Annotated in this window: 49 protein-coding genes (2 of these 49 cut by a window edge); 31 read left to right on the forward strand and 18 right to left on the reverse strand. The window is 74.6% G+C overall.

Translation table 11 applies throughout. The features are described from left to right. Positions 1-750, reverse strand: the 5' portion of a protein-coding gene (locus CRP39_RS07800) for a D-alanyl-D-alanine carboxypeptidase family protein (RefSeq protein WP_097205778.1). Its footprint begins 579 nt before the window's first position; 750 of the gene's 1,329 nt are visible here — the first part of the coding sequence; it begins with the start codon at positions 748-750; the stop codon falls past the left edge of the window. Positions 751-1,009: 259 nt separating this feature from the next. Between CRP39_RS07800 and CRP39_RS07805 the strand changes: the two genes are divergently transcribed. The 10 genes from CRP39_RS07805 to CRP39_RS07850 all read left to right on the forward strand — a co-directional run bounded on the left by CRP39_RS07805 (position 1,010) and on the right by CRP39_RS07850 (position 13,136). Then, complete coding sequence (locus tag CRP39_RS07805; protein ID WP_245853666.1) at positions 1,010-2,074, forward strand: BMP family lipoprotein; 1,065 nt, start codon at positions 1,010-1,012, stop codon at positions 2,072-2,074. Positions 2,075-2,309: 235 nt separating this feature from the next. Continuing rightward, a complete protein-coding gene (locus tag CRP39_RS07810; RefSeq protein ID WP_097205780.1) occupies positions 2,310-3,908 on the forward strand; it encodes an ABC transporter ATP-binding protein in 1,599 nt (532 codons plus the stop codon). After that, complete coding sequence (locus CRP39_RS07815) at positions 3,905-5,140, forward strand: ABC transporter permease (RefSeq protein ID WP_097205781.1); 1,236 nt, start codon at positions 3,905-3,907, stop codon at positions 5,138-5,140. The genes CRP39_RS07810 and CRP39_RS07815 overlap by 4 nt, the downstream gene beginning before the upstream one ends. Before the next feature lie 55 nt (positions 5,141-5,195). Next, positions 5,196-6,476 (forward strand): ABC transporter permease, encoded by a 1,281-nt coding sequence (locus CRP39_RS07820; protein ID WP_097205782.1) that lies wholly within the window; start codon positions 5,196-5,198, stop codon positions 6,474-6,476. Then, a complete protein-coding gene (locus CRP39_RS07825) occupies positions 6,476-6,922 on the forward strand; it encodes a cytidine deaminase (RefSeq protein ID WP_097205783.1) in 447 nt (148 codons plus the stop codon). Before CRP39_RS07820 ends, CRP39_RS07825 begins: the two co-directional genes overlap by 1 nt. After that, a complete protein-coding gene (locus CRP39_RS07830; protein ID WP_097205784.1) occupies positions 6,922-8,202 on the forward strand; it encodes a thymidine phosphorylase in 1,281 nt (426 codons plus the stop codon). The genes CRP39_RS07825 and CRP39_RS07830 overlap by 1 nt, the downstream gene beginning before the upstream one ends. A 60-nt stretch (positions 8,203-8,262) precedes the next feature. After that, on the forward strand, positions 8,263-9,171 hold the full coding sequence (locus CRP39_RS07835) for an ABC transporter ATP-binding protein (protein ID WP_245853667.1): 909 nt from the start codon (positions 8,263-8,265) through the stop codon (positions 9,169-9,171). Continuing rightward, positions 9,168-9,977 carry an ABC transporter permease gene (locus CRP39_RS07840; RefSeq protein ID WP_097205785.1) on the forward strand — a complete coding sequence of 270 codons (810 nt, stop codon included), beginning with the start codon at positions 9,168-9,170 and terminating at the stop codon, positions 9,975-9,977. The genes CRP39_RS07835 and CRP39_RS07840 overlap by 4 nt, the downstream gene beginning before the upstream one ends. 307 nt (positions 9,978-10,284) lie before the next feature. Beyond that, the gene (locus CRP39_RS07845) at positions 10,285-11,358 is read left to right on the forward strand and encodes an adenosine deaminase (protein WP_097205786.1); all 1,074 of its coding nucleotides are present in this window, start codon (positions 10,285-10,287) and stop codon (positions 11,356-11,358) included. A 260-nt stretch (positions 11,359-11,618) separates the two neighbouring features. Further along, positions 11,619-13,136: a DEAD/DEAH box helicase gene (locus CRP39_RS07850; protein WP_097205787.1), complete on the forward strand. Its 1,518-nt coding sequence runs from the start codon at positions 11,619-11,621 to the stop codon at positions 13,134-13,136. A 79-nt stretch (positions 13,137-13,215) separates the two neighbouring features. On the opposite strand, the gene CRP39_RS07855 is transcribed toward CRP39_RS07850, so the two are convergent. The 4 genes from CRP39_RS07855 to deoC all read right to left on the reverse strand — a co-directional run bounded on the left by CRP39_RS07855 (position 13,216) and on the right by deoC (position 18,164). Then, complete coding sequence (locus tag CRP39_RS07855; protein ID WP_097205788.1) at positions 13,216-14,640, reverse strand: hypothetical protein; 1,425 nt, start codon at positions 14,638-14,640, stop codon at positions 13,216-13,218. A 114-nt stretch (positions 14,641-14,754) separates the two neighbouring features. Beyond that, positions 14,755-15,624 (reverse strand): aldehyde dehydrogenase family protein, encoded by an 870-nt coding sequence (locus tag CRP39_RS07860; protein WP_097205789.1) that lies wholly within the window; start codon positions 15,622-15,624, stop codon positions 14,755-14,757. Positions 15,625-15,697: 73 nt separating this feature from the next. Next, positions 15,698-17,146: an aldehyde dehydrogenase family protein gene (locus CRP39_RS07865; RefSeq protein WP_097205790.1), complete on the reverse strand. Its 1,449-nt coding sequence runs from the start codon at positions 17,144-17,146 to the stop codon at positions 15,698-15,700. Positions 17,147-17,150: 4 nt separating this feature from the next. Continuing rightward, on the reverse strand, positions 17,151-18,164 hold the full coding sequence (gene deoC, locus CRP39_RS07870) for a deoxyribose-phosphate aldolase (protein ID WP_097205791.1): 1,014 nt from the start codon (positions 18,162-18,164) through the stop codon (positions 17,151-17,153). A 51-nt stretch (positions 18,165-18,215) separates the two neighbouring features. Here deoC and upp point away from each other — a divergent pair, with 51 nt between their 5' ends. Beyond that, positions 18,216-18,839 carry a uracil phosphoribosyltransferase gene (gene upp / locus CRP39_RS07875; RefSeq protein WP_097205889.1) on the forward strand — a complete coding sequence of 208 codons (624 nt, stop codon included), beginning with the start codon at positions 18,216-18,218 and terminating at the stop codon, positions 18,837-18,839. Positions 18,840-18,841: 2 nt separating this feature from the next. Beyond that, complete coding sequence (locus CRP39_RS07880; RefSeq protein WP_097205792.1) at positions 18,842-19,729, forward strand: Gfo/Idh/MocA family protein; 888 nt, start codon at positions 18,842-18,844, stop codon at positions 19,727-19,729. A gap of 83 nt (positions 19,730-19,812) precedes the next feature. On the opposite strand, the gene CRP39_RS27445 is transcribed toward CRP39_RS07880, so the two are convergent. Both CRP39_RS27445 and CRP39_RS07890 read right to left on the reverse strand, forming a co-directional pair. Continuing rightward, positions 19,813-20,280, reverse strand: coding sequence for a hypothetical protein (locus tag CRP39_RS27445; protein WP_245853668.1), 468 nt, complete (start codon positions 20,278-20,280; stop codon positions 19,813-19,815). Between the two features lie 441 nt (positions 20,281-20,721). Beyond that, positions 20,722-21,315 carry a hypothetical protein gene (locus CRP39_RS07890; protein ID WP_097205794.1) on the reverse strand — a complete coding sequence of 198 codons (594 nt, stop codon included), beginning with the start codon at positions 21,313-21,315 and terminating at the stop codon, positions 20,722-20,724. Between the two features lie 152 nt (positions 21,316-21,467). On the opposite strand from CRP39_RS07890, the gene CRP39_RS07895 reads away from it, so the two are divergent. Next, positions 21,468-22,481, forward strand: coding sequence for an ABC transporter substrate-binding protein (locus tag CRP39_RS07895; protein ID WP_216359642.1), 1,014 nt, complete (start codon positions 21,468-21,470; stop codon positions 22,479-22,481). 37 nt (positions 22,482-22,518) lie between these two features. Here the strand turns inward: CRP39_RS07895 and CRP39_RS07900 are convergent, their stop codons facing one another. From CRP39_RS07900 to CRP39_RS07920, 5 genes are all read right to left on the reverse strand, one after another. Further along, positions 22,519-22,899 (reverse strand): VOC family protein, encoded by a 381-nt coding sequence (locus tag CRP39_RS07900; RefSeq protein WP_097205795.1) that lies wholly within the window; start codon positions 22,897-22,899, stop codon positions 22,519-22,521. 9 nt (positions 22,900-22,908) lie between these two features. Continuing rightward, positions 22,909-23,601 (reverse strand): haloacid dehalogenase type II, encoded by a 693-nt coding sequence (locus CRP39_RS07905; RefSeq protein WP_097205796.1) that lies wholly within the window; start codon positions 23,599-23,601, stop codon positions 22,909-22,911. Between the two features lie 2 nt (positions 23,602-23,603). After that, entirely contained in the window at positions 23,604-25,229 is a 1,626-nt protein-coding gene (locus CRP39_RS07910; RefSeq protein ID WP_097205797.1) for a phospho-sugar mutase, read from the reverse strand. Positions 25,230-25,302: 73 nt separating this feature from the next. Beyond that, positions 25,303-26,163 carry an NAD-dependent epimerase/dehydratase family protein gene (locus CRP39_RS07915; RefSeq protein ID WP_097205798.1) on the reverse strand — a complete coding sequence of 287 codons (861 nt, stop codon included), beginning with the start codon at positions 26,161-26,163 and terminating at the stop codon, positions 25,303-25,305. Continuing rightward, positions 26,160-26,969: a purine-nucleoside phosphorylase gene (locus CRP39_RS07920; RefSeq protein WP_172442332.1), complete on the reverse strand. Its 810-nt coding sequence runs from the start codon at positions 26,967-26,969 to the stop codon at positions 26,160-26,162. The genes CRP39_RS07915 and CRP39_RS07920 overlap by 4 nt, the downstream gene beginning before the upstream one ends. 84 nt (positions 26,970-27,053) lie before the next feature. Here CRP39_RS07920 and CRP39_RS07925 point away from each other — a divergent pair, with 84 nt between their 5' ends. The 6 genes from CRP39_RS07925 to CRP39_RS07950 all read left to right on the forward strand — a co-directional run bounded on the left by CRP39_RS07925 (position 27,054) and on the right by CRP39_RS07950 (position 35,794). Then, positions 27,054-28,265 (forward strand): glutamate--cysteine ligase, encoded by a 1,212-nt coding sequence (locus tag CRP39_RS07925; protein ID WP_245853669.1) that lies wholly within the window; start codon positions 27,054-27,056, stop codon positions 28,263-28,265. Then, positions 28,262-29,521, forward strand: a complete 1,260-nt coding sequence (locus tag CRP39_RS07930) for an amidohydrolase (RefSeq protein WP_097205799.1) — start codon at positions 28,262-28,264, stop codon at positions 29,519-29,521. Before CRP39_RS07925 ends, CRP39_RS07930 begins: the two co-directional genes overlap by 4 nt. Before the next feature lie 34 nt (positions 29,522-29,555). Further along, positions 29,556-31,460, forward strand: a complete 1,905-nt coding sequence (locus tag CRP39_RS07935; protein WP_097205800.1) for a methylmalonyl-CoA mutase family protein — start codon at positions 29,556-29,558, stop codon at positions 31,458-31,460. Beyond that, on the forward strand, positions 31,457-33,688 hold the full coding sequence (gene scpA, locus CRP39_RS07940; protein WP_097205801.1) for a methylmalonyl-CoA mutase: 2,232 nt from the start codon (positions 31,457-31,459) through the stop codon (positions 33,686-33,688). Before CRP39_RS07935 ends, scpA begins: the two co-directional genes overlap by 4 nt. Positions 33,689-33,720: 32 nt before the next feature. After that, positions 33,721-34,731 (forward strand): methylmalonyl Co-A mutase-associated GTPase MeaB, encoded by a 1,011-nt coding sequence (gene meaB, locus CRP39_RS07945; protein ID WP_097205802.1) that lies wholly within the window; start codon positions 33,721-33,723, stop codon positions 34,729-34,731. Positions 34,732-34,888: 157 nt separating this feature from the next. Continuing rightward, complete coding sequence (locus CRP39_RS07950) at positions 34,889-35,794, forward strand: hypothetical protein (RefSeq protein ID WP_097205803.1); 906 nt, start codon at positions 34,889-34,891, stop codon at positions 35,792-35,794. A 67-nt stretch (positions 35,795-35,861) separates the two neighbouring features. Here CRP39_RS07950 and CRP39_RS07955 read toward each other — a convergent pair whose 3' ends face one another. After that, positions 35,862-36,335, reverse strand: coding sequence for a gamma-glutamylcyclotransferase family protein (locus tag CRP39_RS07955; protein WP_097205804.1), 474 nt, complete (start codon positions 36,333-36,335; stop codon positions 35,862-35,864). A 119-nt stretch (positions 36,336-36,454) separates the two neighbouring features. On the opposite strand from CRP39_RS07955, the gene CRP39_RS07960 reads away from it, so the two are divergent. The 3 genes from CRP39_RS07960 to CRP39_RS07970 all read left to right on the forward strand — a co-directional run bounded on the left by CRP39_RS07960 (position 36,455) and on the right by CRP39_RS07970 (position 41,941). Continuing rightward, entirely contained in the window at positions 36,455-37,858 is a 1,404-nt protein-coding gene (locus tag CRP39_RS07960; RefSeq protein WP_097205805.1) for an NAD(P)H-quinone dehydrogenase, read from the forward strand. Between the two features lie 155 nt (positions 37,859-38,013). Next, on the forward strand, positions 38,014-39,741 hold the full coding sequence (locus CRP39_RS07965; protein WP_143426588.1) for a reprolysin-like metallopeptidase: 1,728 nt from the start codon (positions 38,014-38,016) through the stop codon (positions 39,739-39,741). Positions 39,742-39,817: 76 nt separating this feature from the next. Then, positions 39,818-41,941, forward strand: a complete 2,124-nt coding sequence (locus CRP39_RS07970; protein WP_143426589.1) for a zinc metalloprotease — start codon at positions 39,818-39,820, stop codon at positions 41,939-41,941. Between the two features lie 30 nt (positions 41,942-41,971). On the opposite strand, the gene CRP39_RS07975 is transcribed toward CRP39_RS07970, so the two are convergent. The 4 genes from CRP39_RS07975 to CRP39_RS07990 form a co-directional block, all read right to left on the reverse strand. Continuing rightward, positions 41,972-43,735: an acetyl/propionyl/methylcrotonyl-CoA carboxylase subunit alpha gene (locus CRP39_RS07975; protein WP_097205808.1), complete on the reverse strand. Its 1,764-nt coding sequence runs from the start codon at positions 43,733-43,735 to the stop codon at positions 41,972-41,974. A 50-nt stretch (positions 43,736-43,785) separates the two neighbouring features. Continuing rightward, positions 43,786-44,394, reverse strand: coding sequence for a Maf family protein (locus tag CRP39_RS07980; RefSeq protein WP_097205809.1), 609 nt, complete (start codon positions 44,392-44,394; stop codon positions 43,786-43,788). Further along, positions 44,391-44,618, reverse strand: coding sequence for an acyl-CoA carboxylase subunit epsilon (locus CRP39_RS07985; protein ID WP_097205810.1), 228 nt, complete (start codon positions 44,616-44,618; stop codon positions 44,391-44,393). Before CRP39_RS07985 ends, CRP39_RS07980 begins: the two co-directional genes overlap by 4 nt. 73 nt (positions 44,619-44,691) lie before the next feature. Then, entirely contained in the window at positions 44,692-46,320 is a 1,629-nt protein-coding gene (locus CRP39_RS07990) for an acyl-CoA carboxylase subunit beta (protein WP_097205892.1), read from the reverse strand. Between the two features lie 70 nt (positions 46,321-46,390). Here CRP39_RS07990 and CRP39_RS07995 point away from each other — a divergent pair, with 70 nt between their 5' ends. The 5 genes from CRP39_RS07995 (at position 46,391) to CRP39_RS08015 (ending at position 53,447) form a co-directional block, all read left to right on the forward strand. Continuing rightward, positions 46,391-47,233, forward strand: coding sequence for a biotin--[acetyl-CoA-carboxylase] ligase (locus CRP39_RS07995; RefSeq protein WP_097205811.1), 843 nt, complete (start codon positions 46,391-46,393; stop codon positions 47,231-47,233). 126 nt (positions 47,234-47,359) lie between these two features. Beyond that, positions 47,360-48,622 (forward strand): acyltransferase family protein, encoded by a 1,263-nt coding sequence (locus CRP39_RS08000; RefSeq protein WP_172442333.1) that lies wholly within the window; start codon positions 47,360-47,362, stop codon positions 48,620-48,622. Between the two features lie 66 nt (positions 48,623-48,688). Beyond that, a complete protein-coding gene (locus CRP39_RS08005) occupies positions 48,689-49,246 on the forward strand; it encodes a PH domain-containing protein (protein WP_097205813.1) in 558 nt (185 codons plus the stop codon). Between the two features lie 80 nt (positions 49,247-49,326). Beyond that, positions 49,327-50,490, forward strand: coding sequence for an exonuclease SbcCD subunit D (locus CRP39_RS08010; protein ID WP_097205814.1), 1,164 nt, complete (start codon positions 49,327-49,329; stop codon positions 50,488-50,490). After that, a complete protein-coding gene (locus tag CRP39_RS08015; protein WP_097205815.1) occupies positions 50,487-53,447 on the forward strand; it encodes an AAA family ATPase in 2,961 nt (986 codons plus the stop codon). Before CRP39_RS08010 ends, CRP39_RS08015 begins: the two co-directional genes overlap by 4 nt. 64 nt (positions 53,448-53,511) lie before the next feature. On the opposite strand, the gene CRP39_RS08020 is transcribed toward CRP39_RS08015, so the two are convergent. Then, positions 53,512-53,967, reverse strand: a complete 456-nt coding sequence (locus tag CRP39_RS08020; protein WP_097205816.1) for a GtrA family protein — start codon at positions 53,965-53,967, stop codon at positions 53,512-53,514. A 60-nt stretch (positions 53,968-54,027) separates the two neighbouring features. On the opposite strand from CRP39_RS08020, the gene CRP39_RS08025 reads away from it, so the two are divergent. The 4 genes in view from CRP39_RS08025 to CRP39_RS08040 are tightly spaced (at most 48 nt apart) and all read left to right on the forward strand, a layout consistent with a single transcriptional unit that may run on beyond the window. Then, on the forward strand, positions 54,028-54,831 hold the full coding sequence (locus tag CRP39_RS08025) for an SGNH/GDSL hydrolase family protein (protein ID WP_097205817.1): 804 nt from the start codon (positions 54,028-54,030) through the stop codon (positions 54,829-54,831). Positions 54,832-54,853: 22 nt separating this feature from the next. Continuing rightward, positions 54,854-56,059 (forward strand): 5-(carboxyamino)imidazole ribonucleotide synthase, encoded by a 1,206-nt coding sequence (locus CRP39_RS08030; protein ID WP_097205818.1) that lies wholly within the window; start codon positions 54,854-54,856, stop codon positions 56,057-56,059. A gap of 23 nt (positions 56,060-56,082) precedes the next feature. After that, positions 56,083-56,598 (forward strand): 5-(carboxyamino)imidazole ribonucleotide mutase, encoded by a 516-nt coding sequence (purE, locus tag CRP39_RS08035; protein WP_245853670.1) that lies wholly within the window; start codon positions 56,083-56,085, stop codon positions 56,596-56,598. Positions 56,599-56,646: 48 nt separating this feature from the next. Next, on the forward strand, positions 56,647-57,671 hold the 5' portion of the coding sequence (locus CRP39_RS08040) for an acyl-CoA dehydrogenase family protein (RefSeq protein ID WP_097205819.1). It continues 133 nt past the right edge of the window; the window shows 1,025 of its 1,158 coding nt (coding positions 1-1,025); the start codon lies at positions 56,647-56,649; its stop codon lies off the right edge, out of view.

A 57,671-nucleotide genomic window follows, 5' to 3' on the forward strand; every position in this document is an offset into this window, starting at 1 on the left:
CAGGACCGGTGGCATCTGCGCGATCGGCGTCTGGAGGATGGCGGCGGTGCGCGGGTCGGCGACCAGCCGCCGGAAGACCAGCGCCAGGTCGTAGGGGGAGGAGGTCTGGCCCGCCACGTCGAGCCCGGACGGCGACCCGGCGACGGTGTCGAACGCGCCGAGGGCCGCCGCCGTCTCGTTCATCGCCCGCACGGTGACGTCGACGCCGCCGGCGGCGCGGGCGAGCGCGTTGGCCGCGTCGTTGCCCGACTGCATCACCAGCGCCTCGAACAGCAGCGAGACCGGATAGTGCCCGCCGGCCACCATCCCGACCCGGCTGCCCTCCATGTTCTCGTCCTCGACGGTGCCCTCGACGACCATGGCGGGGTCCAGCAGCGGCACGAGCGTGAGCAGGGTCAGCGTCTTGAGCGTGCTGGCCGGGTAGTAGCGGCCGTGCGGGTCCCGGGCGGCCAGGACCACGCCGCTGGTCGCGTCGGCCACCAGCCACCCCGCCGCGGTCAGCCCGTCGGGCAGCGGAGGGGCGCCGTCGGTGACGACGGTGCCCCGGGTGTCGAGTTCATCGCCGCCGACCGTGACACCGCCCGGGCCGCTGCCCTGCGGCGGGCCGCCCGGCAGGGGGGCGGTGGGCGTGGGCGCCGCCAGGTCGGCGGTGGGACGGGGGTCCTCGGCGAGCGCCGGAGCCGCCCCGGTCAGCAGGACCGCGGCGGTGAGGACCGCGGCCAGCCCGGCCCGCAGTCTCCGTCGTCCCATGGTGGGGACGCTAGTGGCGAGACCGCTGGAACTCGTGCCGCACGGTCGTCGTGGCCCACGCCACTGGCCCGGAGGGCCCTTCGCAACGATCGCATCTCGGTCTCCTGGGGAGGGGGCGGCGGTGCCGCCGACCGCGGTTAGCGTGCGCTGGTCGCGCGTGCGGTGGTCCCGGCTGTGCCGGTCCGCGGCGCGTGGCCCCCGATGACACCGGGGCGGGCCCGGTTCCCCACGGACCCGTCCCCCCAGAGAGGAGACCGTCTTGCGCCGAGCGCGGAGGATGAAGGCCGCGGCGTTGCTGCTGGCCGGCAGCATGGCCCTGGCGGCCTGCGCCAGCGACGAGGAGGGCGGCGGTAGCGCCAGCGGCGGCGGGTCCGGCGGCGGCGAGAGCGCCGAGCTGCAGATCGGCCTGGCCTTCGACACCGGCGGCCGCGGCGACCGCTCGTTCAACGACTCGGCCGTGGCCGGCGTCGAGGCCGCGATCGAGGAGCACGGTGGCGAGGTCACCGAGCTGTCCCCGAACGCCGACGCCTCCAACCGCGCGGACCTGCTGACCCAGCTGGCCGACCAGGGCTTCAACCCGATCATCGCCGTGGGGTTCGCCTACAGCGACGTGATCGGCGAGGTGGCCGAGCAGTACCCGGACGTCACCTTCGCGCAGGTCGACGGGGCGGTCGCGGACGCCGGCAGCCCTGAGAACCTGACCGGCCTGCTGTTCGCCGAGGAGCAGGGCTCCTTCCTCGCCGGTGTCGCGGCCGCGCTGAAGAGCGAGACCGGCCACATCGGCTTCGTCGGCGGCGTCGAGACCCCGCTGATCCAGAAGTTCGAGGCCGGCTACGTGGCCGGCGCCCAGGCGGTCAACCCGCAGATCATCATCGACCGGCAGTACATCTCGCCGGCCGGTGACTTCTCCGGGTTCAACGACCCGGCCCGCGGCCAGATCGTCGCGCAGGGCATGTACGACGCCGGCGCCGACATCGTCTACCACGCGGCCGGCGGCTCGGGCATCGGCGTCTTCCAGGCCGCTGCCGCCTCCGGTGGCCGCGCCATCGGCGTCGACTCCGACCAGTACCAGACGGTCGACCCGGCGCTGCAGTCGGTGGTCATGACCTCGATGCTCAAGCGCGTGGACAACGCGGTGCAGACGTTCATCGGCGAGTTCGTCGACGGCAACGTCGCCGGTGGCGCGGACGAGGTCTACGACCTGGAGTCCGACGGCGTCGGGCTGGCCACCAGCGGTGGCTTCATCGACGACATCCAGAGCGACATCGACGGCTACCGCCAGCAGATCATCGACGGCGCGATCACGGTCCCCACGACCCCGTGACGCCGATCGGCTGAGCACGACCGACAGCGGGTCCGGGGGCGCACGCGCCCCCGGACCCGCTGCCGTCAGCAGGGCGCCCCTGCCCGCCCGGTCCCGCCTCCCGGTGCGCGATCATTCGGCGGCCGGTGGAACCCGGCGACGGAGCGGTGGCGGCGGTCGATCCCGCGCCACCGATGCAGCAGAGTGGACGTGCCCGGCACACCCGCGGGGCGCGCAGCGAGGGAGAGGGCGCACGATGCCGCCAGAAGACGGGGCCACAGCCGGCGTGCCGTCGGGGGAGCCACCGGGCCGCGGTGCCGAGGGCGCGGAGGCGCCGCTGGCCGTGGAGCTGCGCGGCATCACCAAGCGCTTCCCGGGCGTCGTGGCCAACAAGGACATCGAGCTGCGGGTCCGTCGCGGCGAGGTGCACGCCATCGTGGGCGAGAACGGCGCCGGCAAGTCGACGCTGATGAAGACGCTCTACGGCATGCACCGGCCCGACGAGGGGCAGATCCTGCTGCACGGGCGCGAGGTGCACTTCCGCAGCCCGGGCGACGCGATCGCCGCCGGGATCGGCATGGTCCACCAGCACTTCATGCTCGCCGACAACTTCACCGTGCTGGAGAACGTGGTCCTGGGCAGTGAGCCCACGAAGGGCGGCCGGCTGGACCGGGGCGAGGCCCGCCGCCGGATCCGCGAGATCTCCGACGCCTACGCCCTGGGGCTGGACCCCGACGCGATGGTCGAGGACCTCGGCGTCGGCGACCGGCAGCGGGTCGAGATCGCCAAGGTGCTCTACCGGGGCGCCACCACCCTGATCCTCGACGAGCCGACCGCCGTCCTCGTACCGCAGGAGGTCGACGAGCTGTTCGGCAACCTGGCCGAGCTCAAGCGCGAGGGCCTCACGGTCATCTTCATCTCGCACAAGCTGGACGAGGTCCGGAAGGTCGCCGACTCGATCACCGTGATCCGGCGCGGCACGACGGTGGGCACGGCGGACCCCGAGACGACGTCGAGCCGGGAACTGGCCGAGATGATGGTCGGCGCCGAGCTGCCCTCGCCGGAGACCCGCACCTCCACCGTCCGCGACACCCCCGTGCTCGAGCTGCACGGGGTCACCGTCGCCGGCGCCGGCGGCCGTCCGCTGGTCGACGCGGTCGAACTGACCGTCCGCGAGGGCGAGGTCGTCGGGATCGCCGGCGTCGAAGGCAACGGCCAGTCCGAGCTGATCGACGCGGTCATGGGCCTGCGCGACGTCGCCACCGGCACCGTGGTGCTCGGCGGGGAGGACATCAGCGCCTGGAGCACCCGCGCCCGCCGGGAGGCCGGGCTCGGCTTCATCCCCGAGGACCGGCACCGCCAGGGCATGCTGCTGGACGCCTCGCTCTGGGAGAACCGGATCCTGGGCCACCAGACCCGCCCGCCGGCGGTGAAGGGCCCCTTCATCGACCGCAGGGGCGCGCGGGCGGACACCGAGCGGATCATGCGCGAGTACGACGTCCGCGCCCCCGGGCCGGACACCCTCGCCGTGGCCCTGTCCGGCGGCAACCAGCAGAAGCTGATCGTCGGGCGGGAGATGAGCGCGCAGCCGCGGCTGCTGCTGGCCGCCCACCCCACCCGCGGCGTGGACGTCGGTGCCCAGGCGGTCATCTGGGGCCTGCTCAAGGACGCCCGCGCCGCCGGGCTGGGCATCCTGCTGGTCTCCGCCGACCTCGACGAGCTCATCGGCCTGTCGGACACGCTGCACGTCATGCTGCGCGGCCGGCTGGTGGCCACGCTGGACCCCACCACGGTCACCCCCGAGGAGCTGGGTGGGCACATGACCGGCGGCCGGACGACGGCGGGTGCGGCATGAGCGTCCTCCGCCGGATCGTCGCGGCCCTGGCCGCGCCGCTGCTGGCCATCGTCGCGGCGATCGTGATCTCCGGGCTGGTGATGGCCGTCCTGGGGGTCGACCCGTTCGAGGTGTTCGCCGTGATGCTGGACTTCGGCGACACCCCCAGCCAGCAGGTGACCGCGCTCGTCGTGATCCTCAACCGGGCCATCCCGCTGTTCATCTCCGGGCTGGCGGTCGCGATCGCCTTCCGGATGGGGCTGTTCAACATCGGCGTCGAGGGCCAGTACCGGCTGGCGACGGTCATGGCCGCCGCGGTCGGCGCCGCCGTCGTCCTGCCCGGCCCGCTGCACGTGCTGTTGATCGTGGTGGTGGCGATGGCCGTCGCCGCGATCTGGGCGGGCATCGTCGCCGTGCTCAAGGTGACCCGCGGGGTCAGCGAGGTCATCAGCTCGATCATGCTCAACTTCATCGCGCTGGGCATCGCGTCGTTCCTGCTGACCGGACCGTTCCGCGGCAGCCCGGAGGGCGCGTCGATCATCAGCACCGCGGAGATCCCGGAGTCCGGGTGGATGCCCGGCCTCAACGGCGTCTTCGACCTCTTCGGGCTGGCCAACCCGCCGCGGCAGCTCTACGGCTTCCTGGTCGTGGCGGCGCTGCTCGGCGTCGCGATCGCGATCCTGCTCAACCGGACCCGCTTCGGCTTCGACCTGCGGGCCACCGGCCTCTCGCCGTCGGCGGCGAGGGCCAGCGGCGTGGACGCCCGCGGGATGGTCGTCAAGACGATGCTGCTGTCGGGCGCGGTCGCCGGCCTGATCGGCATACCCGACCTGCTCGGGACGACGCACAGCTACACGACCGACTTCACCGCCGGCCTGGGCTTCCTCGGCATCGCGGTCGCCCTGCTGGGGCGCAACAACCCGGCCGGGATCGCGTTCGCCGCGCTGCTGTTCGCCTTCCTCGACCGCGCGCTGGTGCCGCTGCAGATCGCGGACTTCCCGTCGTCGGTGGTCACGATCATCCAGGGCGTGATCGTGCTCGCCGTGGTCATCTCCAACGAGGTGGCCCGGCGGGTCGCGCTGCGCGCCGCGGAGCGTCGCTCGGCGCAGGCCGGCCCCGCCCCCGTGGCCAGCGACGGCAGCGCCGGCCCGGGGCAGACCACGGACGGCGGGGGTGCCGGGACCGGCGCGGGCGTCGACCCCACCACCGGCGCCGGCCGGCAGACCGACGAGCGGCAGGGGACCGGGGCATGAACCGACCCCACGAGGACGTCCCGCTGGCGCTCCACGCCTCCGAGGGGGCCCCCGAATGAGCACCGTCGTGACCTCGCAGGACACCCGGCCGGCGCGCGGCCCGGTCGGCGAGCTGTTCCTCGGCGGCGGCCGCGCCCGCCGGCTCACCTGGTTGGCGGTGGGCGCGGTCGTGCTCCTCTCCGCGGTCCGCGTGATCAGCGGCGAGCAGGCGCTCACGTCGTCGTCCACCATCTCGGCGGCGCTGCTGCTGGCCGTGCCGATCGGCCTGGCCGCCCTCGGCGGCCTGTTCTCCGAACGGGCCGGCGTGGTCAACATCGGCCTCGACGGGATGATGACCCTCGGCACCTGGGGCGCGGGTTTCGCCGGCTACCAGTGGGGCTGGGGCGCGGCGCTGGTCGGCGGGCTGCTGTTCGGCGCGCTCGGCGGCCTGCTGCACGCGGTGACGACGGTGACCTTCGGCGTCGACCACGTGGTCTCCGGCGTGGCGATCAACATCCTGGCCGCGGGCGTCGTGCGCTTCCTCTCCGAGCTGTACTACACCGACAACCCGGCCGGGGGCGGCGTCACCCAGTCGCCGGCGATCACGGGCGACCAGCCGGACTTCTCGATACCGGTGCTGTCCTCGGGTCCCGACCTGCTCGGCGACCTCGAGCGGCAGGGCTGGTTCCTCGTCAGCGACGTCGCCGGCGTCCTCCGCGGGCTCACCAGCGGCGTGGGACTGCTCACCGTCCTGGCGGTGCTGCTGGTCCCGGCGTCCTACCTGCTGCTGTGGCGCACGGCCTTCGGGCTGCGCCTGCGTTCCTGCGGTGAGAACCCGGCGGCCGCGGACTCCCTGGGCGTCCCCGTCTACCGGCTGAAGTACATCGCCGTGACCACCTCCGGCGCGCTGGCCGGCATGGGCGGCGTGTTCCTCGTGTTCATCGCCGGCATCTACCGCGAGGGGCAGACCAACGGCCGTGGCTTCATCGGTCTGGCCGCCCTGATCTTCGGCAACTGGCGGCCCGGCGGGCTGGCGGCCGGCGCGGGCCTGTTCGGCTTCGCCGACGCGTTGCAGCTGCGCAGCCGGTCGGCCGTGGTGGCGCTGTTCCTGCTGGTGGCGGTGCTGCTGGCGGCCGTCGCCGTCTGGCAGGCCGTGCACCGGCACGCGGTGCGGGCGGTACTGGCCGCCGTCGTGGCGGCGGGCGCGCTGACCGGGTTCCTGACCATCGACGAGCTCGCCCCCGGGCTGGTGTCGTTCACGCCGCACCTGACCACGCTCCTGGTGCTGTCACTGGCGTCCCAACGACTCCGGCCGCCCAAGGCCGACGGGCTGGTCTACCGACGAGGAGAGCACTAGTGATCGAGCCGGACTGGGACGCGCTGCGCGCGGCCGCCCGGGAGGCGATGGCCCACGCCTACGCCCCCTACTCGCGCTTCCCGGTGGGGGTCGCGGGGTTGGTGGACGACGGCCGCGTGGTCACCGGCTGCAACGTCGAGAACGCCTCCTACGGGCTGGGCCTGTGCGCCGAGTGCGGCATGGTCAGCGACCTCGCTCGCACCGGCGGCGGCCGGCTGGTCGCGGTCGCCTGCGTGGGCGGGGACGGCCAGCCGCTGATGCCCTGCGGGCGGTGCCGGCAGTTGCTGTGGGAGCACGGTGGCGCGGACATGCTCATCGAGACGGTCTCCCTGGGGATCGTGCCGATGCGCGAGGTCCTGCCGGACGCGTTCGGGCCGGACGACCTGCTGGCTGCCGCCACGCGGTCCGGCGGGGACGTGCCGGCGGTGGAGCGAGGGCAGGGCTGATGGCCGGCTTCGACGCGATCGACGTCATCCGCGCCAAGCGGGACGGCGCCGGGCTGAGCCCGGAGCAGATCCGCTGGGTGATCGACGCCTACACCGCGGGCAGCGTCCCCGACGAGCAGATGAGTGCGCTGCTGATGGCGGTGTTCTTCCGCGGGATGAGCGCGGACGAGCTCGCCGTCTGGACCCAGGCGATGATCGACTCCGGCGAGCGCAAGGACCTCTCCCCGCTGGGCCGCCCAACTGCCGACAAGCACTCCACCGGTGGCGTCGGCGACAAGATCACGCTGCCGCTGGCGCCCCTGGTCGCGGCGTGCGGGGTGGCGGTGCCGCAGCTGTCCGGGCGGGGGCTGGGGCACACCGGCGGCACGCTGGACAAGCTCGAGGCGATCCCCGGCTGGCGGGCCGACGTCCACGAGGAGGCCTACCTGGCGCAGCTGCGCGAGGTGGGCGCGGTGATCTGTGCGGCGGGCAACGACCTCGCCCCGGCGGACAAGAAGCTCTACGCGCTGCGTGACGTCACCGGCACGGTGGAGTCCATCCCGCTGATCGCCAGCTCGATCATGAGCAAGAAGATCGCCGAGGGCGCCGACGCGCTGGTGCTCGACGTGAAGACCGGTTCGGGTGCCTTCATGAAGGACCCGGCGGCCTCCCGTGAACTGGCCCGCACGATGGTCGGGCTGGGGGAGGCCGCGGGGGTGCGCACGGTGGCACTCGTGACGGCGATGGACCGGCCGCTGGGGCGCGCCGCGGGCAACGCCGTCGAGGTCGCGGAGTCGGTCGAGGTGCTCGCCGGCGGGGGGCCCGCCGACGTCGTCGAGCTGACCCTCGCGCTGGCGCGGGAGATGCTGGCCGGCGCCGGGCGGCCCGACGTCGACCCGGCCGAGGCCCTGCGCGACGGTCGCGCCATGGACGTGTGGCGGCGGATGATCGCCGCCCAGGGCGGCGACCCCGACGCGCCGCTGCCGCAGCCGGCCGAGAAGCACGTCGTGACGGCGCCCGCGACCGGCACGCTCACCCGGCTCGACGCCTACGCGCTCGGCGTGGCCGCCTGGCGGCTGGGGGCCGGGCGCGCCCGCAAGGAGGACCCGGTCTCGGCCGCGGCGGGCGTCACCTGGAACGCCGGGGTGGGGCAGCAGGTGACCGAGGGGCAGCCGCTGCTGGAGCTGCACACCGACGACCCGTCACGCATCGAGCGGGCGCTGGACGCGCTGCACGGCGCGATCGGCGTGGACACCGACGACGTGCCGCTGCCACTGGTGCTGGACCGCATCACCGCCTGAGCCCGTGCACGGGGAGGGGCGGGCGCGGCCACACAGGCGCGGAGAGGACACTGACCCCTCGTGACACGAACGCCCGCCGCGACCGCGACCGCGCCCGGTGCGGTGCATCCCGCGACGCCCCTGGATCCCGACGCCGCCATCTCGGTGCGCGGCCTGGTCAAGCGCTACGGCGACAGCACCGCCGTCGCCGGCCTGGACCTCGACATCCGGCGGGGGGAGATCTTCGCCCTGCTCGGCCCGAACGGCGCCGGGAAGACCACCACGGTCGAGGTGCTCGAGGGGTACCGGCAGCGCGACGGCGGCGACGTCCGGGTGCTGGGCGTGGACCCCGCGACCGGCGGGCGGCGCTGGAAGGCCGACATCGGCATCGTGCTGCAGTCCGGCGGCGGTGACAGCCAGCTGACCTGCCTGGAGCTGCTGCGGGCCCAGGCGTCCTACTACGCCGATCCCCGAGACCCGGCGGAGGTGCTCGAGTTGGTCGGGCTCACCGAGAAGGCGGGCGCGCGCGGCCGCACGCTGTCCGGGGGGCAGCGGCGCCGGCTCGACGTCGCCCTCGGCATCGTCGGCCGCCCCCGGCTGCTGTTCCTCGACGAGCCGACCACGGGTTTCGACCCGGAGGCCCGCCGCCAGTTCTGGTCGCTGATCCGGTCCCTGCGCGACCTGGGGACGACGATGTTGCTGACCACCCACTACCTGGACGAGGCCGAGGAGCTGGCCGACCGGGTGGGTGTCATCGCCCGCGGCCGGCTGGTCGAGGTGGCCGTGCCCGCCGAGCTGGGCGGGCGGGGGCAGGCCCCCGCGGTCGTCTCCTGGACCGAGGACGGCGTGCGGCGCACCGCCGAGACCGTCGGCCCGACCGCGTTCGTGCGGGAGCTGGCCACCCGTTTCCCGGGAGAGGTGCCCGACCTCGCCGTCGCCCGGCCCACCCTCGAGGACGTGTACCTGCGCATGATCGGAGAGCCGGCATGACGGCGACCACGGAGCGCTCGCTGCCCTCGGTCGGCAGCGTGTGGCGCACGCGCGGCGGGGTCGAGCTCAAGGAGTTCTTCCGTCAGCGCGAGTCGGTGGTCTTCACCCTCGCGTTCCCGGTGATCCTCCTGGTCGTCTTCGGGGCGGTCCTCGACTACGACATCGGCGGCGGCGTCACCTTCACCCAGTACTTCATGGCCGGGATCGTCGCCGCGGGCATCCTGGGCGCCAGCCTGCAGAACATGGCGATCAGCATCGCCACCGAGCGGTCCGACGGGACCCTCAAGCACCTGTCCGGCACCCCGATGCCGAAGAGCGCCTACTTCGTCGGCAAGGTCGTGCAGGTCCTCGCGGTCACCGTGCTGATCGTGGTGATCCTGCTGGCGGTCGGCCGGCTGGCCTACGGCGTCGTGCTGCCGTCGGGCAGCGACTGGATTACCTTCGTGTGGGTCACCGCGCTGGGGTCGTCGGCGTGCACGCTGCTGGGCATCGCCGTCTCCAGCCTGGCCAAGAACGGCCGCTCGGCCTCGGCGATGGTCACCCCGATCGCGCTGGTCTTGCAGTTCATCTCCGGTGTCTTCTTCCAGTTCAGCCAGGTGCCGACGTGGATGCAGACGATCGCCGCCCTGTTCCCGCTGAAGTGGATGGCGCAGGGTCTCCGGTCGGTGTTCCTGCCCGACGCCCTGGCGGCGGCGGAACCGGCCGGCAGCTGGGAGCTCGGCCGGGTCGCTCTCGTGCTGGGCATCTGGTGCATCGTCGGACTCGCGCTGTGCGTCAAGACCTTCCGCTGGCAGGACCGCGGCTGAGTGCTCCGTCGTCCTACCGGACGACACCGCGGCCAGGTGCCGTCCCTGGTTGCCGTGGAGCCCTCCCCGTGTCCCGGTCGGGAGGCCCTCCGGGCCTCCGCGACCGGTCCACCCGCGGCCAGGTGCCGTTCCCGGTTGCCGTGGAGCCCTCCCCGTGTCCCGGTCGGGAGGCCCTCCGGGCCTCCGCGACCGGTCCACCCGCGGCCAGGTGCCGTCCCCGAGCTGCGCTGGGCCGTCCCGTGTCCCGGTCGAGGCCGGGTGGCGTCCCCGGCGCGAGTCGGCGCGCGGGGCGGACGACAATGACTCGGTGCCTGCACCTCTCGACGCCGCCTCCCTCCGCCGGGCCCCGAAGGTCCTCCTGCACGACCACCTCGACGGCGGGCTGCGGCCGCAGACGGTGCTCGAGCTCGCCGACGACTGCGGCTACCGCGACCTGCCCACCGACGACGCCGACGAGCTGGGCCGCTGGTTCCAGGCGGCGGCCGACTCCGGCTCGCTGGAGCGGTACCTGGAGACCTTCGCGCACACCGTCGCGGTGATGCAGCGGTCCGACGCGGTGCGGCGGGTGGCCCGGGAGTGCGCCCTCGACCTCGCCGCGGACGGCGTGGTCTACGCCGAGATCCGCATGGCGCCGGAGCTGCTGACCGCCATGCCGATGGACGCGGCGGTCGAGGCGATGCTCGACGGCTACGCCCAGGGTGCCCGGGAGGCCGCCGAGGCCGGCACCCCGATCACCGTCGGCACCCTGCTGTGCGCCATGCGGCAGAACGACCGGTGGGACGAGGTGGCCGAGCTCGTCGTCCGCCACCGGGACGGCGGCGTGGTCGGCTTCGACCTCGCCGGCCCGGAGGACGGCTTCCCGCCCGACCGGCACCCGTCGGCGATCGCGCTGCTGGACCGGACCGGCGCGCACCGCACCGTCCACGCCGGCGAGGCGGCCGGCATCGACAGCATCGTGGCCGCCCTGGACGGCGCCCGCGCCGAACGGCTGGGCCACGGCGTCCGCATCGCCGACCAGGTCGCCGCCGACGGGTCGCTGGGCCCGGTGGCCGAGCGGGTCCGCGACGAGCAGGTGACCCTGGAGGTCGCGCCGTCGTCCAACGTGCAGACCGGCGCCTACCCCTCGCTGGCCGAGCACCCGGTGGGCCGGTTGCACCGGCTGGGCTTCGCGGTCACGGTCAACACCGACAACCGGCTGATGAGCGGGGTCTCGGTGACCAGCGAGCTCGCCGACGTGGTCGCCACCTGCGGCTGGGACTGGGACGACGTCCAGGCGGTCGCCGAGCGCGCACTCGCCGCGGCGTTCGTCGACGAGACGGAGCGGGCGCGGCTGCTGGCCGACGTCGTCCGGCCCGGGTACGCCGCGCTGCGGCAGGGCTGAGGTGGCCGCGCTGCGGCAGGGCTGAGGTGACGGCGCACACCCCGCTCTCGGGAATCGCGCCGCGATCTCCGCTGCTAACCTAGGCGTACCGGCACTCAGGCCGGTCATCCTCCCGGACGGTTCGTCCGGGCATGAGCGCATCCGTGCAGATCCAGCGTTCCATCCCTGGGCGCAGACGATCGCCAGTGAGGACGCCGGTACCTGCGGCGCTCTCCGCTTCCACGGGACGCGCTCCGAGCTGTATCGGAGCCCCACCCCGCATGACTTTGGTCCACCCTGTCTCCTTCGCCTCCAACGAAGGTCAGAACACCACCGAGAACACCGTCGCGGACGTCGCGGCGGAGAACACCGTCGAGACGCCGACCGGCCCCACCTTCGGCCAGCTGGGCCTGCCCCAGCAGCTGGTGACCGCCCTCGAGCGGCGCGGCATCCACCGCCCCTTCGCGATCCAGACGTCGGCCCTGCCCGACGCCCTGGCCGGCCGCGACGTCCTCGGCAAGGCCGCCACCGGCTCGGGCAAGACCCTGGCCTTCGGCCTGCCGCTGCTGGCCCGCATCGGCGCCGACGTCAAGAACGGCCGGCGCGCCCCGCGCGGCCTCGTCCTCGTGCCGACCCGTGAGCTCGCCCAGCAGGTGCACGACAACCTGGCGCCCCTCGGCCAGGCCATCGGCGTCCAGCTCGCCACCGTGTACGGCGGCGCGCCCATGTACCGCCAGATCCAGCAGCTGCGCCGCGGCGTCGACGTCGTCATCGCCACCCCCGGGCGCCTGCAGGACCTGATCAGCCAGGGCGAGGCGAGCCTCGCCGAGGTCGTCGTCACCGTGCTGGACGAGGCCGACTTCATGGCCGACCTGGGCTTCCTCCCGGTCGTCAAGGAGCTGCTCGACCAGACCGTGTCCGACGCGCAGCGGCTGCTGTTCTCGGCCACGCTGGACGGCGAGGTCGACGCGCTGGTCCGCCGCTACCTGAAGGACCCGGCCCGGCACGAGGTCAAGCGCGCCGGCGACGACGCACCGCCGGCCGAGCACCTCGCGTTCAGCCTCGCCTTCCGCGACAAGCTGCAGGTGGCCACCGAGCTGGCCTCCCGCCCGGGCCGCACGATCGTCTTCGCGCGGACCCAGCTCGGCGTGGACCGGCTGACCGAGAACCTGCAGGCCGCCGGCATCAAGGCCGAGGCCATCCACGGCGGGCTGCCGCAGTCGGCGCGCAAGCGAGCGCTGGAGGCGTTCACCGACGCCCGCAGCCCGGTGCTCGTCGCCACCGACGTCGCCGCCCGCGGCATCCACGTCGACGACGTCTCGCTGGTCCTGCACTACGACCCGCCGACGGACGCCAAGACCTACCTGCACCGTTCGGGCCGCACCGCCCGCGCGGGTGCCGCCGGTGTCGTCGTCTCGCTGCTGCTGCCCGACCAGGTGGGCCAGGCCAAGCGCCGGTTCCGCTCGGCCAAGGTGGACCCGATGGTCGACCGGATCCGTCCGGGTGACGCCCCGATCGCCGAGCTCGTCGCCAGCGGCGTGCACGTCGAGCCGATCGAGCGCCCGGTGCGCGAGTCCCGCCGCCCGGCGGGCTCCGGCGGCCCGCGTCGTCCGCGGCGCGACGGTGACCGCCCCCGCCGTCCCTACGGTGACCGTCCCCGCCGGGACGGCGACCGTCCGGTGGGCGAGCGCTCCGAGCGCCCGCGCCGGGAGGGCGACCGCTCCTACGGTGACCGCCGGCCCGGCGGCTCCCGCGGCCAGGGCGGGCGTCCCGGCCGCTCGGCGGACTTCTCCAACTGATCCCAGCGCACCACGGCAGCGGCCGGTCCCGGTTCCCGGGGCCGGCCGCTGCCGTCTGTCGAGGGCCTCGGACAGGCCCTCAGTCGCGGAAGACCAGCGCTCCGCTCACCGCGGTGACGACGTCGTCCCACGCCGACCGCAGCGTCGCGGCGTCCTCGGCGCGCAGCGGGGCGTCGGGCTCCCCGTCGGCGAGGGCGACGGCGCGGCCCAGCGGCTCGGTGGGCCGCAGCAGCGACTCGACACGGGTCAGTCCGGCGTACTCGGCGACGTCCCGCGCGCCCTCCACCGGCTGGAGGAGGGCGCGGTGGGGAACCAGCCCGGCGGCGCCGTCGGCGACCTCCGCCATGACCTCGGTCAGCTCGGTGAGGTCGTAGCGGTCCTGCTCGGACGGCAGCGGCGGGACGTCGGTGCCGGCCACCTCCGGCCAGGAGGCGATCTCGGTCAGGTCGTGGTCCTCGTCGCCGGCGCAGAAGCGGCCCAGCTCCTCGGGCGAGGCGAACAGGAAGACCTCGCCGTCGCGGCCCAGGAAGCGGGCCCGGTCGTCGACGTAGCAGCGCAGGGTCAGCCCCGCGCCCTCGGGGACGACGAGCTCCACCGGCAGGATCCCGACGGCCTCCCAGAACTCCGCGGCCTTGGCCACCTCCGCGGGCGGGGCGCTGATCCGGCCGGGTCGGGCGATGGCGCTCACGGGGGTGGGCGTGGCCGCCGTCGCGCCACCGTCGGCAGCGGCGTCCTCGGCGTCGGTCAGGTCGTCCTCGCCGTCGTCCTGCTCCGCCGCCGACGGGTAGTCGGCGAGGGTGACGGTGCCACCCCCGGTCCAGTCCAGGTGCGCCGACAGCTCCTCGAGGACGTCCTCCCACAGGTCGTCGAGGGCGCTGCCGACCCCGAGCCAGGCGTCCTCACCGGCACGGCCGACGAAGGCGTCGACGCCCAGGCCGAGCGAGCCGATCTCGGGGCGGGCCACGAGCTCGGCCAGGGCGCCGAACTCCCCGCCCCGCTCGACGTCGGTGGCCGGTCGGCGGTCCAGGTCGACGTCGGCATCGACGTCCCGGTCGTCGTCGTCGGTGTCGGTGTCGGTCAGCTCGTCGTCGAGGTCGTCGTCCGCCTCGTCAGCGAGGTCCAGGCACTCGGCCAGCCGGCTGACGATGTCGATCGTCGCGGCGAGCTCCTCGACCGCCCAGCGGTCCGGGTTCTCCGCGGCGATGTCATAGACGCCGTCGAGGTCGTAGCCGTGGTCGTCGTCCGGGGTGAGGTCGGCGGCGCCGAGTCCGACGACGACCGGCCACACCGGGTGGTCGGCGAGGTCGTGGTCGGTCCGGGTGCGGCAGAAGACGGCCAGGGCCGCGGGCGTCGGGAAGAGGTGCACGGTCGCCGTGTCGCCCTCGGACGTGCCGAGGAACGCCTGCCACTCCTCGCCGTCCTCCTCCCACGGCGGGGCCCACAGCGTGTAGCCGGTGCGGTCGTCGACGGTGAGTGAGATGGGGACGATGCTCGGCCTGGCCACGGGGGACATCCTGCCCGGTCCCCCTGGGACCGCACCTCCGGGTTCGGAAGGTGCTGGAACGGCCCGCTCCAGGGCACCGCCCCGAGCTCGCGAGGGGTGGGAGGAGGGGTCCGCTCAGACGCCCATCGGGTGCCAGACCGTCTTGGTCTCCAGGAACGGGGTCAGCCGCGACAGCCCGGGGTCGGCCGTCCAGTCCGGCTCCTCCGCCGGCGGGCGGACCACCCGCTTGATGCTGCCCGCCGCGAGCCGCTCCAGCTCCATCGCCCGGCCGGCGGGGGCGCCGGTCAGGTCGACGGCGTCGACGTCGTCGTGCTCGGCCAGCCACGGTCCGATCTCCCCGGCGTCCCCGGTGAGCAGGTTGACCACCCCGGCCGGGACGTCGCTGGTCGCGAGCACCTCGCCGAGGGTCACGGCCGGCAGCGGCCGCTCCTTCGACGTCACCACGACGGCGGTGTTGCCACCGGCCAGCACGGGGGCGAGCACGCTGACCAGGCCGAGCAGCGAGGACCGCTGCGGCGCGAGGACGGCGACGACGCCGGTGGGCTCGGGCAGGGAGAAGTCGAAGTACGGGCCGGCGACGGGGTTGGCGCCGCCGAGGACGGCGCCGAGCTTGTCGGTCCACCCGGCGTACCAGACCCAGCGGTCGATCGCGGCGTCGACGGCGGCGCGGGCCTTGCTCCCCGAGATGCCCTCGCCGGCGGCGACCTCCTCGCAGAACTGGACGTGGCGGCCCTCCATCACCTCGGCCACCCGGTACAGGACCTGGCCGCGGTTGTAGGCGGTCGCGCCGGACCACCCGCGGAACGCGGCGCGGGCGGCGACGACGGCGTCCCGGGCGTCCTTGCGGGAGGCCCAGGCGGCGTTGGCGAGGAAGTGCCCTCGGGTGTCGGTGACCTCGTAGGTGCGGCCGGACTCCGACCGCGGGAAGGCGCCGTTGACGTAGAGCTTGTACGTCTTGCGCACGGCCAGTCGGTCGCTGCTCACTCGTCCTCCCCGCTGGCGCTCGTCGCCCGCGTCCGCGGGGCTGCTGTGCTCGTCGGTGAGCTGGCGAGCCCGCTCATGCGTCGCTCCCCTTCAGATAGGCGGCGAGCCCGTGTCGGCCGCCCTCGCGGCCGTAGCCGGACTGCTTGTAGCCGCCGAACGGCGACGTCGGGTCGAACTTGTTGAACGTGTTGGCCCACACCACCCCAGCCCGCAGCTGGTCGGCGATCTTCAGGATCCGGGAGCCCTTCTCCGTCCAGATGCCGGCCGACAGCCCGTAGGTGGTGTTGTTGGCCTTGGCGACCGCCTCGTCCGGCGTCCGGAAGGTGAGCACCGACAGGACCGGCCCGAACACCTCGTCGCGGGCGATGCGGTGCGCGGGGGAGACGTCGGTGAAGACCGTCGGGGGGAACCAGAAGCCGCGGGCGGGCAGCTCGCACGCCGGCTGCCAGCGCTGCGCCCCCTCGGCGACCCCGACGTCGGACAGCTCGCGGATGCGGGCCAGCTGCTCGGCGGAGTTGATCGCGCCGATGTCGGTGTTCTTGTCCAGCGGGTCGCCGAGGCGCAGGGTGCCGATCCGCCGCTGCAGCGAGGCGATGACCTCGTCGTGGACGTTCTCCTGCACCAGCAGCCGGCTGCCGGCGCAGCAGACGTGCCCCTGGTTGAAGAAGATCCCCTGCACGATGCCATCGACGGCCTGGTCGATCGGGGCGTCGTCGAACACGATGTTCGCCGCCTTGCCGCCGAGCTCCAGGGTGAGCTTCTTCCGGGTTCCGGCGACCGCGCGGGCGATGGAGCGGCCCACCTCGGTCGAGCCGGTGAACGCCACCTTGTCGACGTCGTCGTGCTCCACGACCGCCCGGCCGGTGTCGCCGGCGCCGGTCACGATGTTCACCACGCCGGGCGGCAGGTCCGCCTGCCGGCACACCTCGGCGAACAGCAGCGCGGTCAGCGGCGTCGTCTCGGCCGGCTTGAGGACGACGGTGTTGCCGGTGGCCAGCGCCGGGGCGACCTTCCACGCCAGCATCAGCAGCGGGAAGTTCCAGGGGATGACCTGACCGGCGACACCGAGCGGCCGCGGGCCGGGGCCCAGGCCCGCCCAGCCCAGCTTGTCGGCCCAGCCGGCGTGGTAGAAGAAGTGCGCCGCGGCCAGGGGGACGTCGACGTCGCGGGACTCCCGGATCGGCTTGCCGTTGTCCAGCGACTCCAGGACGGCGAACTCCCGCGCGCGCTCCTGCAGCAGCCGGGCGATGCGGAACAGGTACTTGCCGCGGTCCGCCGGGCGCATCGGCCCCCAGACGCGGGTGAACGCGCGGCGGGCGGCCCGGACGGCGCGGTCGACGTCCTCGGCGGTGCCCGCGGCGACCTCGGAGAGGACCTCCTCGGTGGCCGGGTTGACGGTCTTGAACGACTTGCCGCCGCCGTCGACGAACTCGCCGTCGACGAACAGGCCGTAGGACGGCGCGATGTCGACGATGGACCGCGACTCGGGCGCCGGCGCGTACTGGAACGGGTTCTCGGTCATCGCCTCAGTCGATCGTCACGTGGTCGGGGCCGGAGTAGTGGCCGGTGCGCAGCTTCTGCCGCTGCAGGAGCAGGTCGTTGAGCAGGCTGGACGCGCCGAAGCGGAACCAGTCGGGGGACAGCCAGTCCGGCCCGGCGACCTCGTTGACGAGGACCAGGTGCTTGACGGCGTCCTTGGTGTTCCGGATGCCACCGGCGGGCTTGACGCCGACCTGGCGGCCGGTGGCGGCGCGGAAGTCGCGGACCGCCTCGAGCATCACCAGGCAGACCGGCAGGGTCGCGGCGGGGGAGACCTTGCCGGTGGAGGTCTTGATGAAGTCACCGCCGGCGAGCATCGCCAGCCACGACGCGCGGCGGACCGCGTCGAGGGTGACCAGCTCACCGGTCTCGAGGATGACCTTGAGGTGCGCCCTGCCCTGCCCGTCCGGGCGCGCACAGGCCTCCTTGACCGCCACGATCTCGTCGTAGACGTCGAGGTACCGGCCGGCGAGGAAGGCGCCGCGGTCGATGACCATGTCGATCTCGTCCGCGCCGTTCGTCACGGCGTCCCGGACGTCGGCCAGCTTCACCGCCCGGCTGGCCCGGCCGCTGGGGAACGCGGTGGCGACGGCGGCGGTGTGGACGCCCGAGCCCGCCAGCGCCTCGGAGGCCACGCCGGCGAGGTCGCCGTAGACGCAGACCGCGGCCACCTGGGGGCAGGACGGGTCGCCGGGGTCGGGACGGCGGGCCTTGGCGGCCAGGGAGCGGACCTTGCCCGGGGTGTCGGCGCCCTCGAGCGTGGTGAGGTCGACCATCGAGATCGCGGTGTCGATGGCCCAGGCCTTGGCGGTGGTCTTGATCGACCGCGTGCCGAGCACCGCGACGCGGGCCTCGGCGCCGACCTGGTCGACCCCCGGGAGGCCGTGCAGGAAGGCCCGGAAGGCGGCGTCGGAGCGGGTCACGTCGCGGTACGGCGCCAGGGGCTCGCGCCGCGGCGGGGTCTCCGCCGTCACGGCGTCGGGGTCCAGCACGTGGGTCATGGGGGCATTCTCCCCTGAGCCCGCCCGGACCCGGCCGATACGGTGGCGCCCGTGCAGCTGACCGTCGTCGACCACCCGCTCGCCCGTGCCCGCCTGACCCGCATGCGGGACGAACGGACCGACAACGCGGCGTTCCGCGCGGCGCTGCGGGAACTGACCCAGATGCTGGTCTACGAGGCCACCCGCGACCTCGCCGTCGCCGAGGACCCGATCACCACGCCGGTCACCTCGACCACCGGCTACCGCCTGGCCGCCCCGCCGCTGATCGTGCCGGTGCTGCGGGCCGGGCTCGGCATGGCCGACACCGCGCACGGGATGCTGCCGGAGTCGCAGATGGGCTTCGTCGGCCTGGCCCGCAACGAGGAGACGTTCCAGCCGGAGGCGTACATGGCCTCCCTGCCGGAGACGCTGGTCGACCGCGAGGTGTTCGTCCTCGACCCGATGCTGGCCACCGGGGGTTCGCTGGTGCACTGCTGCGGCCTGCTGACCGCTCGCGGCGTCACCTCGATCACCGTGCTGTGCGCGCTGGCCGCCCCCGAGGGCATCACGCGGCTGGAGGAGAGCGGGCTGCCGCTGCGGGTCTTCACGGCCTCGGTCGACGAGGGTCTCAACGACAAGGCGTACATCGTCCCGGGCCTGGGCGACGCCGGCGACCGCCAGTTCGGCGCGGTGTGACCGTGCGCTTCGGGGTGCTCGGCACCGGGCACTGGGCGCAGACGGTGCACGCCGCCGCGCTGGCCGAGCACCCGACGGCGTCCCTCGCCGGCGTCTGGGGCCGCGACCTCGCCAAGGCCAAGGCGGTGGGGGCGGAGTTCGACGTCCCGGGCTACGCCGACCTCGACGCCCTGCTGGCGGAGGTCGACGCGGTCGCGATCGCCGTCCCGCCGGACGTGCAGGTCGCGCTGGTGGAGCGCGCCGCCGCCGCGGGCAAGCACCTCCTGCTGGAGAAGCCGATCGGGCTGTCGCTGGCCGACGCCGACCGGGTCGTCTCCGCGGTGCGGGCGGCCGGCGTCGCGTCGGTCGTCTTCTTCACCTTCCGGTTCCAGCCGAGCACGGCCACGTGGCTGGCGCAGGCGGGCCGCACGATGCTCGCCGGCGGTGCGGGCACCTGGCTCAGCGCCCTGGCCGGGAGCCCCTTCGACTCCGCGTGGCGCCGGCGGCACGGGGCGCTGTGGGACATCGGCCCGCACGCCCTCTCCCTGCTCCTGCCGGCTCTCGGGCCGGTGACGACGGTGCAGGCCGGCGGCGGGTCGGGCGACACCGTCCACCTGGTGCTGCAGCACTCCGCCGGGGTGTCGTCGACGGTGACGCTGTCCCACACGGTCACGCCGATGTCGACGGGCATCGAGTTCTACGTGCACGGGGACGCCGGCCGCGTCGTCCTGCTGCCCGACACCGAGCACCCGGTCGAAGCGCTGTCGGTCGCGGTCGACGAGCTGGGTGCGGCCGCCATGACCGGCGGAGCGCACCCCTGTGACGTCGGCTTCGGGCGGACCGTGGTGGCGGTGCTCGCCGCGGCCGAGCGGGCGCTCGCGTCGGGGTGCCGGGAGCCGGTCGAGGACTGAGTCCCGCGCTGCTCCTGCGGTGTTCTCACCCGGCTTGCGGTGGTGCAACGCCGCAGGAGCGTGCGGAACGCCGCGGGAGGCGGTCAGTCGTAGGGGTCGGTGAGGACCGCGTTGGCCTGCAGGACGGCGAACGTGACCGGCGGGCCGTCAGTGGTCGTCGTGCCGGGGACGTCGGCGCTCGCCCCGCCGTCGACGCTGAACGTGCCGCTCCAGGTCGTGGTCAGCGCGGCGATGTAGGTGCCACTGCGGTAGCTGTGGCTGACCGCGTGGTCCGGGTAGGGGGCGCCGGGGTCGGTGCTGGTGAGCACGGTTCCGTCGCCGGTGTGCCAGGTGAAGCTGCTGGCGGTCGCGACGATGTCGACGTCGAACCCGCGGATGTCGACGGAGAAGGTCTGCGTGGTCGGGCCGTCGGTGTGGAAGACGACCGGCAGACCCACCAGGCCGTTGCCGGGCGGCTGCTGCTGGGTGGCCAGCTGCGGCAAGGGGAGGGTCTGGAAGTAGCGGAACACCTCACCCGGGGACGGCGGCGGGTTGAGCGCCGTGATGTCCACGCAGGTGCGTGTGACTGCCTCCCAGGCGCCGATCGGACTGCCGGGCGTGGCGCCTGCGGGAACCGGCGAGCCGTCCGCGGTCGTGCCGTCGGGGAGGACGAGTCGACGCTGTTCGATGACCAGGAACTGGGCGACCCGGTCCGGCGGTACGGGGCAGAGCCGGTCGTCCTCCGCGCGGCATGTGTCCCCGGCGGCCGTGTCGAATTGGCACGGAGACGTGAGTCGGTAGGTGTAGGGATGGGCGTCGGGCGCGGCGTTCCCAGCGACCCAGCCGCCAGGACCGCTTATTTCAATGTATGAGGCGTCCAGCGTCCCGGAGCCCGGTGTTACCTGCGGGCCGTCACAGACGTATCCATCGCAGGCGCCGTGAGCGGTCGCCGAAGTCCCAAGGAGTAGGCAGACCGCAGTCGCAAGAGTGCCAAGTGACTTCTTCATCCCCCGCTATCCGACCGTGAGACTGGAGACCAGCCACGAATTGAGGTCGGCCCGCCACTGCAACAACATGCCGGATTGCAGGTCGCCTGAGGCGTCACCTGAGCGCTCGAGTACTTCGCGGCCGGAGGCGTCCACGACGACGTACTCGCTTTGGGAGTAGACGAAGCCGAGTTCGGCCTCATTTCCTGTGACTAGCGGTGGGCCGTACTCCTTGAAGGTGTAGGTGAAGCCGCGATAGGTGTACCCCGACTGTTGATCGGCTTCGTAGGAGGCGGCGATCTGCTGACAAAGGGGACAGCTAACGCTCAAATCGCGAAGGGATTGAGCTGGCACGGAGCCTGCGCCGATCTCCTTGCCTAGACTCATGTAGTACCTCGCGAAACTGAGCGCTCCTTCTGGCGTCTTTTCGCGGGCTCCGTCCGGAACAGGAAACTCGGCCGGCCCGAGGGGTGGGAGTTCCGCCTCCGACGGCTCTGCCGCACCAGCGCTCGGCAGGGTGTCGCTGGCCTCCTGCTTCTCCGCGCATCCGCCGAGCAGCGCCACCCCCACCGCCAGGCCGGCCACCAGTCGCAGCGTCGTGCGCCGTGCCACGTCGTCCACCCCCCGAGTCGATCCACCAACCGCCGGGACACTACGGAGCGCCGCCGACCCGGGCACGCGGCCCTGTGGACAACCACCCGATCGCATTGCCGGTGTCCCTCGTGCTCCACCGGCGGACCGCGGAGCGATGTGATGCGTGCCACGATGCGCGGGTGACCCGCCACGGTGCCCGGCCGACGACCCGATCGAGTGGACGGGCGGCTGCTGCCGCGGTCCTCGCGCTGCCGGTGCTGCTCCTCGGTTGCTCCAGCGATCCGGAGGAGGAGCAGCAGGGCGGTGGCGGTGGGGGACAGGGCACCGAGACGATTGCGTTGGGGATCATCCCGATCATCGACGTCGCTCCCGTCTACCTCGGCCAGGAGCAGGGCTTCTTCGAGGACCAGGGCATCGAGCTCGACCTCAGTGCGGGCCAGGGCGGTGCGGCGATCGTGCCCGGCGTCGCCAGCGGGAGCATCGACATCGGCTTCGGCAACAACCTGTCGCTGGTGGTCGCCGCGTCGAACGAGCTGCCTCTCCAGGTGCTCTGCAGCGCGGTCGACAGCACCGGCGACCCGGAGCGTGACCCGTTCACGATCGTCACCGCGGACCCGGCGATCACGCGCCCGGCCGACCTCGCCGGCAAGACCGTCGCCACGAACACCATCAACGCCATCGGCGACACGGTGGTCAAGGCGTCGGTGCGGGCGGACGGCGGCGACCCGAACGCGGTCACCTTCGTCGAGCTGCCCTTCCCCAACATGGCCGCGGCTCTGGCGGCAGGGGACGTCGACGCCGCCTGGCTGGTGGAGCCCTTCGTGACCCTCGCCGAGGGCCAGGGCATCCGCGTGCTGACCACGCCGCTCAACGACTTCACCGACGTCCAGGTGGAGGTGTCCACCTACTTCACGAGCACGGCCTACGCCGCCGAGAACCCGGAACTCGTCGAGCGGTTCACCACGGCGATGGTGCAGTCCCTCAACTACGCGCAGGAGAACCCGGACGCGGTGCGCGCGATCCTGCCGACGTACCTCGACATCCCCGAGGAGGTCGCAGCGAAGGTGCGGCTCCCCGAGTGGAACACCGAGGTGAGCCAGGAGACCTTCGAGATGTACACCGAGCTGCCCGAGGCCCAGGGGCTGCTGGGCGGGGAGGTCGACCTGGACACCCTGCTGGCGCAGGTCAACTGACGGGGCCGGCGGGCGGGCCCCGGGGAGCCCGCCCTGCTCAGCCCTCCAGCTCGTACGCCAGCCCGTGCCGGGGCTGGTACAGCAGCATCCAGCCGGCGCCGGGCACACGCAGCGACGTCACCAGGCCGAAACCCTGGTCCTGCACCTCCTCCCGCACCTCGATGCCGGCCGCGCGGAGCTCGGCGGCCGTCGCCGCGACGTCGTCGCACATCAGCGACGCCTGGTGGTACGGCACGGAGGCCCAGGCCTCGCCGGGCTCGTCCGCGGTGGGGTGCACGCCGAGCTCGCTCGGCGGGGTCTTGAAGATGAGCCAGCCGCCGCCGGCGTCCAGCGACGGCCAGCGCAGCACCTCGCGGAAGAAGCGCCGTGTCGCCTCGGGGTCGTCGGAGTAGACGATCGTGTGGAAGCCGGTGATCACCGGCCCACGCTAGGCCCCGAGCCGGTCGGCCAGCTCCTCGAACGAGCGCACCGACAGGTCGGCGTCCGGGTCCGTCTCCGGCGGCACCGCCCGGCCGCCGAACTCGTCGGGGCGGTGCACGTACGCCGTCCGCAGGCCGCGGGCGCGGGCCGCGGTCAGGTCCTCGACGTGCGCGGCGACCATCAGCACCGACGACGGCGGCAACGCCAGCAGCCGCGGCGCGGCGTCGTAGACCTCCGGGTCGGGCTTGTAGTGCTGCACGATCTCCGCGCCCAGCACGCAGTCCCACGGCAGCCCGGCCCGCTTGGCCATGTCGACGATCAGCGCGACGTTGCCGTTGGACAGCGGCGCGAGCACGTGTGCCCGCGCCAGCCGGGTCAGCCCCGGGACGACGTCCGGCCACGGGTCGAGCCGGTGCCAGGCCAGCGTCAGCTCGTCGCGCACCTCCGGCGCGACGTCGGGCCGGCCGGCGGCGGCGAGGACGTCGTCCAGGGAGGAGCGGTGCAGGGCGTCCAGCGGCGTCCACGGCAGCTCGCCGGAGCGCACCCGCTCCATCGAGGGCACGTACCGGCGGCGCCAGTCGTCGGCGAGCGCGGCGGCGTCGACCGACGGCCCCAGCAGTCGCCGGGCCTCCCGCGCGACCCCGCCGCGCCAGTCCACGACCGTCCCGAAGACGTCGAACACCAGCGCCCGGATCGCCACGACTACACCCCCAGCGCCGCGGCCATCTCGGCGCGCAGCTCGTCGAGTTCGTCGGCACCGCGGCCGCGGGCGGCGATCAGCCCGGCGTCGTCGTGCACCGGCACCACCGTCTCCAGGTAGGCCTTGAGCTTCGGTTCGGTGCCGCTGGGCCGCACGATCACCCGGACGCCGTCGCCCAGCAGCCGGACGGCGTCCACCGGCGGCTGCTCGTGCGCCAGGTCGGCGACCGCCACCTCGCGGCCCAGCAGGCGGGTGGGCGGCGCGGACCGCAGCCGGGCCATCATGGCGCCGATCCGGGAGAGGTCCTCGACCCGCACCGACAGCTGCCCGGTCACGAACAGCCCGTGCTCGCCGGCCAGCTCGTCGAGCCGGTCCAGCAGCGTGCGCCCTGAGGCCTTCAGCTCCGCCGCGAGCAGCGCGACGGCGAGCGCGGCCGAGATGCCGTCCTTGTCCTTGACCACCTGCGGCGCGACGGCGTACCCCAGCGCCTCCTCGTAGCCGAAGACGAGGGGGACGTCGTCGATGCCGGCCCGGACGATCCACTTGAACCCGGTGGGGGTCTCGGCGAACCGCACCCCGTGCGCCGCGGCCAGTACCGACAGCAGGGAGCCGCTCACCAGCGACGCCGCGTACGTGCCGCGCACCCCGCGGCGCAGCAGCCAGTCGGCGAGCAGGGCGCCCACCTCGTCGCCGGTCAGCTGGCGGCCCCCGCAGACCACCGAGCAGCGGTCGGCGTCGGGGTCCTCGGCGATGGCGACGTCCGCGCCGACGCGGTCGGCCAGGGCCTGGAGGAGGTCGACCGCGCCCGGTTCCTCCGGGTTCGGGAAGGTGACGGTCGGGAACGCCGGGTCGGGGGAGTCCTGCTCGGCGACGCTCACCGGCGGCGCGAACCTGGCCGCGGCGAACACCGTGCGGGTGGTCTCCGCCCCGACCCCGTGCATCGCGGTGTAGGCCACCGTCAGCGCCGCACGGTCCGCGGCCGGCACGCGGTCGGGCTGCAGAGCGGCCACGACGGCGGCCACGTAGTCGGCCTGGACGTCGTCGCCGAGGGTGAGCCAGTCGTCGGAGCGCGGCACCTCCCGCGCCGGCCCCACCGCGGAGATGGCGGCCTCGATCAGCCGGTCGGCCGGGGGCACCAGCTGGGCGCCGTCGTCCAGGTAGACCTTGTAGCCGTTGTCGTCGGGCGGGTTGTGGCTGGCGGTCACCATCACGCCGGCCGCGCAGCCCAGGTGCCGGACGGCGAAGGCGAGCACCGGCGTGGGCAGCGGCCGCGGCAGCACCTGGACGGCGAAGCCCGCGCCCGCGAGCACCGCCGCCGACACCTGGGCGAACTCGTCGGAGCGGCGGCGGGCGTCGAAGCCGATGACCACCCCGGCGCCGGCGTGCCCCGAGTCGGCCAGGTACCGGGCCAGCCCCGCGGCGGCCCGGGTGACGACGGCGGCGTTCATGCCGGCCGGGCCGGCGCGCACCGGCCCGCGCAGCCCCGCCGTGCCGAAGGTGAGCGGGCCGGCGAACCGGCGCTCCAGCTCGGTCGTGTCCTCCGCCTCGATCAGCGCCTCGATCTCCGCGCGGTCGCCGGCGTGCGGGTCGGCGTCGGCCCAGTCGCGAGCCAGGCCGAGGAGGCTCACGACGCCTCCCTGCCGGCGCTCGGCGGTGTCGCCGGCCAGGCTGCGGCGCCCCCGGGCGGGCTCGCCGGCCCGCTCACCGCTCGGCCCCGCTGCCCGGTGCGATGTCCCCGCCGGGCAGGGGCGGCTCGACGTTCTCGGCGTCGAACTGCGCCAGCGTGTACTCGCCACCCACGCGCGCGTGCACGGGGTCGGCGAGGTCCGGCTCGCCGTACGCCTCGACCAGCGCCGACGCGAACACCTCGGCGTCGTCGGCCGGCTCGTACCCCAGCGCCCGCGCGGCGGTGAGGTCCCACCAGTTGCGGGTGTTGGCCGACACGCCCCAGACGACGGCGAAGCCGGGGGCCGGCGCCCGGAGTGCGGCGTCGACGAGGCGGACCTGGTCGCCGGGGGACAGCCACGTCGACAGGTGGCGGACCGTCGTGGGCTCGGCGAAGGCGCTCCCGATCCGCAGGCAGACGACGTCCATCCCGTACCGGTCGACGTAGAGCGAGCCCAGCGCCTCCATCGCCGCCTTGGAGACGCCGTAGTACGTGTCCGGCCGCGGCGGGGCGTCGACCTCGCGCAGCAGTCCGCCGTCCGGGCGGGGGGTGTAGCCGGTGGCGTGGTTGCTGCTGGCCAGGACGACGCGGGAGACCCCGGCCCGCCGGGCGGCCTCCAGCACGCAGTAGGTGCCCTCGATGTTGGCGTGCGAGATCGCCGGCCAGGTCGACTCCGTGGCGATCCCCGCCAGGTGCACGACGGCGGAGACCCCGGCGACGGCGTCCTCCATCGCGGTGAGGTCGGTGGTGTCGGCGACCACCTGCTCCTCGCCGGGCCGGGTGTCGGTCATCGGGACGACGTCGAGCGAGCGGACCGCCCAGCCGCGCTCGGGCAGCCCGCCGCGCAGCACGGTGCCGATCCGCCCGGCGGCCCCCGTCACCAGCACCTGACTCACGGCAGCCGCCCCACGAACGCCACGAGGAACTCGCCCAGCCGGCCGGCCGCGGCCTTGCCCGCCGCGAGCACCTCCTCGTGGTCGAGCTTCTCGCCGGTGATGCCGGCCGCGGCGTTGGTGACCATCGACAGGCCCACCACCTCCAGGCCGGCGGCCCGCGCGGCGATCGCCTCCAGCGCCGTGGACATGCCGACCAGATCCGCGCCCAGCGTGCGCAGCATCCGGATCTCGGCCGGCGTCTCGTAGTGCGGGCCGGGCAGTGCGGCGTAGACGCCCTCGGTCAGCGAGGGGTCGAGCTCGCGGGCCAGCGACCGCAGCCGCGCGGAGTACAGGTCGGTGAGGTCGACGAAGGTCGCACCCACCAGCGGCGAGCGGGCGGTCAGGTTGAGGTGGTCGCTGATCAGCACCGCCTGGCCGACCCGGTGGTCCGGCGCCAGCCCGCCGGCGGCGTTGGTGAGGACGACGGTGCGCACGCCCGCCGCGGCCGCCGTCCGGACGCCGTGCACCACCGGCTCGACGCCGCGGCCCTCGTAGAGGTGCGTGCGGCCCAGGAAGAGCAGCACCCGCCGCTGCCCGACCCGGACCGAGCGGACCTCCCCGCCGTGGCCGACCGCCGTCGGGGCGGCGAACCCGGGCAGGTCCCCGATCGCGATGCTGCCGTCGACGGCCCCGAAGGCATCGGCGGCCGGGGCCCAGCCGGACCCCATGACGATGGCGACGTCGTGGTCGCCGCCGAGGGCGGTGGTGAGGTCGCCGGCCGCGCGGGCGGCCAGGGCGGAGGGGTCGTCGGGCGCAGGGGAACTCACGCGGCGACGCTAGCCCAGCGGCCGTGTCCCGGCCGCGCTCGCACCGACCAGCCGGGGACGGTGATCGTCCCTACACTCCGCAGCGTGCAGATCCCCTTCCACTCCTCCGAACGCGCCAGCCTGGGTGTGGAGTGGGAGTTGCAGCTCGTCGACCTCGAGACCCGGCAGCTGACCGCCGGGGCGGTGGAGATCCTCGAGGAGCTCCGGCCCGCAGGCGGCGACGAGCACCCCAAGGCCAAGCACGAGCTGCTGCAGTCGACGATCGAGATCATCACCGGCGTCTGCACCACCGTCGCCGAGGCCAAGGCCGACCTCGCCGGCACCCTCGCCGAGGTGCGCACCGCCGCCGAGCACCGCGGCCTGGGGCTCCTGTGCGCCGGCACCCACCCCATCACCGACTGGCAGACCCAGCAGATCTCGCCCAAGGAGCGCTACCTCCAGCTGGTGGAGAAGATGCAGTGGCTGGCCCGGCGGCTGCAGATCTTCGGGGTGCACGTGCACGTCGGCGTCCGGGCGCCGGAGAAGGCGATCCCGATCGTCAACGCGCTCACCCAGTACGTGCCGCACTTCCTCGCGCTGTCGGCGTCCTCCCCGTACTGGGTCGGCGCCGACACCGGCCTGGCCAGCGCCCGCTCGAAGGTGTTCGAGGGGATGCCGACGGCCGGGCTGCCCTACCAGCTGTCGGGCTGGGACCGCTTCGAGGAGTACATGGAGACGCTCATCTCCACCCACGCCATCGAGAGCGTGCGCGAGGTGTGGTGGGACATCCGCCCGCACCCCGACTTCGGCACCGTCGAGCTGCGCATCTGCGACGGGCTGCCCACCCTCGACGAGATCGGTGCGGTCGCCGCCCTGTCCCAGTGCCTGGTCGAGCAGTTCGACCGCGAGCTGGACCGCGGCTACACGCTGCCGGTCCCGGCGGGCTGGGTACTGCGGGAGAACAAGTGGCGGGCCGCCCGGTACGGGCTCGACGCCGACATCGTCGTCGACGAGAAGGGCACCGTGCGCCCGGTGCGCCAGGCGATCGCCGACCTGGTCGAGGACCTCACCCCCACCGCCCGCCGGCTGGGCTGCGAGGCGGAGCTGGCCGACGTCGAGCGCATCCTCGCCGTGGGCGCCTCCTACCAGCGGCAGCGCGCGGTCGCCGCCGCCCACGACGGCGACCTGCGCGCGGTGGTCGACAGTCTGCTCGCCGAGATGCGCGACGGGTTGCCGGCCGCACCCGCCGTGGGCATGCCGGTCGCACCCGTCGGCGGCCGCCCGGTGCCCGACCCGGCCGGGGGGCGCCCGGCGTGACGGAGTTCCCGGAGGCGCTCGGGACGGCGGTCGACGAGTGGGTCACCGCCCGCCAGCAGCAGCTGGTCGCCGTTCGCCGCCACCTGCACGCGCACCCCGAGCTGGCCTTCGCCGAGTTCGAGACGACGTCCTTCATCGAGCAGCGGCTGCGCAACGCGGACCTGGAGCCCAAGCGGTTGCCCACCGGGACCGGCCTGGTCGTGGACGTCGGCGAGGGGGCGGGCGGGTCCGGGCCGACGGTCGTGCTGCGGGCCGACATCGACGCCCTCCCGCTGCCCGACCTCAAGGACGTCCCGTACGCCTCGACCCGCGAGGGCGCCTGCCACGCCTGCGGGCACGACGTGCACACCACCGTCGTCCTCGGTGCCGCCCTGGCGCTGGCCGGCCTCGACGAGCTGCCCGGCACCGTCCGCTGCGTCTTCCAGCCGGCCGAGGAGTCCATCCCCGGGGGCGCCAGCGAGGTGGTCGCCGCCGGCGTGCTCGACGGCGCCTCCCGGGCGTTCGCGCTGCACTGCGACCCGTCGCTGCCGGCCGGGACGGTGGGGCTGCGGACCGGCTCGATCACCGCCGCCTGCGACCGGATGGACGTCACCCTCACCGGTCCTGGCGGGCACACCGCCCGCCCGCAGCTCACCGTCGACCTCGTCGACGCGCTGGGCCGGCTGATCACCGACCTGCCCGCGCTGCTGTCCCGCCAGGTCGACCCGCGGGCGGGCATGTCCCTGGTGTGGGGCGCGGTGCAGGCCGGCGTCGCGGCCAACGCCATCCCGCAGCGCGGCCACCTGCGCGGCACCGTGCGCGTGCTCGACCGCGATGAGTGGCGCAACGCCGAGACCCTGCTGCGCAGCCTGGTCGAGCGGGTCGCGGCGACCACCGGCGCGCAGGTGGACGTCGACTACGTCCGCGGCGTGCCCCCGGTGGTCAACGACCCCCGCGCCGTCGCGCTGCTGCGGTCGGCCGCACTGGAGACCGTGGGCAGCGACGGCCTGCGGCTGTCCCCGCAGAGCATGGGCGGGGAGGACTTCGGCTGGTTCGCCGACGTCCTGCCCATCGCGCTGGCCCGGCTGGGCACGCACGGCGGCGGCGCCCCGCTGGACCTGCACCGCGGCACCTTCGACGTCGACGAGAAGGCGATCGGGGTGGGGGTGCGGCTGCTGGCGCGCACCGCCCTGCACGCCCTGGCCGCCGACGCCGGGGTCGAGCCGTCCGGCCGCTCACCGCACCCCGGCCGCGCCCGCCCCGGCGAGCGGCGGTAGATACTCCGCAGATCGACTGGAGGGGAGCCCGACGATGAGTTCCACCGATCCGCATCCGGCCCATCCCGGCGACGCCGAGGTACCGGCCGAGCACGAGGTCCCCGCGGACCTCCGGCTCGCCGGCGAGTTCCCCGCGGTCACGCGGGACCAGTGGCGCGACCTGGTGGCCGGGGTGCTGCGCAAGGCCGGCCGCGAACAGCTCCCCGACCCGGTCGAGGACGCGCTGCGCCGCACGGTCGCCACCGGGGTGACCGTCGGCCCCCTGTACACCGCCGAGGACGCCGCGGACCTGCCCACGGCCGTCGGCGTCCCCGGGCTCCCACCGTTCGTCCGTGGCTCCCGCGCCGGCGCCACGGTGCCCGGGGGCGGGGACCCCGCCGCGTTCGGCGTCCCCGGCGGCTGGGACGTCCGGCAGCGGCACGCCCACCCCGACGTCGCGGTCACCCGGGAGGCGATCGCCGCCGACCTGGAGAACGGCGTCACCTCGCTGTGGCTGGTCCTGGGCGAGGGGGCGATCCCGGTCGGGTCGCTGGGCGAGGTGCTCACCGACGTCCTCCTCGACCTCGCGCCGGTGAGCGTGCAGGGCGGCGAGCCGGCCGCCGAGGCGTTGCTGTCCCTCGTCGAGGGGCGCACCGACCTCGCGCCGGGCGGCTCGCTGGGGCTGGACCCGCTCGGCCTGCAAGCCGCCTCCGGACAGGAGCAGGACCTCACCGGCCTGGCCGGCTTCGCCCGGCGCGCCGCCGCCCACCCGGGTCTGCGCAGCGTCGTCGTCGACGGCACCGTCTACGCCGACGCCGGCGCCTCGGCGGTGGAGGAGCTCGGCTGCGCGCTGGCCGCCGGCGTGGCCTACCTGCGCGCCCTCACCGAGGGCGGCCTGGGCGTCGACGAGGCCTTCGGTCAGCTGGAGTTCCGGTTCGCCGCCAGCGCCGACCAGTTCACGACCATCGCGGGGCTGCGCGCGGCCCGGCGGCTGTGGGACCGCGTCGGCGACGTCAGCGGCGCCTCCGCCGACGTGCGGGGGCAGCGCCAGCACGCCGTCACCTCCTCGGTGATGACGACCCGGCGCGACCCCTGGGTGAACATGCTGCGGACGACGGTGGCCTGCTTCGCCGCCGGTGTGGGCGGGGCCGACGCCGTGACGGTGCAGCCCTTCGACGCCGCGCTCGGGCTGCCCGACGCCTTCTCCCGCCGGATCGCCCGCAACACCCAGAGCCTGCTGGTCGAGGAGGGCCACCTCGCCCGCGTCCTCGACCCGGCCGGGGGCTCCTGGTACGTCGAGTCGCTGACCGAGTCACTGGCCCAGGCCGCGTGGGAGTGGTTCACCGAGATCGAGCGGGCCGGCGGGCTGCCGGCCGCCCTCGCCTCGGGCCTGGTCCGCGACCGGATCGGCGCCGCCTGGGCCGCCCGTTCCGAGCGGCTGGCCCACCGACGGGACGCCATCACCGGGGTCAGCGAGTTCCCCAACCTGACCGAGCAGCTGCCAGAGCGGCCGCCGGCCGCCGAGGTGCTGCCGAGCGGGGGCCTGCCCCGGGTGCGCGCGGCGCAGGAGTTCGAGGCGCTGCGCGACCGCGCCGAGGCGGCGGCGGAGCGTCCGACGGTGTACCTCGCCACGATCGGCCCGATCGCCCGGCACACCGCCCGGGCCACCTTCGCGGCCAACCTCCTCCAGGCCGGCGGCCTGGCGACACCGGCCGGCGACGGGGCCGGCGGTCTCGGCGAGGCCGGGACGACGGTCGCCTGCATCTGCGGCACCGACCGCGACTACGCGGAGTCCGCGGCCGGCCTCGCGGCGGAGCTGCGCGCCGCCGGTGCCACACAGGTGTGGCTCGCCGGCAAGCCCTCCCTCGGTGTCGACGGTGTCGACGGGTACGTGTACGCCGGGTGCGACGCGCTCGACGTGTTGCAGCGAGTCCACGAGCAGCTGGGAGTTCCGGCATGAGCGCCATCCCCGACTTCAGCGACGTCGAGCTGGGCCGTCCGGCGGCCGGCGGCCGGGCCGGGGCGGATGGGGCGGGTGACCATGCAGCCTGGGCCAAGCGGTTCGAGGAGACCACCGGGCACAGCGTGGGGGAGGCGGCCTGGGAGACCCCCGAGGGCATCGCCGTCCCGCCGCTGTTCGGCCCGGGCGACCTCCAGGGCGTGGACTTCCTCGCCACCCTGCCGGGGCTGCCGCCGTACCTGCGCGGCCCCTACCCGACGATGTACACCACGCAGCCGTGGACGGTCCGCCAGTACGCGGGCTTCTCCACCGCGACGGAGTCCAACGCCTTCTACCGGCGCAACCTCGCCGCCGGTCAGAAGGGGCTGTCCATCGCGTTCGACCTGCCCACCCACCGCGGCTACGACTCCGACCACCCGCGGGTCGTCGGCGACGTCGGGATGGCGGGCGTGGCGGTGGACTCGATCCTGGACATGCGGCAGCTGTTCGACGGCATCCCGCTGGACCGCATGAGCGTGTCGATGACCATGAACGGCGCGGTGCTGCCGGTGCTGGCGCTCTACATCGTCGCCGCCGAGGAGCAGGGGGTGGCTCCGGCGCAGCTGACCGGGACCATCCAGAACGACATCCTCAAGGAGTTCATGGTCCGCAACACCTACATCTACCCGCCCAAGCCCTCGATGCAGATCATCAGCGACATCTTCGCGTTCACCTCGCGCGAGATGCCGCGGTTCAACTCGATCTCCATCTCCGGCTACCACATCCAGGAGGCCGGGGCGACGGCCGACCTGGAGCTGGCCTACACGCTGGCCGACGGCGTCGAGTACCTCAACGCCGGCAAGGGCGCCGGGCTGGACGTCGACGCGTTCGCCCCGCGGTTGTCGTTCTTCTGGGCGATCGGCATGAACTTCTTCATGGAGGTCGCGAAGCTCCGGGCGGCGCGACTGCTGTGGGCCCGGCTGGTGAAGGACGCCGGTGCGCAGAACCCGAAGTCGATGTCGTTGCGCACCCACTCGCAGACCTCGGGCTGGTCACTGACCGCCCAGGACGTCTACAACAACGTCGTCCGCACCTGCCTGGAGGCCATGGCCGCCACCCAGGGGCACACCCAGTCGCTGCACACCAACGCCCTCGACGAGGCGCTGGCCCTGCCGACCGACTTCTCCGCCCGGATCGCCCGCAACACCCAGCTGCTGCTGCAGCAGGAGTCCGGGACCACGCGGGTCATCGACCCGTGGGGTGGCTCGGCCTACGTCGAGAAGCTCACCTACGACCTGGCCCGCCGCGCGTGGGCGCACATCGAGGAGGTCGCCGAGCACGGCGGCATGGCGCAGGCGATCGACGACGGCATCCCGAAGCTGCGCATCGAGGAGGCCGCCGCCCGCACCCAGGCGCGCATCGACTCCGGCCGGCAGCCGGTCATCGGGATCAACAAGTACCGCGTCGAGGCCGACGAGGCGATCGAGGTGCTGCGCGTCGACAACGCCGACGTGCTGGCCCAGCAGAAGGCCAAGCTGGAGGAGCTGCGGGCCTCCCGCGACGCCGGGGCGGTCCAGGACGCCCTGCGCCGGCTCACCGACGCCGCGCGGGCCGCCGCCGAGGGACGTCGGGGGGACGACCTGGACTCGAACCTGTTGCGGCTCGCCGTCGACGCGGCGCGGGCCAAGGCCACGGTCGGGGAGATCTCCGACGCGCTCGAGGAGGTCTACGGCCGGCACTCCGGTCAGGTCCGGACCATCTCGGGCGTCTACCGGGAAGAGGCGGGAGCATCGGGTCCCGTGGAGGAGACCCGCCGGATGGCCGAGGCGTTCGAGGAGGCGGAGGGCCGCCGTCCCCGCATCCTGGTCGCCAAGATGGGCCAGGACGGCCACGACCGCGGCCAGAAGGTGATCGCCACCGCGTTCGCCGACCTGGGGTTCGACGTCGACGTCGGCCCGCTGTTCCAGACGCCGGAGGAGGTGGCCCGCCAGGCGGTGGAGGCCGACGTGCACGTCGTCGGGGTGTCCTCGCTGGCGGCCGGGCACCTCACGCTGGTGCCGGCGCTGAGGGACGCGCTCGCCGGGCTGGGGGCCGACGACGTGCTGATCGTGGTCGGCGGCGTCATCCCGCCCGACGACGTGCCGACCCTGCGCGAGATGGGGGCGGCGGCGGTCTTCCCGCCCGGCACCGTGATCGCGGAGGCGGCGCAGGAGCTGCTGCGCACGCTGTCGACGCGCCTCGGTCACTGATGGCGGAGCCAGGCGGGCCCCGAGGGGCAGAAATGGCCATTTCTGCCCCTCGGGGCCGGCAGGTCGACGTCCCGGCGCTGGTCGAGGGGGTGCTGGCCGGGGACCGGAGGGTGATGGCGCGGGCCATCACCCTCGTGGAGTCCCGGCGGGCCGACCACCGCGAGCGCGCCCAGGAGCTGCTCGTCGAGCTGCTGCCGCACACCGGCGTGGCGCGGCGGGTCGGTATCAGCGGTGTGCCGGGCGTGGGCAAGTCCACCTTCATCGACCAGCTCGGGGTGACGCTCACCGCGGCCGGGTCGAAGGTGGCGGTGCTCGCCGTCGACCCGTCGTCGGCCCGGTCGGGCGGGTCGATCCTCGGTGACAAGACCCGGATGGCCCGGCTGGCCGTCGACCCGGCGGCCTTCATCCGCCCGTCGCCGACCTCCGGCACGCTCGGCGGGGTCGCGCAGGCGACGCGGGAGTCGATGGTCGTCGTCGAGGCGGCCGGCTACGACGTCGTCCTGGTGGAGACCGTCGGCGTCGGCCAGTCCGAGGTGACGGTCGCGGAGATGGTCGACTCGTTCCTCTTCCTCACCCTCGCCCGCACCGGCGACCAGCTGCAGGGCATCAAGCGCGGCATCCTCGAGATCGCCGACGTCATCGCCGTCAACAAGGCCGACGGGCCCGGGGCCCCCGACGCCCGGAAGGCGGCGCGGGAGCTGGCCGGCGCGATCCGCATGCTGCGCGGCCACGTGGCCGGCGGCTGGGACGTGCCGGTGCTGACCTGCGCCGGGCTGACCGGCGAGGGCCTCGACGTGGTGTGGGCCAAGCTGGTCGAGCACCAGGACCGCATGCGGGCCTCCGGGGAGTTCGACGAGCGGCGCCGTGGCCAGCAGGTGCGCTGGACCTGGCAGCTGGTCCGCGACGGGCTCGAGCACCGGCTCCGCGCCCACCCCGGCGTGCGGTCGGCCGCGCCCGAGCTGGAGAAGGCGGTGCTCGCCGGCGAGCTCACCCCCGCGCTGGCCGCCCGCCAGCTGCTGGAGACCTTCCTCGCGTCCCCCTGAGCCCGCGATCATGAGACCCGGGAAGCGACCCGCCGAGTCGGTGCGGGGTGTCGCTTCCCGGACTTCATGATCACGCGGGCGTCCACAGCACTCGTAGTCGTCCACAGATCCGCGGAGGCCGGGGTGGCGGCCTCGGCGACGTCGGACGCTGCCCGGCGTGGACTTCGCGCTCTACCGCCTCATCGCCGCCCAGCAGGGGGTCTTCTCCACGTCGCAGGCACTGGACCACTGCAGCGACGCCGAGGTCCGCGCGCTGGTTCGCACCGGGCGCTGGCGGCGCAGCCCGTGGCGCGGCGTGCTGCTCGACGGGGAGCTGCCCGACTCACCGCTGCTGCGTGTGCGCGCCGCGGCACTGGCGGTCGGCGGTGACCTCGTGGCGTGCCACTCGACCGCGGCCTCGCTGTGGGGCTTCGACGTGCTGGGGAACCGCATGCTGCACTTCCTCGGACCCCCGCAGTTGGTCAACCGGCGGCTGCCCGGCGTGCAGGTCCACCCGTCCTCGCTCGGGACCGACGACGCCGTGCTCGTGGACGGTGTGTGGTGCACTCCGCCGGCGCGCACCGCCTGCGACGTCGTGCGCACCACCGCCCCGATCGACGGTCTGGCGACGCTGGACGCCGCGCTCAGGACGGGGACGTGCACCCGGGAGCAGCTCGCTGCGGCGGCCGCGGCCCAGGCGGGTCTGCGCCAGGTCGTCCGGCTGCGCGAGTTGATCCCGGTCTCCGACGCCGCGGCCGAGTCGCCGATGGAGTCACGCACGCGGTGGCGCTTCATCCAGGCCGGCCTGCCTGCTCCCCGGCTGCAGATCCGACTGGTCGACGACGGTCGCACGCACTACCTCGACATGGGCTGGGCGGAGAAGTGCGTCGGGGTCGAGTTCGACGGGCTCGAGGCGCACATGACGCGCGAGCAGCTGGCCGCCGACCGGGACCGACACAACTGGGTGACCGAGCACGGGTGGACGCTGCTGCACGTCACCGCGATCGACGTGTACCGCCGACACCTGGCGATGGTGGCGCGGACGGCGCGCGCGCTCGGCGTCCCCTATCGCCAGCGATCATGAAGTCCGGGAAGCGACACCAGGACCGCCGCCGGGGCGTCGCTTCCCGGACTTCATGATCACGCGGGGCTCACACGCCCGTGGAGCGGCACTCCCGGGAGCGCAGCTCGACCAGGTAGTCGTCCGGGGCGCCCGCGGCCTCGGCCGCGTCGGCGATCCCGCCGAGGTGGCGGGCCGAGGGCAACCCGCCCTCGAAGGCGTCGAGCACGTAGACGTAGGCGACGACGTCACCGGCCAGCGTGTGCACCCGCAGGTGCAGCTTCCGGTAGAGCCCGTGGTCGGCGCCCTCCCATGCGTCCAGCGCCCGCTCGTCGACCTCGGTGAGGTCGTAGAGCGCGACGAAGACGCCGGGGGAGAGGGACTCACCGGGCGTCGTGTCGTCGGGGACGAGGGTGGCCAGCGCCCCCTCCCACCCGAGTTCCTCCCCGCCGAAGGTCAGCCGCCAGCCGCGGATCCAGCCGGTGCCGGTGTGCGGGGAGGAGGGACAGCGCCGGAGCATCTGTGCGGGGTCCATGTTCGACCCGTAGGCGGCGTAGAGGCCCATCGACGGCGAGCCTACGGCCGGTGTGGCGCGCTCGACCCCGGGGGATGGACGACGGCGACGCCCGCGGGCGGGGAGAATGGCCCCCGGCACGCATCCGCACCGCACCGAGAAGGACCCACATGACCCGCATCGTGATCATCGGCGGCGGTCCCGCCGGCTACGAGGCCGCGCTCGTGGCCGCATCCCTCGGTGCGGAGGTGACCGTCATCGAGCGGGACGGCGTCGGCGGGGCCAGCGTGCTCACCGACTGCGTGCCGTCGAAGACGTTCATCGCCTCCGCCGGCGCGATGACCGCCGTCCGCGACTCCCTGTCCCTCGGGGTGCAGGGCGCCGAGCTGGCGGCCGTCGGCATCGACCTCGCCGCGGTCAACCAGCGGGTCAGGGGCCTGGCCGTGGCGCAGTCGGCCGACATCCGGGCCCGCCTGGTCGCCGAGGGCGTGCGCGTGCTCGCCGGCCAGGGCCGGCTGACCGACGAGGTCCGCGGCCTGGTGGAGCACCGGGTCGACGTCGTGGACGCCGAGGGTGCGGTCAGCGAGACGCTGGAGTGCGACGTCGTCCTCATCGCCACGGGCGCCGACCCCCGCGTGCTGCCCGGCGCCGAGCCCGACCACGAGCGGATCCTCGACTGGCGCGACGTCTACGACCTGCAGGAGCTGCCCGAGCACCTGGTGGTCGTCGGCTCCGGCGTCACCGGCGCGGAGTTCGCCTCCGGCTACCTGGAGGCCGGCGTCCCCGTCACCCTGGTCTCCTCCCGTGACCGCGTCCTGCCCGGTGAGGACTCCGACGCCGCCGAGGTGCTCGAGGAGGTCTTCCAGTCCCGCGGTGGCCGGCTGGAGCGTGGCCGGGCCGCCGGCGTCCGGCGTACCGAGAAGGGCGTCGCCGTCGAGCTGACCGACGGCCGCACCGTCGACGGCTCGCACGCGCTGATGACCGTGGGCACGGTCCCGAACACCGCCGGGCTCAACCTGGAGCAGTGCGGGGTGGCGCTCGCGCCCTCCGGCCACGTCGTCGTCGACCGGGTCTCGCGCACCAGCGTGCCCGGCATCTACGCCGCCGGTGACGTGACCGGGGTGTTCCAGCTGGCGTCGGTGGCCGCGATGCAGGGTCGGATCGCGATGTGGCACGCCCTCGGCGAGGCGGTCACCCCGATCCGGCTGAAGACGGTCGCGGCCAACGTCTTCACCCACCCCGAGATCGCCACCGTGGGGGTGCAGGAGAAGTCGCTGCCCGACGACATCCAGGTCGACGTCGTCCGGCTGCCGCTGGCCACCAACGCCCGGGCCAAGATGAGCGACCTGCGTGACGGCTTCGTCAAGCTGTTCGCCCGTCAGGCCACCGGGGTCGTCGTCGGCGGGGTGGTGGTGGCCCCGGGCGCCTCGGAGCTGATCCTGCCGATCGCCCTCGCCGTCACCAAGGGCCTGACCGTCACCGACCTCGCGCACACCTTCGCGATCTACCCGTCGCTGTCGGGGTCGATCACCGAGGCCGGCCGCCGGCTGATGGGCGCCGACGCGCTGGCCTGAACCGGCCGGGACGGCGGGGGTCCGCGGGGCTGCCGGGACGGGGCCCGTGGGGCCGCGGGGAGATCCGCGGCGGGCGTGGCTGATGGGACAGGGCGTTCGACTGGATCCTGCGGATCCGGTGCCGACAGGGGCGCCGGCCGCCGATGTCGGAGGGGATGCGCCCCGACCGGAAGTCCCCCGCCGCCCGCCGCCCCCTCCGGGCGCTGGCCGGCGTGGCGACCGCGGTCGCCGTCTCCCTGGCGCTGCCGCCCGCGGTCGCGCAGGCCGACCAGCCGGACGCTGCCGGGGCGCAGACCGTCGTCGGCGAGCTCGTGCAGACCTGGGCGGAGGCGGGGCCGGCCGGGCACGCCGCGGACGACGCGCCGGCGGCCGAGCACGCCCCGCTGACCTGGGTCGAGGGTGCCGACGGCGAGGCCGTGCGGATCCCCACGGAGGCCGCCGCGGGGCTCCCCGTCGGTGCCACCGTCGAGGTCACCGTCGGCGGACAGCTGACCGACCCCGCCGCAGAGCAGGGCATCGAGCCCGCGCACGACCTGCTGGAGGCCGCGCTGCTGCGGTCCGGTCCCGGGGCCGAGGGCACGCCGGGCGGGGCGCTCACCAACGAGGTCACGGTGGTGCGGGTCCTGCCGCCCGGCGGCCAGGAGGACGGCACGTCGCTGGAGCAGCTGGTGTCGGTCGTCGACGACGAGGTCGCCGGGTTCTGGTCCGAGCAGACCGACGGCGGCATCCGGCTCGGCGTCACCGCGACCGCCCCCGGCTGGGTGCAGGCGACGGTGGACTGCTCGACGCCGACGCTGCTGTGGAACGAGGTCGCCGCCGCCGTCGGTTTCAGGGACGGCCCGGGGCGGCACCTGCTCCTGTACCTGGCCGACTCGGCCGGCACCGACTGCGCCTACGCCATGGGTGAGGTCGGCGCGGGACCGGGCGCCGGCGGCCGGCTGTACGTCAGCGACCTCCTGCCGTCGGTCATCGCCCACGAGCTGGGCCACAACTTCGGGCTGGGCCACTCCTCGGGGCACCAGTGCGACGGTGCGGTCGAGGGCGGCACCTGCCGCACCACGGCCTACCGCGACTACTACGACGTCATGGGGGCCTCCTGGGACCGGCTCGGCGCCCTCAACGCCCCCCAGGCGGCCACCCTCGGCGTGCTGCCGCCGTCGGCCCAGGTGGCACTGCCGGCGGACGGCGCGACGACGACCCTCACCCTCGCCCCGCTGGCCGGGCGCACCGGGACCCGCGCCGTCCGGATCGCCGACCCCGAGGGGGGTGCCTACTGGCTGGAGTACCGCGCCGCCGCCGGCCGGGACGGCTGGCTCGACTCCGGGGACAACCGCTTCATGCTGCAGTCCGGCGTGCTGCTGCACCGCACCGGCGCGATGCCGGACACCTCGCTGCTGCTCGACGGGACGCCCGCGGCCGCGGCGTCGTGGCTCGGCGACCTGCAGGCCGCGCTGGTGCCCGGCGTGCCGGTGTCCCTCTCGGGCGGCGACGTCACCGTCACCGTCACCGACCTCGGGGCCGGTGCCGCCACGGTCGCGGTCACCACGACCGCCCGCGCCGTTCCGCGGAGCGCGGCACCCGCGCCGGCCCACCCACGGGTGCTGGCCGGCTCGACGCCGGAGACCTCCGACAGCGCTGCCGATGCGCCCGCCGCGGGCGACGACGTCCCCGGTGGACCGCCGGCTGCTCCGGTGCCCGCAGGAGACCCGGTCGCCGGGGCGAGTCCGGCGGGCGTGCTGCAGGCCGAGTTGTCCGAGGTGACCGTGCAGACCTCGACCGGGAACCGCGGCGGGTCCCTCGTGCTCGCCGCCGCGGGCCTCGCCGTCACGGCGCTCGCCGGCGCGACGGTCGCGCGGCTGCGCAGGGTCCGCCGGGGTGCCTGACACGACGGTCCCCTCCAGTTCCCCCGCGTCCGTGCCGATGCGGGTGGAGTCCCCGCCCACCGCCTGGAGTCCGACCGTGACCGCTCGCCGCCGTCCCCCCACCCGGCTGCTCGTGCTCGCCACCGCAGCGGCCGCCGTCCTGCCGGTCCTCCCCGCCCTGCCGGCGGCCGCGGACGACGCGGCTCCCCGCGGTGAGACCGTCGTCGGCGAACTGGTGCAGGCCTGGCCGGAACCCGCCTCCCCCGGCGCGGCCGTCCGCCACGCCGACGAGGGGCCGCTCAGCTGGATCGAGACGGCGCCGGGCGAGGCCGTCCGGGTGCCGACCGACGACGTCGACCACCTGCCCGTCGGCGCCACGGTGGAGGTGGTCGTCGGGGAGCCGGTGGCCGACCGGACGCCGGCTGCGGCGGCCCTGGAACCGGCCGTGGAGGTGCTCGCCGCCGACGTCGTGGCGGCCGCGCCGGCCGCTCCACGGGTGGCCGCGGCGGACGGCGTCACCAACGCCGTCACCGTCGTCATGGTGCTGCCCCCGGGGTCGGCGCCGGACGCGACGAGCCTGGCGGACCTGGTCTCGGCGGTCGACGGTCCCGTGGCCGACTTCTGGGCCCGGCAGAGCGACGGCGCCCTCCGGCTCCGCGTCACCGGCTCGTCGGGGTGGTTGCCCACCTCCGCCGGGTGCGACTCCCCCTACGCGCTGTGGAACGAGGCGGCCGCCCGCGTCGGGTGGCGCGGCGGCCCCGGCCAGCACCTGTTGGTCCACCTGCCGTCGACGGCGGGCGGCTGCTCCGCGGGACTGGCCGAGGTCGGGAGTTCGATCTCCTCCGGGGGCCGGCTCTACGTGCGCGGCACGGCCACCTCCGTGCTGGCGCACGAGCTCGGGCACAACTTCGGCCTCGGACACGCCTCCCAGCTGCAGTGCGACGGTGCCGTGGAGACAGGCGCGTGCCGGGTCGCCGGGTACGCCGACTGGTACGACGTCATGGGGGTCTCCTGGGACCAGCTCGGCTCGCTCGGCGCACCGCACGCCGCCCGGCTCGGGCTGCTGCCGCCGGGGGCGGTGCCCACGGTCTCCGCCGCGGCACCCGCCGGGCAGTTCCTGCTCTCGCCGTTGGGGGCCCGCACGGGGTCCCGGGCGGTGCGCCTGCTCGACGGCGACGGTGACGAGTACTGGCTGGAGTACCGGTCGGCGACCGGCCAGGACAGCTGGCTGGGGACGGCGGCCAACCGTCGCCGGCTCGAGTCCGGTGTCGTGCTCCGGCTCGCTCGCGACGGCAACGACACCTCCCTGCTCCTCGACGCGACGCCGTCGCGGACCGCGCTCTGGGCCGGCGACGTGGCCGTGGCGCTGCCCGCCGGCGGCGCTCCGGTGTCGTTCGGGGACGCGCGGTTCACCGTCCGGGTGCTGGAGGCGACCGGGTCAGGGGCGCGGATCCAGGTCGAGACCGGGCAGGCGGGTCCGGTGTCGGCTCCTCCAGGGACCGGCGGGACCGGCGGGACCGGCGGGATCGGGGGGACGGGGAGCACGTACTTCCTGAACGACCGGTTCACCGGGGTGGCCAACCGTGTCTTCCACTACGGCGGCCCGGCCGACGACGTGCTCGTCGGTGACTGGAACGGCGACGGGGTGGACACCCTCACGGTCCGCCGGGGGAACACCTTCCACGTCCGCGAGCAGAACACCAGTGGTGCCGCCGACCACGTCTTCGCGTACGGGGACCCCGGCGACGCGGTCCTGGTGGGGGACTGGGACGGCGACGGCCGGGACACGCTCGCGGTGCGCCGGGGCAACCGCTACTTCGTCACGAACTCCGTGCGGACCGGGGCGGCCGACGTCGTGATCACCTACGGCGACCCGGGGGACGTCGTCCTGGTGGGGGACTGGGACGGTGACGGCGCGGACAGCCTGACGGTGCGGCGGGGCGCGTACTACCACGTGAAGAACGGGCTGAGCACCGGCGTGGCCGACAGCACCTTCGGCTACGGCGAGCCGCAGGACACCGTGCTGGTGGGTCGCTGGGGCGCGGGTCAGCGCGGCGACACGCTGGCCGTCCGGCGGGGCGCGGTCTACCACCTGCGGTTCAGCCTCACCTCGGGCGTCGCGGACCTCCAGGCGGCCTACGGCGACCCCGCGGACACCGCCTTCTCCGGCGACTGGGACGCCGACGGCGTGGACACCCTCGGGGTCCGGCGTCCCGGCTGAGGGCCTGGGACGTCGGACCGCGGGAGCGCGCTACCCGGCGTCGGCGATCGTGCAGATCACCGCGCCGCTGCTGACCGAGGCGCCGACCTCGGCGGCGAGGTCGGTGACCACGCCGGCCTTGTGGGCGGGGATGGGCTGCTCCATCTTCATCGCCTCGAGGACGACGACCAGATCGCCGGCGGCCACGGTGGCCCCCTCCTCGACCGCGACCTTGACGATCGTCCCCTGCATCGGGCTGGTCAGGGCGTCGCCGGAGGCCGCCGAGCCGCCGTGCCCGCCGCCCCGCTTGCGCGGCTTGGCGCCCCCGGCCGCGGCGGGTGCGCCGCCACCGCCGGCGGCCAGGCCGGCGGGCAGCGACACCTCCAGCCGCCGTCCGCCGACCTCGACGACGACGGTCTGCCGCGGCTCGGCCTCCTCATGCCCGGCCGGGGCGGCGTCGTACGGCGGGACCTGGTTGTCCCACCCGGTCTCGATCCAGCGGGTGTGCACCGTGAACGGCTCGCTGGTGAACGCCTCGTCCCGGACCACGGCCCGGTGGAAGGGGATCACCGTCGGCATGCCCTCGACGACCAGCTCGTCCAGCGCGCGGCGGGCCCGCTGCAGCGCCTCCTCCCGGGTGGCACCGGTGACGATGAGCTTGGCCAGCATCGAGTCGAACGCACCGGCCACCTCACCGCCGGTCTCCACCCCGGAGTCCCAGCGCACGCCGGGCCCCTGCGGGATCTCCAGCCGGGTCACCGGGCCGGGCGCGGGCATGAAGTTGCGCCCGGCGTCCTCGGCGTTGATCCGGAACTCGATGCTGTGCCCGCGCGGGGTGGGGTCCTCGGTGATGTCCAGCGGCAGGCCCTCGGCGATCCGGAACTGCTGGCGGACCAGGTCGATGCCGGAGGTCTCCTCCGACACCGGGTGCTCCACCTGCAGCCGGGTGTTGACCTCCAGGAAGGAGATCGAGCCGTCGGCGCCGACCAGGTACTCCACCGTGCCGGCGCCGTGGTACCCGGCCTCCGCGCAGATCGCCTTCGCCGAGGAGTGGATGCGCTCGCGCTGCTCGTCGGTGAGGAACGGCGCCGGCGCCTCCTCGACCAGCTTCTGGTTGCGCCGCTGCAGCGAGCAGTCGCGGGTGCCGACGACGACGACGTTGCCGTGGGTGTCGGCCAGCACCTGGGCCTCGACGTGCCGCGGCTGGTCCAGGAACCGCTCGACGAAGCACTCACCGCGGCCGAACGCCGAGACCGCCTCGCGGACGGCGGAGTCGAACAGGTGCGGGATCTCCTCCATGGTGCGGGCCACCTTCAGCCCGCGCCCGCCGCCGCCGAAGGCCGCCTTGATGGCCACCGGCAGCCCGTGCTCCTCGGCGAACGCGACGACCTCGTCGGCGCCGGAGACCGGGTCCTTGGTGCCCGGGACGAGGGGCGCGCCGGCCTTGGTGGCGATGTGGCGGGCCTGCACCTTGTCACCGAGGGCGATGATCGACTCGGGGGACGGGCCGATCCAGGTCAGCCCGGCCTCGAGAACGGCGCGGGCGAAGTCGGCGTTCTCCGACAGGAAGCCGTACCCGGGGTGGATCGCGTCGGCGCCGGACTGCCGGGCGGCGTCGAGGATCTTGTCTATCACCAGGTAGGAGTCGCCGGGCGTCGTCCCCCCGAGCGCGAACGCCTCGTCGGCCGTCCGCACGTGCAGCGCGTCCCGGTCGGGTTCGGCGTAGACGGCGACGCTGGTCAGCCCGGCGTCCTTGCAGGCGCGGGCGACGCGCACCGCGATCTCGCCTCGGTTGGCGATCAGGACCTTCTGCACCGGTGTTCTCCTCGGGGTCGGACTCTGTGGAGCTGGCTGCGCGAACGGGTTCAGCGGCGCCAGAGGTCGGTGATGGCCAGGCCGCGCCGGGCCAGCTGCGTGCGCAGCGTGGCCAGCGAGAGGCCGACGACGGCGGCGGGGTCGCCGTCCACCCGGCGGACGAACGGCGCACCGAGCCCGTCGAGGGTGAAGGCGCCGGCCACGGCGAGGGGCTCGCCGGTGGCCAGGTAGGCCTCGATCTCCTGGGGCGTCGGGTCGGCGAAGTGCACCACGGTGGAGACGACGGCGACGTCGCGGCCGAGCACCTGACCGTCGCGGACGTCGAAGAGCGCCTGGCCGGTGTGCAGCACGCCGCTCCTGCCGCTCATCCGCTGCCAGCGGTCGCGGGCCTCCTGGACGTCGGTCGGCTTGCCCATGGGCTGGCCCCGGAACTCCAGCAGCGAGTCGGCGCCGATGACGAGGGCGTCGGTCTCCAGCCGCGCGACCGCGGTGGCCTTCGCCGCGGCCAGCAGGGCCACCCGCTCGCCCACCCGAGGCGCCCGCACGGCCGCCTCGTCGATGTCGCTGACGACGACCTCGGGGGCCAGCCCCGCCTGCCGCAGCAGCGCCAGCCGCGCCGGCGACGCCGACGCGAGCACCAGCCGACGGTCCACGCTCATGCCGACCTCCCGGAGGCGCGCCAGCCGCCGGGGCCGGGACGCAGTGCTGTGCGATGACGGTCCCCGAAGGACGCCCACGCCCCGACCGGTGTCGGCCGGCGCCGGGTCCGCCGCTGGGAGAGGGCGGCGACGACGACGGTGAGCGCGGCGAGCTCCTCGGCGGTGGGCTCGCCCCGGACCACCCGCAGCAGCGGGGGGCGCGGCTCGGACGCGGACTCGGACATCACAGTGTCGTCCCTCGGTCCGCGAGGCTGGTCGCCGGCGCTCCTCGGTGCTGGCGCTCCCTGCGATGCTCGCTCACAGGGGGATGTTCCCGTGCTTCTTGGGCGGGAGCGTCTGCCGCTTGTTGGCGAGCAGGCGCAGCGCCCGCGTGACCTGCACGCGGGTGTGCGACGGCCGGATCACCATGTCCACGTACCCGCGGTCGGCCGCGATGTACGGCGAGAGCAGCGCGTCCTCGTACTCGGTGATGAGCTCGGCACGGCGGGTCTCGGGGTCGTCGGCCTCGGCCAGCTCCTTGCGGTACAGGATGTTGACCGCGCCCTGGGCGCCCATGACCGCGATCTGCGCTGTCGGCCAGGCCAGGTTGAGGTCCGCGCCCAGGTGCTTGGAGCCCATGACGTCGTAGGCGCCGCCGTAGGCCTTGCGGGTGATCACGGTGATCTTGGGGACGGTGGCCTCGGCGTAGGCGTAGATCAGCTTGGCGCCGCGCCGGATGATCCCCTCCCACTCCTGCGAGGTGCCGGGCAGGAAGCCGGGGACGTCGACGAAGGTCAGCACCGGGATGTTGAAGGCGTCGCAGGTGCGGACGAACCGGGCGGCCTTCTCGCTGGCGTCGATGTCGAGCGTGCCGGCGAACTGGGTGGGCTGGTTGGCCACCACGCCCACCGGCCGACCCTCCACGCGGCCGAAGCCGACGACGATGTTGGGCGCGAACAGCGCCTGCACCTCGAGGAACTCGCCGTCGTCCAGGACGTGCTGGATGACGGTGTGCATGTCGTACGGGGTGTTCGGCGAGTCCGGGATGAACGTGTCGAGCTCGAGGTCGTCGTCGGTGACCCCCTCGGGGACGCCGACGTCCGCCGGCGGCACCTCCACCGCCGGGAGCGGGTCGAGGTTGTTGCTGGGCAGGTAGGACAGCAGCGCCTTGACGTAGTCCAGCGCGTCGGCCTCGTCCTCGGCCAGGTAGTGGGCCACCCCGGACTTGGTGTTGTGCGTGCGGGCGCCGCCGAGCTCCTCCAGGGTGACGTCCTCGCCGGTGACGGTCTTCACGACGTCCGGGCCGGTGATGAACATCTGGCTGGTCTGGTCGACCATCACGATGAAGTCGGTGAGGGCGGGGGAGTAGACGTGCCCGCCGGCCGCCGCCCCCATGACCAGCGAGATCTGCGGGATGACGCCCGAGGCGTGCACGTTGCGCCGGAAGATCTCGGCGTAAAGGCCGAGGGCGACCACGCCCTCCTGGATCCGCGCGCCGCCGCCCTCGTTGATGCCAATGACCGGGCAGCCGTTGCGCATCGCGAGGTCGAGGACCTTGACGATCTTCTCGCCGTAGACCTCCCCGAGGCTGCCGCCGAACACGGTGACGTCCTGGGAGAAGACGCAGACCGGGCGGCCGTCGACGGTGCCGTGGCCGGTGACCACGCCGTCGCCGAAGGGCCGCCGGGCCTCCATGCCGAAGTTGGTGGAGCGGTGCCGGGCGAACTCGTCGAGCTCGGTGAACGAGCCCGGGTCCAGCAGCGCCTCGATCCGCTCCCGGGCGGTCATCTTCCCGGCGGCGTGCTGTTTCTCGACCGCGCGCTCGGAGCCGGCGTGCGTGGCTTCCTGGACGCGCCGCTCGAAGTCGGCCAGCTTGCCGGCGGTCGTGTGGATGTCGACGTCGCCCGGCACGTGCTCGCCGGCGCCGTCCGCTTCGGCCGCGCTCACCGCGATCCGCTCCACTGCCGGCCGGGTCGCTCGCTGCGATGCTCGCTCACGAGTTCCGTAGCGTAGGGGAGTGCCCGAACCGTCGCCGTCCCGCTCCGTCGACCCGGACCGGCCGCCCCTCGACGCGGCGCGCGTGTCGGCCGCGCTCACGGCGGACAGCGGCCTGTGGCGCTCGCTGGAGGTGGTGGAGGAGGTCGGCTCCACCAACGCCGTCCTCGTGGCCGCCGCGGCCGAGGAGGCGCCGGAGGGCACCGTGCTCGTCGCCGAGCACCAGGCCGCCGGCCGCGGGCGCCTGGCCCGCACCTGGACCTCCCCGCCCCGCGCCGGCCTCACCGTCTCCCTGCTGCTGCGCCCGGACGTCCCGGCGGCCCGGCGGGGCTGGCTGCCGCTGCTGACCGGCGTCGCGCTCGCCGAGGCCGTCGCCGAGGTCCCCGGCGTCCGGGCCTCGCTCAAGTGGCCCAACGACCTGCTCGCCGCCGACGGTGCCAAGCTCGCCGGCATCCTGGCCGAGGTCGCCTCCGGTGCGGTCGTCGTGGGCGTCGGGCTCAACGTCTCCACCCACGCCGGCGAGCTGCCCGAGGGTGGCACCTCCCTGGCACTGGCCGCCGGGGCGCCGGTCGACCGCGCGGCGGTCCTGCTCCGGTTCCTGCGCGGGTTCGAGCGCCGCTACCTGGCCTGGGTGCAGGCCCTCGGTGACCCGGTCGGCTCGGGCCTGGCCCGCGACTACCTGGCGTGGTCCTCCACGGTCGGGACGCCGGTCGTCGTCACCCTCCCCGACGGCTCCAGCGTGGACGGCGTCGCGGAGGCGGTGGACTGGGACGGCCGGCTCGTCGTCCGGACGGCCGCGGGACGCCTGGAGCTCGCCTCGGGGGACGTCCGGCACGTGCGGGGAGCGTCGCCGGGACGCCTGTGACCCGTGGGGTCGGCGGGGTGGCGACGGCGGTGTCGGAGCCCGGACGGACGGGTCCGTTCGGTTAGCGTCCAACTACTGTTTGTAGGCGGTCGTTCACCGATCGCTGTGCGAGAAGGGCCGCCTCCCGTGACCGTTGCCAGTCCCAGCCACCTGACCGGCGGCGAGATCCGGTCGCTGACGGGGCTGCGCATCGTCGCCGCGCTCTGGGTCGTGGTCTTCCACTTCTCGTTCACGCCGGGGGACACCTACACCCGGTACTGGGAGCCGCTGCAGCCGCTCGTCCAGACCGGAGCGCTCGGCGTGGACCTCTTCTACGTGCTCAGCGGCTTCGTCATCACGCTCACCTACCTGGACAAGACGGGCCGCCGCCCCTCGGTCCGGCGGACGGTGGCCTTCTGGTGGGCTCGGGTGTGCCGGATCTGGCCGGTCTACGCGGTGGTCACCACGCTGTTCGGCGGCTGGATGCTCTACAAGGCCTCGCGGGTGACCGACGGCTTCATCGTCTGGCAGCACACCCAGCCGACCGTCGACCTGTGGCACTACCTCCAGCAGTTGCTCATGGTCCAGCTGTGGGGCCGGTCGACCTTCGACGGCTCCTCGTGGGTCGGGGCGGCCTGGTCGATCAGCGCGGAGTGGCTGGCCTACGTGGTCTTCCCGCTGGCGGTCCTCGTCCTGTGGCGGCTGCGCAACGCCCACCCGGCGGTGACCGGCGCGCTGGCCGTTGGCGCGATGCTGCCCTTCGCCTACACCTGCTTCACCACCGGTGAGCCCTACTTCCCGTGGAGCTGGGCGCTGCGGATCGGCGCCGGCTTCCTGGCCGGTGCGCTGACCTGCCTGGCCGTCCGCCGGATCCGCGTCACCCCGTGGGTCGAGCGCGTCGCCGCGGGCGTCGCGGTGCTGGCCGTGGTCGAGATCCTCGTCGGGCTGTGGTGGGGCCACTGGCGTGGCCAGGGGGTCGGGGAGTTCGGGGGCGTCGTCGTCCTGCTGTTCCCGGTCCTCGTGGGCGCTCTGGCGCTGTCCCGCAGCGGGCTCAGCCGGGTGCTCGCCACCGGGCCGATGGTGCACGGGGGGCGGATCTCCTACAGCCTCTACCTCGTCCACATCCCGGTCTTCGAGGTCTTCTGGACCCACATGGGCTGGACGCCGGCCATCGCGCCGGGCAGTGGTCTCGCCGGGTACCTCATCCCGCAGGTGCTGCTGGTCACCGTCGTCCTGGCGCACCTCTGCCACCGCTACCTGGAGGAGCCGGCGCGGCTCTTCCTGCGCCACCGTGGCCCCGGTCGCTGGGCCCGCGCGGACCGCTCGCGGCCGTCGGTGCAGCAGGCCGTCGTGCCGCAGCCCCGTGCGGAGCAGCCGGTCCCGGCATCCGCCGAGCACCAGCCGGCGTGACCGCGATCCACCGATGGCGTCGGCGCGCTGCGTGACGGTGCACCGACGGTCAGTCATCCTGGCGGGGTGCCCTACCCGGACAAGCTGCTGGCCGACGACGAAGAGGTCGTCCGGCACCTCCACCCGCACTGGCTGACGATCTCCTGGCCGATCGTGGCGTTCCTCCTCGTGGTCGGCGCCGCCACCTTCGCCGCGGCGCTGGTGCCCGACGGGGCGCAGCAGGGCGCCGTGCGGATGGCCATCGCCGGCGTCGCGCTCGCCCTGCTGGCGTGGTCCGTGCTGGTGCCGCTGCTGCGGTGGCGGACCACCCACTACGTCATCACCACGCACCGGCTGCTCTTCCGCCAGGGCGTGCTCGCCCGCAGCGGTCGCGACATCGGCCTGTCCCGCATCACCGACGTCTCCTACCGCCAGACGCTGTGGGAGCGGCTGATCAACTCCGGCACGCTGACCATCGAGTCGGCCGGCGACAGTGGCGCCACGGTGCTGCGGCGGATCCCCGACAGCGACGGGGTGCAGCAGCTGCTCAACCACATGATGGAGGAGGACGCCGACCGGCGGGCACGGGAGGCGGCCGGCTACCTCCACGGCTGGGAGACCGCCCAGCCGACCGCGCGGTTCTGACCGGCGGCCGCTCGCTGTGACGGGCCCGTCACGGCGCGCCTGGGCGGTTCTGTCAGTACCCCGACCTACCTTCTGCGCCCATGCGGCTGCTGCACACCTCCGACTGGCACATCGGCCGCTCCCTGCACGGCGCCGACCTGCTCCGTGAGCAGGAGGCGGTGCTCGGCGGCCTGGCCGACGTCGTGGTCGGCGAGTCCGTCGACGTCGTCGTCGTGGCCGGCGACGTGTACGACCGCGCGGTGCCCTCGGCCGACGCCACCGCGGTGCTCGACCGGGTCGTCGGCCGCCTGCTGCGCGCCGGCGCCACCGTCGTCCTCACCCCGGGCAACCACGACTCCGCGCGCCGCCTGGGCACCTTCTCCGGGCTGCTGTCCGTCGCGGGGCTGCACGTGCGGGCCGCCACCGACCGGCTCGACGAGCCGGTCCTGCTGCGTGACGAGCACGGCGACGTTGCCGTCTACGGGCTGCCCTACCTGGAGCCGGAGATCGCCCGGCACGAGCTGGCGGGCGGGCGGGACGCCGGCCTGGCGCGCAGCCACGAGGCGGTGCTCGCCGAGGCGATGGACCGGGTGCGCGCCGACCTCTTCCTCCGTCCCGGCACGCGGTCGGTGGTGCTGGCCCACGCGTTCGTCGGAGGTGGCGTGGCCAGCGACAGCGAACGCGACATCTGCGTCGGCGGCGTCGACCTGGTGCCCGCGGGGGTGTTCGACGGGGTCGACTACGTGGCCCTGGGGCATCTGCACCGGCCCCAGACGCTCAGCCCGCGGCTGCGCTACAGCGGCTCGCCCCTCGCCTACTCCTTCGGGGAGGCCGGCCAGCAGAAGCAGGCCTGGCTCGTCGACCTCGACGCCACCGGCCTGGCCGGGGTGCGTCCGCTGTTCCTGCCCACCCCCCGGCCGCTGACCGTGCTCACCGGCACCCTCGACGAGCTGCTCGCCGACCCGGCGCACACGGTCTTCGAGCAGCACTTCGTCTCCGCGAGGCTGACCGACGCCGCGCGCCCCGCCGACCCGATGCGGCAGTTGCGCAGCCGCTTCCCGCACTGCGTGCACCTGGAGTGGGCCGGCGGCGCGGCCGGCGGAGACGGACGCAGCTACCAGGAACGGTTGCGTGGCCGCAGCGACATCGACGTGGCCGGCGAGTTCGTCACCCACGTCCGCGGCGGGGTGGGCGCGACCGCCGCCGAGTGCGAGCTCCTGGCCCGGGCCCTGGGCGCCGAGGCCCGCGAGGAGGCGGCCCGGTGAGGCTGCACTCGCTCAGCCTGTCCGCCTTCGGCCCCTTCGCCGGCACCGAGACCGTCGACGTCGACGACGTCGCCCGTGACGGGCTGTTCCTGCTGTGGGGTCCCACCGGCGCGGGCAAGACGACGCTGCTGGACGCCGTCGTCTTTGCCCTCTACGGCACCGTCCCGGGTGCCCGCGGCGAGGAGAAGCGGCTGCGCAGCGACCACGCCGGCGCCGCCACCCGCACCGAGGTCTCCCTCGAGCTGACCCTCGCCGGGGAACGGCTGCTCGTGGTGCGCCGCCCGGAGCAGACCCGCCCGAAGAAGCGGGGCGTTGGCGAGACCACCGAGCAGGCCAAGCTGCTCGTCCAGCGCTGGGACGGCGGGACGTGGGAGCCGGTCAGCACGCGCATCGACGAGGGGTCGGAGTACCTCCGGGAGCGGCTGGGCCTCTCGGCCGAGCAGTTCTGCCAGGTGGTGCTCCTGCCGCAGGGCGACTTCGCCCGGTTCCTGCGGGCCGAACCCGAGGACCGCGCGCGCCTGCTGCGCACGCTCTTCGACGTCGGCCGGTTCGCCCGCGCCGAGGACTGGCTGGCCGCCGAGCGGCGCGCCGCCGAGGAGACGCTGCGCGCCGACCGCCACCGGATCAGCACGCTGCTGCACCGCGTCGCCCAGATCGCCGACGTCGACGTGCCCGAGGAGCTGGCCCCCGAACTGGTCGGGGCCCACCCCGGGACGACGGTCGGCTCCTGGGTGAATGCCGTCCGGGGACGTGCCGCCGCCCGGCAGACCCGCGCCGCTGCCGAGGCCGAGGCGGCCGCCGCTGCCGGCACCCGGCTGGACGCCGAGCTGGCCGACGCCCGCGCCGTGGCCGCGCGGCACGACCGCCGTGCCCGGGCGCGTGAGGAGCTGGCCCGGCTGGCCGAACGCGAGGAGCAGCTCACGCCGCTGCGCGCCCGTGCCGACGCCGGTCGCCGCGCCGAGGGTCTGCGCGACGTCCTGGACGCCGCCGCCCGCTCCGCGCGCGACGCGGGCACCGCGGCCACCGCACTGGCCTCGGCCCGGACCGCCTGGGCGGCGGTCTCCGACGGCCGCGACGCGGACCTCCTCCTCGCCCGGGAGCTGCGCGACGACGCGGCCACGGCCCGCGCCCTGGTGCCCGAGGCGGAGCGGGCGGACGGGCTGGTCCGCGAGCTGGCCCGCCTGGAGCGGGACGTCGAGGCGCTCACCGCCCGCTGCGACGAGGGTGCCCGCGCGGCACAGGCGTGGCCCGGCCGCGTCGCGGAGGCCCAGCAGCGGCTCGACGAGGCGCTGGCAGCGGCCGCGCAGCTGCCGGGGCTCACCGCGGCCGACGGGGCCGCCCGGACGGCGCTGGCCGCCGCGAACGCCGCCGAGCGCGTGGCCGCCGACCTCGACACGGCCCGCGCGGTGGCCGACGCCGCGCGGGTGGCATGGCTGGAGGCCCGGGAGGAGCTGGTCGAGCTGCGCGCCGCCCGGCTCGACGGGATGGCCGCCGAACTCGCGACCGGGCTGGTGCCGGGTGCCGACTGCCCCGTCTGTGGCGCCACCGAGCACCCCCGGCCGGCGCTGCCCACCGGCCGGGCCGTCTCCGCGGACGACGAGGAGCGGGCCCGCGCTGCCGCCGACGTCGCCGAGGCGCGGGCCGCCGCGACGCGGCAGGCGGCCGACGAGCGGGAGCGCGAGCTCGCCGTCCTCCGCGCGCGGGCCGCGGAGCTGCCGGTGGCGGAACTGGCCGTCCGCGCGGCCGAGGCCCGGGCCGCACTCGACGAGGTCGCCGCCCGAGCCGGGGCCGCCGGCGACGCCCGCCGGGCGCTGGCCGCGGCCGAGAGCGGCCGGGACGCCGCCGCGGCGGCGCTCGCCGCCGGCCGCGAGGAGCTGCAGCGGTGCACCACGGCGCGGGCGGCACGCGAGGAGGCCCTCCGCGAGCTGACCGCCCGGCTGGACGCCGCCCGTGGCACGGACGCCGACCTGCCCGCCCGGGTGCACCGGCTCACCACCGCGGCCGAGCGCTGCGAGGCGGTCGTCGGCGCCGAGGCCGAGGAGCTCCGCGCCCGCGCTGCCGCCGGGACCGCCCGGCGCACCGCGGCCGAGCGCGCCGCCGCCGCCGGGTTCCCCGACCTGCTCGACGCGGCCGGCGCCCTGCTGCGCAACGGTGAGCTCCCGGTCCTGGAACAGCGGATCCGCGAGCACGACGAGGCCCGTGCGGTCGCCGTCGCCGCCCTCGCCGACCCCGAGCTCACCGATCTGCCCGATCGCCCCGACCTGCCGGCCCTGCAGGAGCGGTGCGCGGCGCTCACCGCCCGCCGCGAGGAGGCGGTCGCCGCGCTCGACCAGGCCCGCCGGTGCGCCGGCGCCCTCGACGCACTGGCCGGTGAGGTGGTGGCCGCGGAGGTGGAGCTCGCCGAGCGGCGCGCCTGGGCCGGGCAGGTCACCGGTCTGGCCGACCTCGTCACCGGCCGCGGTGCCAACACGCTGCGGATGCGGCTGCAGTCCTTCGTGCTGGCCGCCCGGCTGGAGCAGGTCGCCGAGGTGGCCAGCCGGCGGTTGCAGGACATGTCCGGTGCCCGCTACACGTTCCTGCACAGCGACGCGCAGGGCCGGCACGGCGCCCGCGGCGGGCTCGGCCTCGACGTGTTCGACGAGTACACCGGCACCCGCCGGCCCACGAAGACCCTCTCCGGCGGGGAGAGCTTCATGGCCTCCCTCGCGCTGGCGCTCGGGCTGGCCGACGTCGTCACCGCCGAGGCCGGGGGCGTGCAGATGGACACGCTCTTCGTCGACGAGGGGTTCGGCACCCTGGACGCGCAGGCCCTCGACGCGGTGATGAACGTGCTCGACGAGCTGCGCCGCGGCGGGCGGACGGTCGGCGTCATCAGCCACCTCGAGGAGCTGCGCACCCGCATCCCGACCCGTCTCGAGGTCGTCGCCGGCCGGCACGGGTCCCGCCTGGCCGGGTGAACGCGCGCGGCCGGCCCTCCGGCGCGGCCACCCCGGCCGAGCCCGGTGCGACGCGGTCCGGGCCTCAGGTCGAAGGCGCGATCGCCGGGAACACCCAGCGGCGGTAGGCCAGGTAGCGGACGACGCTACCGATTCCGATCGAGACCACGTTCGCTGCCTGGAGGACCAGGGCGTGTTCCTGTCCCAGGGGGTAGCGGACGAACGCGACGATCGCCAGGCCGAGTCCCAGGGTCACGCCGTTGACCACGGCGAACAGGGGGTACTCGCGCCGCAGTCCCGTCCGGGCCCGGTGCGAGAAGGACCAGAAGCGGTGACCGAGGAACGCGGCCGTCATGGACACGAGGGTCGAGACCAGCTTGGCGGTCACCGCTCCGAGACCCGCCGAGGTGTACAGCAGCTGGAACAACCCGAGGTCGATCACGAAGCAGACCGCGCCGACGACGCCGAAGGCACCCAGCTCCTTGAGCAGCAGGCGCCACGCGGGGCGGACGCGGGAGCCGGCCGGCGGGTGTGCGGGCATGGCAGCAATCTACGGAGGCCGGCGACGGTGCACGGTACGTCCGGCGCGACACTTGCCCGCGTGACCACGACCCGCGCCCGCGGTGGGCCGGCCGGCGGCCGGCTCCGTCTGGTGGCCGCCGCGCTGGGTGTGCTGCTCGCCCTGCCGTCATGCGACGACGGAACCGCCGAGGGAGCTGCGCCGACGTCGGCCACCGCGACGTCGCCGGCTCCGGCCGCCCCGGCTGCGCCCTCCTCGACCGCGCCCGCTGCGTCCGCCCCGACCGGACCTCCGGCATCGGCGACGCCGGAGCCGTCGGAGTCCTCGGCCGGCACGGAGACCGCCTCCGGACTGCGGTTCGCGGTCGTCGGTGACTCGATCACAGCGGGCTTCGCGGCCGTCGAGGGGGCGACGGTGAACGACCGGAGCTCGTGGATCCCGTTCGCGGTGCAGCACCGGCGGCTGGACTTCGTCGGCGGCTACGCCGTTCCGGGCGCCACGACCGCGGTCATGCGGGACGGCGTCAGCCGCGTGGACGCCGACGTCCTCGTGGTGATGGGAGGCACCAACGACCTCGGCGAGGACGTGCCGTGGGAGGTGATCCGGGACAACCTGGTACAGATCGTCGAGATCGCAGGCGTGCCGACGGTCCTCCTCTCCGCCATCCCGCCCCGCGACGACGAGGCCACGGGGGTACTCCAGCTCAACGCGCAGTTGGCGGAGCTGGCGATCGAGCAGGGCTGGGGGTTCGTGGACCCGTGGTCGGGCATGTCGGACGACGGCAGCTGGATCGCGGGCGCCAGTGATGACGGCATCCACCCGGTCGAGCAGGTCGTCTCCCTGGTGGGGGAGCGACTGGCGGCCGCCATGTCGGGGTCCGGTTGACGCTGGTTACGCTCGCTGCACCATGGCATCCCGTCTCGACCCGCGCACCGGACTGCCCGTCGTCGCGATGGTCGGTGGCGGCCAGCTGGCCCGGATGACCCACCAGGCGGCGGTCGCCCTCGGCCAGTCGCTGCGCGTGCTCTCGATCGGTCCGGAGGAGTCCGCGGCGCTGGTCGCCGCCGACGTCCGCCTCGGTGACCACCGCGACCTCGACGCGCTGCTCGCCCTCGCCGAGGGCGCGACCGTGGTCACCTTCGACCACGAGCACGTCCCCACTGACCACCTGCACGCCCTCGAGGCCGCCGGTCACCGGGTCGCGCCCGGGCCGGACGCGCTGGTCCACGCCCAGGACAAGCTCGTGCTCCGGCGGGCACTCTCCGAGGCTGGCGAACCGCAGCCGGTGTGGGCCGAGGTGGCCTCCGTCGCCGACGTCGAGCAGTTCGGCGCCGCGCACGGCTGGCCCGTGGTGCTCAAGACGCCCCGCGGCGGCTACGACGGCAAGGGCGTCTTCGTCGTGGACGACGCTGACGCGGCCGCCGAGCTGGTCGAGCGGCACGGCACGCTCCTGGCCGAGGAGCGCGTGCCGATGGTGCGCGAGCTGGCGGCCGTCGTCGCCCGGTCCCCGTTCGGGCAGGTGGCGGTCTGGCCGGTGGTCGAGACGGTGCAGCGCGACGGCGTCTGCCACGAGGTGCTCGCTCCCGCCCCCGGTCTGGACGACGACCTCGCGACCGCCGCCCAGGAGCTCGCCGTCCGCGTCGCCGACCGCGTCGGGGTCGTCGGCGTGCTGGCCGTCGAGCTGTTCCAGACCGCCGACGCGGTGCTGGTCAACGAGCTGGCCATGCGGCCGCACAACTCCGGGCACTGGACCATCGAGGGTGCCCGCACCAGCCAGTTCGAGCAGCACCTGCGCGCCGTCCTGGACTACCCGCTGGGCGCCACGGCCATGACGGCGCCGGTCGTGGTGATGGCCAACGTCCTCGGAGGGCGCGCCGCCGAGGAGGGCTGGGCCGGGCCGGGGCTCGACGAGCGGGTGCACCACCTCATGGCGCACTGGCCCGACGTGAAGCTGCACTGGTACGGCAAGGGCCAGCGCCCCGGCCGCAAGCTCGGCCACGTGACCGCGCTGGGGGACGACCTCGACGAGGTGCGGGCCCGCGCGGTCGCCGCGGCCCGCTACCTCGCCGACGGCGAGATCGACCCCGCGTTCGCCTTCGACACCGAGCACTGAGAGCCCGAGCCCCGAGGAGCCCCGTGAGCAGCGCCCTGGACAGCCCCGTCGTCGGCATCGTCATGGGCAGCGACTCCGACTGGCCGATGATGGAGCCCGCGGCGGAGGCGCTCGCCGAGTTCGACCTCCCGTACGAGGCGCACGTCGTCTCCGCCCACCGCACCCCGCGCCGCATGCTCGACTACGCCGAGTCCGCCGCCGGCCGCGGTCTGCGGGTCGTCATCGCCGGTGCCGGGGGAGCGGCGCACCTCCCCGGCATGGTCGCGGCCGCGACGCCGCTGCCCGTGATCGGCGTCCCCCGCCCGCTGGACCGCCTCGACGGCCTGGACAGCCTGCTGTCGATCGTGCAGATGCCGGCCGGGGTGCCGGTGGCGACGGTGTCGATCGGGGGCGGACGCAACGCCGGGTTGCTCGCCGTCCGCATCCTGGCCGCGGCCGACCCGGAGCTGCGCGCCGCCGTGGAGCGTTTCCAGGCCGAGCTCGCCGACGCCGTCGTCGTCCGCGACGCCGCGCTGCAGGAGCGGCTCGCCTCCTCCTGAGGAGGCCGGTGCATCGTCTTCCGGGGCGCGACGTCCTACGATCTACCCGTGGGTAACAACGCCGGCGGGCTGTACGCGCTGACCGAGGAGCACGACGCGATCCGGGCCGCGGTCCGGGACATCGCCGAGCGGGAGATCGCGCCGCACGCGGCCGAGGTGGATGCCGAGTCCCGCTACCCGGTCGAGGCGCAGAAGGCGCTGACCGCGGCGGGCTTCCACGCCACCCACATCCCCGAGGCCTACGGCGGCGAGGGCGCGGACCCGATCGCGACCTGCATCGTCATCGAGGAGGTAGCCCGCGTCGACGCGTCCGCCTCGCTCATCCCGGCGGTCAACAAGCTGGGCTCGATGCCGATCATCCTGTCGGCGTCGGAGGAGCTCAAGCAGGCCGTGCTGCCCTCCATCGCCGCCGGTGAGGCGATGATCAGCTACGGCCTGTCCGAGCGGGAGGCCGGCTCGGACGCCGCCGCGATGAAGACCCGCGCCCGCCGCGAGGGCGACAGCTGGGTGCTCAACGGCACCAAGGCGTGGATCACCAACTCCGGGGTCTCCACCTGGTACACGGTCATGGCCGTCACCGACCCCGACAAGGGCGCCAACGGCATCTCCGCGTTCGTCGTCCACAAGGACGACCCGGGCTTCGCCGTCGGCCCCAAGGAACGCAAGATGGGCATCAAGGGCTCGCCCACCTGCGAGCTGTACTTCACCGACTGCACCATCCCGGCCGACCGCATCATCGGCGAGCCCGGCACCGGCTTCAAGACCGCGCTGCGGACACTGGACTTCACCCGTCCCACCATCGGCGCGCAGGCCGTGGGCATCGCCCAGGGCGCGCTGGACGCCGCGGTCGAGTACACCCGCGAGCGCAAGCAGTTCGGCAAGGCCGTCTCGGACTTCCAGGGCGTGCAGTTCATGCTCGCCGACATGATCATGCAGATCGAGGCCGCCCGGCACCTGGTCTACGTCGCCGCCGCCCGCGGGGAGAACGGCGGCCCGGACCTCGCCCGGCTGTGCGCCGCGGCCAAGGCGTTCGCCTCCGACGTCGCGATGAAGGTGACCACCGACGCCGTCCA

Source organism: Geodermatophilus sabuli (assembly GCF_900215145.1).
Classification (GTDB): domain Bacteria; phylum Actinomycetota; class Actinomycetes; order Mycobacteriales; family Geodermatophilaceae; genus Geodermatophilus; species Geodermatophilus sabuli.

Excerpts from the sequence above, each read along its gene's own strand:
- CRP39_RS07840 (WP_097205785.1), top strand. The coding sequence starts at position 9,168 with ATGACGGCGACCACGGAGCGCTCGCTGCCCTCGGTCGGCAGCGTGTGG.
- CRP39_RS07980 (WP_097205809.1), bottom strand. The coding sequence starts at position 44,394 with ATGAGCGTGGACCGTCGGCTGGTGCTCGCGTCGGCGTCGCCGGCGCGG.
- CRP39_RS07965 (WP_143426588.1), top strand. The coding sequence starts at position 38,014 with ATGCGCCCCGACCGGAAGTCCCCCGCCGCCCGCCGCCCCCTCCGGGCG.
- CRP39_RS07960 (WP_097205805.1), top strand. The coding sequence starts at position 36,455 with ATGACCCGCATCGTGATCATCGGCGGCGGTCCCGCCGGCTACGAGGCC.
- meaB (WP_097205802.1), top strand. The coding sequence starts at position 33,721 with ATGGCCATTTCTGCCCCTCGGGGCCGGCAGGTCGACGTCCCGGCGCTG.
- CRP39_RS07955 (WP_097205804.1), bottom strand. The coding sequence starts at position 36,335 with ATGGGCCTCTACGCCGCCTACGGGTCGAACATGGACCCCGCACAGATG.
- scpA (WP_097205801.1), top strand. The coding sequence starts at position 31,457 with ATGAGCGCCATCCCCGACTTCAGCGACGTCGAGCTGGGCCGTCCGGCG.
- CRP39_RS07820 (WP_097205782.1), top strand. The coding sequence starts at position 5,196 with ATGAGCACCGTCGTGACCTCGCAGGACACCCGGCCGGCGCGCGGCCCG.
- CRP39_RS07810 (WP_097205780.1), top strand. The coding sequence starts at position 2,310 with ATGCCGCCAGAAGACGGGGCCACAGCCGGCGTGCCGTCGGGGGAGCCA.
- CRP39_RS07865 (WP_097205790.1), bottom strand. The coding sequence starts at position 17,146 with ATGACCGAGAACCCGTTCCAGTACGCGCCGGCGCCCGAGTCGCGGTCC.
- CRP39_RS07850 (WP_097205787.1), top strand. The coding sequence starts at position 11,619 with ATGACTTTGGTCCACCCTGTCTCCTTCGCCTCCAACGAAGGTCAGAAC.
- CRP39_RS07830 (WP_097205784.1), top strand. The coding sequence starts at position 6,922 with ATGGCCGGCTTCGACGCGATCGACGTCATCCGCGCCAAGCGGGACGGC.
- deoC (WP_097205791.1), bottom strand. The coding sequence starts at position 18,164 with ATGACCCACGTGCTGGACCCCGACGCCGTGACGGCGGAGACCCCGCCG.
- CRP39_RS08010 (WP_097205814.1), top strand. The coding sequence starts at position 49,327 with ATGCGGCTGCTGCACACCTCCGACTGGCACATCGGCCGCTCCCTGCAC.
- CRP39_RS07815 (WP_097205781.1), top strand. The coding sequence starts at position 3,905 with ATGAGCGTCCTCCGCCGGATCGTCGCGGCCCTGGCCGCGCCGCTGCTG.
- CRP39_RS07985 (WP_097205810.1), bottom strand. The coding sequence starts at position 44,618 with ATGTCCGAGTCCGCGTCCGAGCCGCGCCCCCCGCTGCTGCGGGTGGTC.
- CRP39_RS08020 (WP_097205816.1), bottom strand. The coding sequence starts at position 53,967 with ATGCCCGCACACCCGCCGGCCGGCTCCCGCGTCCGCCCCGCGTGGCGC.
- CRP39_RS08030 (WP_097205818.1), top strand. The coding sequence starts at position 54,854 with ATGGCATCCCGTCTCGACCCGCGCACCGGACTGCCCGTCGTCGCGATG.
- CRP39_RS07935 (WP_097205800.1), top strand. The coding sequence starts at position 29,556 with ATGAGTTCCACCGATCCGCATCCGGCCCATCCCGGCGACGCCGAGGTA.